This is a genomic window from Arthrobacter vasquezii (assembly GCF_029455255.1).
GTDB classification, from domain to species: domain Bacteria; phylum Actinomycetota; class Actinomycetes; order Actinomycetales; family Micrococcaceae; genus Arthrobacter_D; species Arthrobacter_D parietis.
This window is the reverse complement of sequence record NZ_JAROKN010000014.1, coordinates 1-56,541: the sequence shown is the minus strand read 5'-3', so window position 1 is coordinate 56,541 and position 56,541 is coordinate 1. Positions and strand designations below refer to the sequence as shown.

Here is a 56,541-nt window from a genome sequence, read left to right as displayed (position 1 = left end):
CTGGCCATCCTTGAGGAAGAAGAACAGAACCACAATCATGAGAAGCAGCGCGGTCAGGAACGTGGCGACGGTGTTGAGTGCGGCAAATGCATCGCTCAACGACATGCCCTCGGTGATGGATTGAACTGCATTTTCACGCGCTTGACGCAATTCCTGTTCCGAGAAGGGCAGCGGGCTTCGCGCGATATTCTCTGCAAGCCTGCTGAGCCCGGCTTCAGAATTGGCCCGGAGTTTGTCCCACTGGGTGTAGATGGAATAGGCCACCGCCGCACCGGTTCCGAGAAGGGCAGCCAGGCAGACGAAGAGGGAGATGAAGGTGGCCGCGGATTTGGGTAGCCCGCGACGCTGCAGGAGGTGGACCAGCGGGCTGATCGCGGCGGTCAGCAGGAGGGCGATCAGGACGGGTATGAGAACCAGCTTCACAGCGCTCAGCGCCATGACGGCTATGACGGCTGCGAAGACCCCGAAGATGAGCACGTGCAGCTTTACCGCGGCGTGCCCCAGACCGGTGCTCCAGACGCTCCTTCTCCCAGTGGGCTGGTGGGCACTCATTGTCGTGCCGAGCTCTGGATGGTTGAGGTTTGGTCCTTCCACATGGACAGGAATATCCCGGCGATGATCGCGCCGGCTCCGCCCACGGCTATATCGATCAGAGTGTCGATATAGCCGACGTGGATTCCCTTGGAGATGAAGGCGTTGCCTGCCCACTCCGCGAATTCCCAGAGCACTGCCACGGTGATGCCGAAAGCGAAGGTCAGGACCACAATCGAACGTGACGGAAGGGCTTTGCCGACGGGGCTACCGGGAGTGACTTCGGTGCTTGCCAGCAGGAGGTAGAGCACCGCTGCCGATGAGCCGGCCGTAATGAAGTGCACCAGGATGTCCCACCAGGTGATCGCCTCGTAGAGACCGGCTACGCCGCTCCACGTAGCCAGGAGAATGGTAGCGCCGAATGCCGCATCGAAAGGGCCGGCCAGGCGGGCGAGCCGCAGACCGATCAATCCGGCGCTGACTACCGCAAAAGCGAGGATCTCGGGAATCCCATACCAGAGCACGGCGAGCACAATGCTGATGATCGAGGCGATCCTGACGACGTCGCCGATTCGTCGCCAACGGTGATGGGCGTCATTGCTGTGCTTGTGGGTATGCACTGGATCAGCCTTTCTTGTGCGCTTACTGTAGGTTCGCCGTGAGCCGGCATGCGTTGTCGAAAAATCTCTGGTGCAAGGGTCGTTTGCTCCACGAGGATAAGTCCAGTCTGCTGCTTTCAGCGGCGTAGTGCGCCGCTAGTTCTTCTAGTTCGCCCACAATGCGCCGGTCCAGCACCAGAAGGCTGATTTCCTGATTGAGCTCGAAGGAACGTACGTCCATGTTCGAGGAGGCGATGACGGAGGTGTAACTGTCAATGATGACGAACTTGGAATGAAGCACAAACGGCTGTCGATAGAGGTGAATGTTGACCCCCGCCCGCAGGAGTTCTTCGTAGTAGGAACGCTGTGCGTGATGGGTCAGTACATGATCAGAGGTAGCACCCAGATGCACATCCACGTCAATTCCGCGCTGAGCAGCCGATGTCAACGCAATCAGCAGCGACTCGTCCGGAACCAGGTAAGGGCTGCAGATGACCACGCGCTGCTCTGCCCCGTAGATGAGGTGATTGAACAGACGTAGATTATTCGAGTTACCCAGTCCCGGACCGCTGGGAACCAGTTGGCAGTAACTGGGCAAGGGTTGGGAGCCCAGCGCGTTCCTGACGGGTCCTGTCGATGGGGCTGCCGCCTGAAGTTGGATATCTTCACGCGTTTCTATCTCATGCGTTTCCGCTGACCAGTCCGCGACGAAAACGGTATTCAACTGGGCAACCGCCGGGCCTTCGACCTCGACCATCAGGTCGATCCACTCGAAGTTCTTTCGCCGGTTTCGCTTCTTGTTGTAGCTCGCATCGATGATGTTCTGTGAACCGGTGAAACCCACCCGGTTGTCCACGACCACGATCTTCCGGTGATTCCTTAGGTCCGGGCGCTGGTATTGGAAGCGCGGCGGTGCAACGGGTAGCATTTTCTGCCAGCTGATGCCTGCAGCATCCAGTCTGGACACCGCAGCTCGGTAACCTGGGAAACCTTTGCTGCCCAGATGATCGAGCAGAACGCGCACCTGGACGCCGCGGTCATGTGCTTCTTCGAGGGCAACAAAGAAGCGGTCGGTCGTGGAATCGGCGGCGACGATGTAGAACTGCGCATGCACAAAGGACACCGCCTGCTTTACACACCGCGTCATTGCCTCAAGGCTTTCGTCGTAGTCGGTGTGCAGGGTCAGCTCGTTTCCTGCCGTCAGCGGGGTCGCTCCGTTATTCCGGTTGAGCGTGACCGCAGCAGAGACCGCCGGTGGGATCCGTGCGAGCCGCACATCGAGTTCCGCCTTCTTCCGGGCAGGATCATCGTTCCCCCGTAACTCATCGGCCAGGCGGTGCTCGAAGGCTGCACGGCTGCCACGCAGCCGGAGTCTGCCAAAAAGCAGGAAGATCAGCAGACCGGCGATTGGGAAAAAGAAGATCAGGGCGAGCCAGGCAAGGGCAGAGGAAGGGCGCCGATTGTGGGGGACAGTACCTAAGGCTGCGACGCGGATCAGAAAATCCACGACGACGAGCCACGTCACGGTCTGGCCGGCGGGGGAGCCCCACCACGAGAGGAAATCCATACTCAGGGCGCAGACGCGGCGTCGACCTTGACCGATGTGGCCAACAGGTAAGGGTCATCCTCCCACTGCTCGTAGACTGTGTCGTCCAGGTCGACGCCCAACTCCTCCTCGACCGCCTCAACGTCCAGATACTCGTGAACAGTACCGTTGATGATCAGCGATTGCCCGGGCTCCAACTGTGGAACCTCCCCGTCGTGAACAACCAGTAGCGGGTTCACCGTCGTGTCATCCATACCCGCGATGGTGAACGCCCGTGGGTCGAGTGGTTGCTTGACTTGTGCGGATAATGTCACTTCTTCGCCGAAGTAGATCGTCAGCTCGTCCCAGAAATTCTGGTCATACACTTCGTCGTAGGGTCCGGAATCGAGGGAGTTGTCGGACTCCTCGTCGCCGGCAATGAAACCAGCGTCCGGATCCTCAAGATCCACCCCGGCTTCATAGACGCTCTGCTCTCCGCAGCCGGCCACTCCGAGCACTGCAGCCGGCAGTACGGCAATCGTCGCTGCTTTCTTTGCCCATGTCTTTCTTGTTATCGAGCCCATCATTTCCTCCATTGGTGGAACCTGTAGGTCGGGTCCGGCTCATCGACCGTTCTGATCGGTTGTTTTCCGGCCCTATTCGGCCGGTGCGTCGATGGCAGTGACTTCGAGATAGAAATCCCCGATCCAGTCCTCATAAAGCGCATCCTCGAGATCAATACTGAGATCTTCTTCGGCGGTGCTCGGGTCGAATGCTTCCTTGACGGCTCCGGTGACTTGGATGGGCATGCCGGGCAGGACTTCTTCTGCATCGGATTCGTTCAGTACCAGCAGGGGATCCGCGGTGGGGTCATCCCCGCTGATGATGGTGAATGAGGTGGGAGAGAGCACATCCAGAACCTCTGCGGAGAGGCTCACTTCCTCACCCACATACGTGTTGATCGCATCGTAGAAGTTAGGGTCGTAGTCCCCGTCGTATGGCTCCGGCTCGAGCGCGCACCCGCAGAGACCTGTACCGGCAGCAGTCGCTATCGACAGCGCGATCACCTTCTTGAGGCAGGTCCGTTTCATCGGTTTTCTCATAACCTGTCTTCCTCCTTCCGAGAGTCGAGGTGGAGAAAAGTCAGGTGGCCCACCCCCGAGGCCGGACCACCTGACAATTCGTTCCCGGCCGGTCAGCAGAAGTGCGGCCGGCCGGGAGGTGTTGCTAGCTGTCTGCGTCCACTGAGGTGTCGACGCTCTCTGCAACGACGTAGTTCTCGCCGTCGAAGTCAACGAATGCTTCGTCGTCGAGATCCAGGCCTGTCTCTTCCTCAACCGTGGGCAGGTCGAAGGACTCCATCACTGTGCCGGTGACTGAGACGGTCAGGCCGGGTGTGACTTCTTCCATCTCGCCTTCGGCAATCACCAGGAGTGCCTCCACCGTGGTGTCATCCGTGCCGGCGATGGTGAACGACTTCTCCGAGACAATCTCGTTGACGTCCGCCGAAAGGGTTACTTCCTCACCGACGTAGCTCTCATAGTCCTCATAGAACCCGGTGTCGTAGGCACCCTCGTAGGGTTCCACGGCTGCGCCGGCGTCAACGGCTTCCTCCTCCTCGGCGACAGCTTCCTCTTCAACCACATCTTCGACGTCAGCGCCCTCTTCTGTGCCTGAAGTGCTGTTACACCCTGCCAGGCTCAAGGCAGCGATTGGCAGGATGCCTGCCATGGCAAGCTTGCGGGTGCGGCTCATCTGCTTGTGCGTTGTCATTTGGGTTTCCTCCTTCGTTGATGGACGATGGCGCCTTGACTCTTGTGAAGTCTTGGTGCGCCCGTTCATCTACGACGTAAGCATGCTTAGTAGTTGGCCCTCAACGAGCGTGACCGTTCTGTTATCACGACTTCCGGGACTCTTCCGGCGGGAGCCACGGTGCCCGTTCCGCTTCATCGCAAGCGTCTGCGGAAGATTGCTGTCGGATGCCTGCGAAGAACATTAAGGAAGGGCAACAGGGATCGTTATTTCGGCGTTACGTTGGGGTCAACACCGGTTGCAGGGATCAGTGCTGTTTCAGTCCTCGTATGACTCGGCGAGCTTTCTGCGTTCGTGCTGCCGCCGGCTGTACGTCGCTTCGCGGATTGCCTCGTCCTTATCGAAATTCGACCCCAATGCTCCGGCGATCGTGCCGAGTGATGCCGCCAACCAGGACAAGGTGGCGTAGTCGAGGAAGCTCACGGAGTGTCCTAATTGGGACTGCAGGTAGCCCGCGGAGATGACTGCGATGGAACCGCCCAGGAGGATGGTGTACAGCACCAGGTACATCATCGTCACGCTCAGGAACACTGTGATGATGGTGGATGCGTTGTCACGTCTGGCCTCGTTGATGTCCCATTTGCTGTGCCGCCTCGTCTTGCTCCACAGTCCGTTGTGCATGATCAGCCAGGCACTCAGCGCGCCGATGCTCAAGACGCTGATCATGAACAACCGGAGCGGGGAAAGTGCGTCGGCCATGTTCCAGATGGCTGCATAGAAGATGCCGAAGGCTCCCGAAGCTGCCGCCGCTGCGATGCAACTCGACAGGGCCGGCAGTAGCCGCCCTGGCCGATTGTTGCGGACCATCCCCACCAGTAATCGAAAGCGGCCGGACCTGCCCGACGTCGTGAGATAGCTCGGCTTGTCCCGCTCCTCTCCGGGGTGGTAGGAAATCCTGCCCAGGCCCACCCCATCGAGTTGGTGGAAAGCGGTCGCCAATGGCTCTGCCCTCAGGGCATGGACCAGCGCCAGGATGAGTCTGCGCGCTTTAGCTTGAACGCCAACGGCGCCCAGCACCGGAAGGGAGATCAGTGCGCCGCGCATCTCGTGGTCTATCTCCACAAGCATCGGTTCTCCGTCTGCGGCCCTTGGCAAGTCAGTCAGATAGAAGAGGTAGTCCCAGCCGTTCTCGTTCTTCAGCCTTTTCGTCAGGGAGAAGAATGGAATTTCTCCCTCGGAATTAAGCGGCAGCTTCTCGCGCTTCGTATGTACCTTCCAAGGTTCTGAGTCATCCGTCCCCTGCCGCAGTTCGTTGGCGAGTTTGCCCTTGAGCTGGTGCATGATCTTTTCAGGCAGACCTGGGTCTGCTATCAACCCAACCGTGACTTCGCCCACAATGTGTCCAATCGAAGCTCCGACCCGGATCCGGGTTCGGATGCGGAAGCGGCCGGCCGGGAGTAGCTTTCCGGCCGGCCGTTTTCATGATGTTCTCTGAGGGAAGATTCCCGCCAGTAGGTCCTCCTAATCGTCCTCTTCGACGACTTCCTCGTCGACTACTTCTTCCTCCACAGCTGGCTCATCACAACCGACCACTCCCATAGCGGAAAGTGGCAACAGTGCCGCCACTGCAATCTTCCTCCACCAGGAATTCATAGGTGCGTTGTTCATGGCTCCTCCTTCGTGTGCAAGAACCGACACTGGCAGGACGGCCCGATGCACGGGTTATGGATTGATATGCGCCAGTAGGTAAATCACAAAGCGGTTTCACTGATGTTGAGAACATGCCGGACCCAGCGCGAAGTCTCTTCAGCGACTACGTCCGGGCGCGTCAAAGGGAGCATGTGGCCCTCTCCGGGATAATTCACCAGTTTGCCCTGCGGCAAGGACCGCATCAACGTCGAAAGCTCGTCATCCGTCACTTCCGGGTCTTCGCTTCCGTGCAGCACCAGAGTTGGTACCGTCAGGTCTGGAGCCATCCGGGTACCGTCGTGGCTGACGCTGGCCAACATGGTGTGCGCCAATGCTCTAGGCCGGCTGCCAAGGAAATCCTCCCGGACTCGTGCAACCGCGCCTTGGGGATCTCCGGGGGCGAACGCGTATCGACGAATGAGCTTGTCTCCGAGCGGCTTCAGCACCCGGATTCTGTTCCCAGCTGATGTCCCGGCGCGCAAGACGCACAGCCAGAGCAGCCTGAGCGCCCTGCGGACTGGAGCGGGAAGGTTGTTCGCGGGAAAGCCAGCGAAGGTGACCCCGGAACCGCCAGATCCGGCGAACACGGCGCCGGCTACCTGGCCGGCGCCGAAGTGGTGGGCGTGCGCGACGATAATGCCGCCGCCGAGGCTGTTACCGACGACGGTTGCCTGTGAGCCCCCGCATAAAGGACTGCTCAGGATCACCTGGAGGTCATTCGCATGGGCCTTCAGGGAATAGTCGCCGTGGAGAGCGTTCTCGCTGCGGCCGTGCCCGCGCAGATCGTAGGCGATGACACGATAATCCTGGGCGAGCAAGTCTGGAACGATTCCCCACGCCTCCATAGACAGACCAAGGCCATGCACAAGGATCACTACTGGTGCTCCGACGGGCCCCCGCACCGACAACGCCAGCCGGGTGCCGTCAAAGGAAGTCATATCGGTCATGAGTTGCTCTCCTTCCGGCCCACCTCCACAGCACGTGGAGAGTGGGCCGGATAGTGCCGTGATCGGGCTCTATCAGTCGATGAGGTTGGCTTTATCGACTTTGCGATGGAATCGCATGCCTGCCATACCGCCGAGAATTGCACCTACGAGCGCTATGACAACTGCGATGATCGCGGAAATGATGCCCGTCGTGGTCATATTCTGCAGGTTTGGAACCTGAGGGAAGGTATTGACCTGGGCGAGGATATTGAACTGGGATCCGGCGATAGCGCCCAGAATTCCTACGATGATCGCGATGACGATTGCCCATATCCACACGGCGATGCCTTGCTTCACACCGTTGAACCGGGCCATCCGTCCCGCGACGTAACCACCGCAGAAGTAAGCGATCAACAGGATCACCGCCAGGACGATCGCCCCGATGATGCCAACCGTCTGCGGGTCAGCGTTGGCGCTTGCCGAGTCCACGATGATCGCCCCGAATATTGCGGCGGCCAGTGCAGTCAGCAGGACAGCGGTTCCAGTGGCGGTGAGCCAGCCGAAGAAGGCAGAGCCGATTTTTACGCCCCCGAATTTATCCTTCTCCCTCTCCAGCAGGTGATCCCGCCGGTCCAGCTCGATGTCAGAGTGCCGGATATGCCGGCGGTCGTAATCGTCCATCCCATCGTGGGCGGATCCTGCGCTGGTGCTCATCATTCCTCCTGAGTCTGTGGTGCCGACCGTCACCGCACGCCGGGTCAGCGGCGGTTACGGTCGACGTCGTCGGTGTCGATTTGTTCCTTGCGGACTTCCTCATTCACGGTCTGCTCTTCGGTGACCGTGTCCTTGTTCAGACGGACGCGCTCCACCGGCACAGCTTCCTTATCTACGACGGGTCGCTCCTCGTGGAGGACCACCTCATGCTCGTCCTCACTGACGCCCTGGCCGCTGAGGGCATCACCGCGGTTGGCTTCGGTGATCGGCTCTCGCTCGACGCGCACCTCTTCACGCTGAACCGGGACTGTTTTAGTGACATTCTCCGTAACGACAAACTTGCGTAGACGAGCCCGTCCGGTCTCCTGCCGCTCAGTGCCTACGTGGAGTTGCTCCTCAGAACGAGTCATTGAGTCATCCGTCACCGGCCCCGAGGTGTCGCGACCGACGGAGTTGGGCTCCGAAACGTAGTCCCCGTCCGTTATGCCGTAATAGCGGTATAGCTCGGCTTCCTCCAGCTCGCTCAAGTGCGCGTCGGGAGCTACCTGCGGGGCGTCCTTAATAGTGGCCTTCGTGTAGCCCACTCGTACGTCGTCGCCCTCGAGCGTTGCGCCGTCAAGCGGTGCAAAAGACTCCTTCGATCCGAAGAGCCCCGTGTCGACCGTGACCCAGCTCGGGTTGCCGGTACGGTCATCGACGTAAATTTCTCCGACAGAGCCGACCTTGTTGCCGTCGAAGTCGAGGACGTTGCCCTTGGAATCGAGGATGCGGGAAATATCGTTCTGGGTGATCATGGTGTTCTCCTTCACTCAGTACCCTGTACCGGGAAAGCATCGTGGTGCACGGAAGAAGCCGTGCCGGCATTATTGCTCTTCGAGGATTTCGGCGCTCGTGACGGCGAGGTAGGGATCGCCGACGTAGTCGGCGAACAGTTCATCCTCCAGATCAATTCCGAACTCCTCCTCGACGGCAGCGACGTCGAAGGCCTGCTCGACAGTTCCGGTGAGCTTGACGGCCTGACCCAGGTCGAGGGGAGGGATTTCCTGCTCCTCGATCACCAGCAGCGGATCGACGGTGGTGTCCGGACCGCCCGCAATCACGAAGGAATCATCCGTGAGGGTCGCCGTCACATCCGCTGAGACGGTCACTTCCTGACCTACGTAACTCTCAGCATCGTCATAGAAGTCCTGGTTGTAAGCGCCGTCGTAGGGTTCAAGGGCGGGATCCGCTTCCTCAGCGACGTCTTCCTCATCGATCAGTTCATCTTCTTCGACGATGTCCTCGACATCCGTGCCTGTCTCAGGCCCGGAGGTGCTGTTGCAGCCTGCCACGCCAAGTGCGGTGATAGGAAGGATTGACAGTGTCGCTGCTTTCTTCATCCAATTCTGCTTACTCATCGTGCCCATGACTCCTCCTTTTATGGATCGGGATTCTTCTCTGTGGGGCCGGCCGGCCAACGCATGTGGTTGACCGGCCGGGAAGTGTGGTTAGCTGTCGGCGTCCACGGAGGTGTCGACGCTCTCCGCAACGACGTAGTTCTCGCCGTCGAAGTCAACGAACGCTTCGTCGTCGAGGTCCAGGCCTGTCTCTTCCTCAACGGTCGGCAGGTCGAAGGACTCCATCACTGTGCCGGTGACCGAGACGGTCAGGCCGGGCGTTACTTCCTCCATCTGGCCATCGGCAAGGACGAGGAGTGCCTCAACCGTCGTGTCATCGGTGCCGGCAATGGTGAAGGACTTCTCGGAGACAATCTCGTTGACGTCTGCCGAGAGCGTTACTTCCTCACCGACGTAGCTGTCGTAGGCTTCGTAGAAATCTGTGTCATAAACGCCGTCGTATGGTCCGGATTCCGCGTCTACCGCGTCGTCCTCCTCGACCACGTCTTCGACGTCAGCGCCCTCTTCGGTGCCCGAGGTGCTGTTGCAGCCTGCCAGGCTCAGTGCGGCGATCGGCAGGATGCCTGCCATGGCAAGCTTGCGGGTTCGGCTCATCTGCTTGTGCGTAGTCATTGGGTATTCCTCCTCTATCGGTGGATTGTGGCGCCGAAGCGCCGGTTCCCTATCTACGTAAGCGTGCTTAGTACTTCACTCCAACCGATGAGACCTGTCTGTTATCAGCCGTCCGCGGACCCTGTGCAACGGGGGAAGGTGGCCACACAGGCGTCATGGCAGGCCTGCGAGCAGGTCCGGTTGGGAAAGCACGGTTTCGAACATTAAGGTTTCACGCCGCTGATCGTTATTTGCGCGTTATTTCCTGCCCGGACTCCCGCCCTTTTAGACTGGAGATGATCCCACCGCACTCATTCCCCCTTGGAGACCTGCGTGACCTTGACCAACCTTGATCGTGTTCCCATCCGCCGAGCGCTGATTTCCGTCTATGACAAGACCGGTCTGGAGGAACTTGCTCAGGGGCTGCACAACGCTGGCGTCCGCATTGTGTCCACCGGGTCTACTGCCAAGACCATCGCGGCGGCAGGCATCCCGGTGCAGCAGGTCGAGGAAGTCACAGGTTCACCGGAAATGCTCGACGGCCGGGTGAAGACGCTTCACCCGCGCGTGCATGGCGGGATTCTGGCTGACCGCCGTGTCCCGGCCCATATGGACACACTCGCCGAGATGGAGATCGAAGCGTTCGATCTGGTGGTGGTCAACCTTTATCCGTTCGTTGAGACGGTGAAGTCCGGCGCCTCAGCGGACGACGTCGTCGAGCAGATCGATATCGGCGGCCCCGCTATGGTGCGCTCGGCAGCCAAGAATCATGCCGCCGTCAGCATCGTGGTGGATCCGACGTTCTACGGCAGTGTTGTCCGCGCCGCCGGCGAGGGCGGCTTTGACCTGAAGACCCGCCGTCGGCTGGCCGCACGCGCCTTCGCTCACACTGCCGCCTATGACAATGCGGTCGCCTCCTGGACGGCAACGCAGTTCCAGGACGAGGACGACGACGGCCTGATTGACTGGCCTGCCTACGCCGGCCTGGCGCTGGAGCGCTCGGAGGTACTGCGCTACGGCGAGAACCCGCATCAGCAGGCAGCGCTCTACGTGGACAAGGCCGCTCCTGTGGGAATTGCGCAGGCGGACCAGTTGCACGGCAAGGCAATGAGCTACAACAACTTCGTCGACGCCGATGCCGCGTTGCGTGCCGCCTACGACTTCCGTGAGCCGGCCGTGGCCATCATCAAACACGCCAACCCTTGTGGTGTTGCAGTTGGCTCATCAACGGCAGCGGATCCCATCGCGGATGCCCACGCCAAGGCGCACGCCTGCGATCCCGTATCCGCGTTCGGCGGCGTCATCGCAGCTAACCGCACTGTGACGGCCGGCATGGCAAGGACGGTGAAGGAAATTTTCACCGAGGTTGTCATCGCCCCCGGTTTCGACGCCGAAGCGGTTGAGATACTTTCCCAAAAGAAGAACATCCGCCTGCTCGCCCTGCCCGAGGGCTACGATCGCTACCCGACCGAGATCCGTCAGGTGTCCGGCGGCGTCCTGATCCAGGTCACGGACACCGTGAACGCCGACGGAGATGACCCCGGGAACTGGACGCTCGCGGCGGGCGAGGCAGCGGACACCGCAACGTTGGCGGACCTCGCATTTGCCTGGACCGCCTGCCGGGCCGCGAAGTCCAACGCAATCCTGCTCGCCCGCGATGGTGCCGCCGTCGGCGTCGGAATGGGACAGGTAAACCGGCTGGATTCCTGCAAGCTCGCGGTGGAGCGGGCAAACTCGCTCGCGGGTGAGGGTAAAGAACGCGCGCACGGTGCGGTGGCGGCGTCGGACGCGTTCTTCCCGTTTGCCGATGGTCTGCAGATCCTGATCGATGCGGGTATTCGCGCCGTCGTTCAGCCTGGCGGGTCGGTACGCGACCAGGAAGTCATCGATGCGGCGAATGCGGCGGGCATCACCATGTACTTCACCGGAGCACGCCACTTCTTCCACTGAACCGGTACGTTAGACACAGTTGAAGCACCAACAGACTCAGTACAAAAAGAGCCCTCAGGAGACGCCTCACCATGGCTAAAATTATCTATACCCACACCGACGAAGCGCCGATGCTGGCCACGTATTCGTTCCTCCCGATCATCGAGGCTTTCGCGTCGACCGCCGGGGTAGAGGTGGAGACCCGCGACATCTCGCTGGCCGGGCGCATCATTGCGACGTTCGGCGACTACCTGACCGAGGAACAGCGCATCGGTGACGCGCTCGCCGAGCTGGGAGAACTGGCCACCAAGCCCGAAGCAAACATCATCAAGCTGCCGAACATCAGCGCGTCGGTGCCGCAGCTGAAGGCAGCTATCGCGGAGCTTCAGGGCCAGGGTTACGCACTGCCGGACTACCCGGACAGCCCATCCAGTGATGAGGAATCCGACGTCCGCGCGAGGTATGACAAGATCAAGGGCTCGGCCGTCAACCCGGTGCTTCGCGAGGGCAACTCGGACCGCCGCGCGCCCCAGTCGGTGAAGAACTACGCCCGCAAGAACCCGCACACCATGGGCGCGTGGTCAGCCGATTCGAAGACCAACGTCGCGACCATGAGCGAGGGTGACTTCCGTTCGAATGAGAAGTCCGTTGTCATGTCCTCCGATGACTCGCTGACCATTCAGCACGTTACACAGGACGGCACGGTGAACGTTCTGAAGAAGGCGTTCCCGGTCCTCGCCGGCGAGGTTATCGACGGAACCGTCATGCGTGCGGCGGCCCTGGACGAGTTCCTTGCAGCCCAGGTTGAGCGCGCAAAGAATGACGGTGTGCTGTTCTCCGCACACCTCAAGGCCACCATGATGAAGGTGTCAGACCCGATCATCTTCGGCCATATTGTCCGCGCGTTCCTGCCTGAGGTCTTTGCCGCCTACGGCGACCAGCTCCAGGCAGCAGGGCTCAGCCCCAACAACGGGCTCGGCTCCATCCTGAGCGGCCTCGAGAAGCTGCCGTCCGGCACCCGCGAAGAGGTGGAAGCTGCCGTCCGCAAGGGCATCGAGAACGGACCGAAGCTGGCGATGGTGGATTCGGACAAGGGGATCACCAACCTGCACGTTCCGAGCGACGTCATCGTCGACGCTTCCATGCCCGCGATGATCCGAACCTCCGGTCACATGTGGGGCCCGGATGGAGAGGAAGCAGACACTCTCGCAGTGCTGCCGGACAGCTCGTACGCGGGCATCTATCAGGTAGTGCTTGACGACTGCCGCGCCAACGGTGCCTTCGATCCCACCACCATGGGCACCGTGCCGAACGTCGGCCTGATGGCCCAGGCCGCCGAGGAATACGGCAGCCACAACAAGACTTTCGAGATTGAAACGCCGGGCAAGGTCCAGATTGTGGATAATTCCGGTGACGTCCTGATCGAGCACGATGTCGAGCCGGGTGACATCTGGCGTGCGTGCCAGACCAAGGACGTCGCCATCCGCGACTGGGTCAAGCTCGCGGTCACGCGAGGCCGTGCATCAGCAACGCCGGCCGTGTTCTGGCTTGATGAGGAGCGCGCGCATGACGCCAACCTGATCGCCAAGGTGAACGAGTACCTCGAGGAGCACGACACCGACGGTCTCCAGCTGGAGATCCTCTCTCCGGTGAAGGCAACCGCATTCACCCTCGAACGAATCCGCAAGGGCGAAGACACCATTTCCGTCACAGGAAACGTACTGCGGGACTACCTCACCGACCTGTTCCCCATTCTTGAACTGGGCACCAGCGCCAAGATGCTCTCCATCGTTCCCCTGATCAACGGCGGCGGCCTCTTCGAGACGGGTGCGGGTGGTTCTGCTCCCAAGCACGTCCAGCAACTCGTCCGCGAGAATCACCTGCGCTGGGACAGCCTCGGCGAGTTCCTTGCGCTTGCGGTCAGCTTCGAGCACCTTGCCACCACGGCAGGAAATGCGCGTGCCCAGATCCTGGCGGACACGCTCGACCGTGCAACGGCTACCTTCCTCCTGGAGAACAAATCACCGAGCCGCAAGGTCGGCGAACTCGACAACCGTGGAAGCCACTTCTACCTTGCCCAGTTCTGGGCCAAAGAGCTCGCAAGCCAGAGCGAGGACGCCGAGCTCGCAGCGGCATTCTCGGCAGTGGCGGAACAGCTGACGTCCAGCGAAGACACCATCCTGTCGGAACTGCTCGCAGTCCAGGGAACACCGGTGGATATCGGCGGCTACTACCACCCGGACATCACCAAGGTGGTGGCCGCGATGCGGCCGTCGCAGAAGTTTACTGAAGTCCTCTCGACCCTCGGCTAGGACCGCATGCAGAACGCCCCGCACCCGCGATTCGCTCGCAGGTGCGGGGCTTTTTGCTTGCAGAAGCTGAAGACGAATAGTCGATGAGCTGTTTACACCGGGTAAGAAGCATGTTCTCCTTGAGGCTCAGCATTGACCGTGGGGGTGATGGCATGAGCAGGCGAAACCGCCGTTCGCTCATCTCCTCTGTGCGCATTTCCCTCCTCAGTGTCGGAGGCGCTTTCGGTCTGCTGGCGTTGTCTGCGGGCGCAGCACAGGCGGTCGATGCCGGGGAGCGCAATCTGCTGGGGTCCGTCACTTCCGTGGTTGAGTCGGTAACGACTCCCGTGGAATCGGTGGTCCAGAATATTTCAGGACCCCTCGGCGGTGTAGTTGAGGCAGTTCCTGTTGAGGCAGTTGCGCCGATCCCGTCCAACCAGAATTCTGCACTGCCCGCGGTCTCGGACGTCATTCAAAATGTGCCACCCGCTATCGCGAACATCAGCGCGGTCGAGACGGTTGCTCCGGTCACCAGCCTGGTGGACGCTGCTGTTTCCGAACTGCCTGTGGTGAACGTGATCGTCCCGCCGGGAACAACCACAGCCGTTACCCAGCCTGTCCTGGAAGCCGTTGATGCAGCAGCCGCACCTGTGCTGCCGCCGGTCCAGGAAGTCGTGACGCCGGTCGTAGAGGTGCTTGTCCCTGTGGCAGAGACACTCGATCCCGTGGTCGAGGTTGTCCATCCTGTGGTCGATCCGGTGGTCGAGGTTCTTGAACCGGTTACCGATCCTGTGATCGAGGTTGTTCGTCCTACTGCGCCTGACGAGATTGTGGCACCCCTTCCTGAGCCTGTGAGCGTTGACCCACCTGTCTTGCCCGAAGCTCCCACTGAGCCGTCGGTTGCTGACCCCCAGGTCTCTGCGGAGGAGGAAGTAGCAACGCTTATGGCGCCCATCCGTTTGCCTGGCGAAGCGCTGCCGGCTGCTCAAGAAGCCCCAGAAACAACTGTTGTTTCGGGATCTGTGACAGTGGACGCACTGGCAACTGACTTCCACCCAGCGGACTCACCACACGGTGCGGTGTATGCACTGCAGGGGCTTCCAGATCTTGCGGTAGCTGATCTTCAGCAATCGGACGGTTCGGTTGGCATCGCGGCGGGTAATGCCGCTTCCGGCGCTGCTGCTGCAGGGTCAGCAGGCGCGAGCAGTCCATACGCCGCTGACAGCCATTTTTCTTTCGATTTCAGCATTTCTTCTCTTGGCGCTTCACAGTTCGGCTATCTTGCTGCGCTGTCTTCTGGGCCAACTTTCGACCCCGGTTCAACTCCTGATTGATGAGCCGTCGGTTGCCCTCATGCGGGCGGCAGACGGTCACTGTGGCGCGCTCTTGCGTGCTATCCATACTCATCAATTCAGGAGAAACACATCATGCAAACCTGCATACAACGAGGAATCAAAGTATTCCTCCTCGCCGGGGGCATCCTCGTCCTTGGCGCCGGGGCGGCATCAGCCGATGAGACCGGCATAGCGGTAGTTGGCGACGTCGTAGCGCCCGTAGATGTCAGCGGCAATTCCGTCTCGGTGATTGGGGACGCTTCCTCTGAGGGGTCGACGTCGTCATCGGATGGAGTGGCCGTCGATAGCAGTGATCCTGCTGGCACCACCGGATCGGAAGGCAACCTCCTCGGTGGCGTGACCGCAGCTATCGAGGCAGCCATACCAGTGAATTTGAGTGGTAACTCGATCTCACTGATAGGTGATTCCTCAACCGTTGGCTCTACTGCAGCGGCCGGCGGTACCATCGGCGGTACCATCGGCGGTGGCGAGGCCCAGGCTTCGGTGGGGGAAGGGCATATCGGTGATATCACTGCCGGCGTTGCCGCTGTAGCACCGCTGAATGTGAGCGGGAATTCGATCGCAGTAGTGGGGGATACGTCCTCGACCGGCTCGGACGCAGCAGCTATCGGCACATCCAGCGGCGGAGAGGTGGCAACCTCGTCGGGTGAAGGCCTGGTCGGCGATATCGCTGCAGGCGTTGCCGCCGTCGCTCCGGTGAATGTTGGTGGTAACGCGGTGTCGGTGATTGGTGATTCCTCGACCAGTGGTGCTGATTCTGGTGCTGAGGGTTCGACCTCCGGTGACACCAGCAGCGGTGGTGCTGAAGGCACTGATGATGGCGGGCTTCTTGGTGACGTTGTCGGTGGTGTTGATGCGGTTGTGCCGGTCAATGTTGGTGGTAACGCGGTGTCGGTGATTGGTGATTCTTCGACCAGTGGTGCTGATTCTGGTGCTGAGGGTTCGACGTCGGGGGGTACCTCGACGGGTGGTTCCGAGGGCACTGATGATGGCGGGCTTCTTGGTGACGTTGTCGCGGGTGTTGATGCGGTTGTGCCGGTGAACGTTGGCGGTAACGCGGTGTCGGTGATTGGTGATTCCTCGACCAGTGGCTCCGATTCTGCTGCTGAGGGTTCGACGTCCGGCGACACCAGCAGCGGTGGTACTGAGGGAACCAACGATGATGGTTTGCTTGGTGACGTTGTTGCTGATGTTGATGCGGTTGTGCCGGTGAATGTTGGTGGTAACGCGGTGTGTCGGTGATTGGTGATTCTTCGACCAGTGGTGCTGATTCTGGTGCTGAGGGTTCGACCTCCGGTGACACCAGCAGCGGTGGTGTTGAAGGCACTGATGATGGCGGGCTTCTTGGTGACGTTGTCGGTGATGTTGATGCGGTTGTGCCGGTGAACGTTGGTGGTAACGCGGTGTCGGTGATTGGTGATTCTTCGACGAGCGGTGCTGATTCTGGTGCTGAGGGTTCGACCTCCGGTGACACCAGCAGCGGTGGTGCTGAAGGCACTGATGATGGCGGGCTTCTTGGTGACGTTGTCGCGGGTGTTGATGCGGTTGTGCCGGTGAATGTTGGTGGTAACGCGGTGTCGGTGATTGGTGATTCTTCGACCAGTGGTGCTGATTCTGGTGCTGAGGGTTCGACCTCCGGTGACACCAGCAGCGGTGGTGTTGAAGGCACTGATGATGGCGGGCTTCTTGGTGACGTTGTCGCGGGTGTTGATGCGGTTGTGCCGGTCAATGTTGGCGGTAACGCGGTGTCGGTGATTGGTGATTCTTCGACCAGCGGTGCCGATTCTGGTGCTGAGGGTTCGACCTCCGGTGACACCAGCAGCGGTGGTGCTGAAGGCACTGAGGATGGCGGGCTTCTTGGTGACATCGGAGTTGACCTCGGTGTAATCGTTCCTGTCAACGTTGGCTGCAATGCACTTTCTGTGCTTGGCGACAGCAACTCGTCCGATTGTGGATCTGCCGCGGATGGTCCTTCTGTTCCCGTGAACCCCGAGGATCCGACTGATCCTGAGACCCCGGTCAACCCTGAGAATCCGGGCTCGCCTGCTGAACCTGGCTTCCCCACGACGCCCGGTGATGAAATGACGCCCGGTGATGGAGTAACCCCCGGTGAAGGCGACTCTCCTGCTAACGGTGGCCCTGCTGTTCCAGGTGATCAGAGTGGTACTCCCGGCAACGGGGCTCAAGGTAGCAACCCTGCTTCGGACAACGGCATCCCCGCCGCCGAGTCCACGGTGGTTTTGGCAAGCACCGGCGTCATGACCAGTGCCGGTACAAGCGCTGCCGCGGACACGAACGCCACCTCGGGCAACGCGACCCGTGGCAGCCTCGCGCAGACAGGAACCGATTCATCGGTGCTGCTTCTGGTAGGAGGTCTGCTGCTGGGATGCGGTGTTGCCCTAGTGTCGCGTCGGGCCCGTACCGCACGCATCTAGGTTTAACCACGGCGATGGCCGGAGCCCACGTGGCTCCGGCCATTCGCCACGCCTGCGTTAGGTGCTACTCGTAACAATTCCGGGCCGGATGCGACGGCGGTGAAACGCCCGTGTTACTTCTTGAAGCATGAAATCGCAACACTCAGCTGCGTCCGCTGAGGAACGCAACGCGCGCATTGCAGTTACCATTTTCCCGCTGCTTGTCCTGGGCGGCGGCGCCGTCGCGTTGATGATACCGACGGCGTTCACCGGCCTCGCACCGGCGATCAATCCTCTTCTCGGAGTCATCATGTTCGGGATGGGCCTGACGCTGACACCGCCGGATTTCGCAATGATTGCCAGGCGCCCGATTCCGGTGGTAATCGGCGTCGTTGCGCAATTCGTAGTGATGCCGCTGCTGGGGCTGCTGGTGGTTTCCGTGCTCGGACTGCCGGCCGCCCTTGCAGCCGGTGTGATCCTCGTTGGATGTTGCCCCGGCGGCACAGCATCCAACGTGGTGTCTTACCTGGCCAAGGGTGATGTAGCACTATCAGTCGCCATGACCACTGTGTCGACACTGCTTGCTCCGCTCCTGACTCCTCTGCTCACCCTCTGGCTGGCAGGACAATACCTACCGGTAGACGCCGGCGCCATGGCATGGTCCATCGTCCAGATTGTGCTGATTCCCGTGGCACTTGGTCTGGCCGCACGCCTGCTCCTGCCTCGTCTTGTGGCAGCGGCGCTTCCCGTACTGCCCTGGATCTCGGTTGTCGCGATCACCCTGGTGGTCATGGCTGTAGTCGGGCTGAGCGCCGAAGCAATTTTCTCGGCGGGCTTGCTTGTGCTGCTGGCAGTAGTCCTGCACAACGGCCTCGGGTATGCGCTCGGCTATGGAGCTGCACGAGTTTTCAAGCTGCCGATTCCGTCCCGGCGCACCACGGCGATCGAGGTTGGAATGCAGAACTCGGGCCTCGCAGCAGGCCTCGCCCGGACACATATGACCCCGGAGTCAGCCCTCCCCGCAGCAATATTCTCGGTCTGGCACAACGTCTCCGGCGCACTTCTGGCAGCGTACTGGCGACGCCGCGGTGCAGCCGGAGAGACGCAGCGGCCAGCGCCGGAAACGAACCTCGCGAGCTAATTCAACTCACGGTGGTTTTTGGGCCCGCTACCGGTCGTCGTTGGCATATCTAAGGCCCAGCTGGGCCCGGACGCCATCGAACATCCGCATGGTGTCGAGCGTGTGCTGAAGCGGCATGGTGGGACTTTCGAGGAGACCCTCTTGAATGCACCGCGTGGTTTCGCGTAGCTCATAGGCGTACCCGTTCCCTGCCTGTTCGAACTTCTCCACCCGTGCTTCGCCTCCGTGCGGATGGACGTACAGTTCCCGCGGGTTGTGAAGCGGAGCGGACGTGCGTAGCCACCCTTTGCTGCCGGCGACGGTGGCCTGGCTCGGCCCGGAAGCCAACAACGACGACGACAGCTGGGCCTGCGCGCCGCTTGCATAGGTGAGGGTCAGCGCGTTCTGCGCGTCCACGCCGTCGTCATTCAGTGTGCCTTCGGCCGCAACCGAAGTGGGGAAGCCCAGCGATCCCAGCGCCCACGTGGACGGGTAAACCGTGAGGTCCAGCAGTGCTCCGCCACCGGCGAGCGGGTCCCACAGGCGGGCTTCGGGGTTATAGGCAGCTGGGAAACCGAGGTCCGCCTGTACCCAGCGGATTTCGCCGAGTTCGCCCGAGTGGATGATGTCCCACGCCCGGTTCACGCTGGGGAGGAAGCGCGTCCACACCGCCTCCATGAGGAACACCCGCTTCTCCCGGGCCAGATTGATGAGCTCCTCCGCCTCACGCGCGTTGACGGTGAAGGCTTTCTCGCACAGAACGTGTTTGCCGGCGGCAAGCAGTGCCTTGCATACTTCGTAGTGCTGGCCATGCGGAGTCGCTACATAGACGACGTCCACGTCCGGATCCTCAGCCAGCCGCTCGAAACCGCGGGAGCCGCCGTCGTCGTAATGCACGGTTGCGAAGCCGTGCGTATCGGCGAAGGTGCGCGCCCGATCTTCCCTACGCGAGCTCACCGCCTGCAGCACCGCGTCCTCGAGGCGGGCGATATCCTCGGTCACTTTCCGTGCGATCCCGCCCGTGGCAACCACGCCCCAGCGCAGCGGCGCGCCGGTAGCGGCGAAAGGCGAGGGCGCGTCCGGCGCAACGCAGGGGGGCACAGGGAGGCGGAGGTTCGTCGTCATTCCTTCATACTTCCGAATGCAGGAGGGCACGTCCACCCGTTACGGCAGTGGTACGTCCGCAACCCGCTTCAAGGACCAGCGCCGCCCCGTTCACCCGGCGTCGCATGGGCATTGCGAGCTCCGAAGCGCCGACCTGGGAGAGCCTCACTTTTAGCATGCGACGAAAAAAGATCCCCGGTCGCGAAATGCGGCCGGGGATCTTCCTGGAGTTGGCTACTTGACCAGCTCAGCGAGCGTGGGGTCATCGGCGTACGCTTCTGCCGCGTTTTCCTGGGTGACGATCTGCGGTTCCAGCAGGTAGGCCGGGACAACCTTCACGCCGTTGTCGTAGGACTCGGTGTCGTTGACCTCGACCTCTTCACAGGCGCCGATGGCTTCAACCATCGTGATGGTCTGCTCCACCAGATTGCTGGTGTCCTTGTTGATGGTGGAGTACTGCTCACCTGCCATGATCGACTTGACCGATTCCACCTCGGAGTCCTGGCCGGTGACAACCGGCGTATCCTTTCCTGCAGCCGCAACCGAGGTGAGGACGGCGCGTGCCAGCGTGTCATTCGGTGAGAGCACGCCATGCAATTCCTCGGAGGCGTAGTTACCGCTGAGGAGGGTATCCATGCGACGCTGCGCGTTCTCGGCCTTCCAGCCCTGGGTCACTGCCTGGTCAAAGGAGGTCTGGCCTGAGACGACATTGAGCGTGCCGTCGTCGATCTTCGGCTGAAGGACGCTCATGGCGCCGTCGAAGAAGACCTGGGCGTTCGCGTCATCGGGAGAGCCCGCGAACAGTTCGATGTTGTAAGGACCTTCACCCTTGCGCTCAGCCAACCCGTCCAGGAGGGCCTGGCCCTGCAGCTCACCGACCTTGAAGTTGTCATAGGCCACGTAGTAGTCCACGTTTTCGGTGTTGGTGAGCAGACGGTCATAGGCGAGGACCGTGATCCCGGCGTCCTTGGCTTGCTGCAGCTGGTTGCCCAGTTGTGCGCCGTCGATCGCACCGACCACGAGGACCTCCACGCCGTTGGTGATCATTGAGCTGATCTGGGCTTGCTGCTCCGCCACGCCGCCATTGGCAAACTGGACGGACGGCTCGTACCCGGCTTCGGTCAGGCCATCGTTGAACAGCTGCTCCGCCAGGACCCAGTTCTCCGAGGTCTTCTGGGGCAGCGCTACACCGATGGCGGCGCCTTCCTCGAACCCTTCGCAGGCGGTCTCGGTGCCGCCGGCGGTCCCGGTTGCCGTACCGGGATCCTCGCGGCCACAGGATGTCAGCGCCAATGCTGAAATTGCAGTGAGTGCTGCAAGTGATTTTGCGAAGTTACGCATTCGATTTCTCTTTCTTTAGCATCTTGCTTTGGTTGTCAGTGAAAGGTTTTGGCCAGAACCGGCGGATCGGTTCTAGAGGACCTGCTTTGTGCCCACTGCCTCCCGGGCTGCGGGGTTTTCCTCGGGCGCTGACGGCGCATCGGGCTTGTTTCGCCCGCCGCCGAAGTTTCGGGTGAGCAGCCCGATGATGGAGGGTTTCCCCTGGCTCTTGTTGTACACATCAAACGCGACTGCGATCAGCAGCACGAGACCCTTGATGATCTGTGTCATGTCGGCGCCGATGCCCATCAGCTGCAGGCCGTTGTTCAGGACGGCCATGACGAGGCCGCCGATCACGGAGCCGATCACCGTTCCCACGCCACCGGTCACTGCTGCACCGCCAATGAACACTGCCGCGATCGCATCGAGTTCCCAGCCCACGCCGTCGAAGGGGCCGGATGCTGTGGACCGGCCCACGAAGATCATTCCGGCGAGTGCCGCAAGGATGGACATGTTCATCATCACCAGGAAGTTCACGCGCTTGCTCTGCACGCCGGAGAGCTCGGCCGCGTGGCGGTTGCCACCGACGGCATACACATGGCGACCGACCACGGTCTTGTTCGAGATGAACGCAAAGATGATGACCAGGACAGCGAGGATGAGCCCGGGAATAGGGAAGGACGTTCCCGGGCGGCCGGTGGCAAACAGGGACGTGACGTACAGGATGGCGGCGGCGAGGAGGACGAGTTTCGCCACGGAGATCCACAGCGGCTGCACCTCTGAGCCGATCTGCGCGGTGCGGCGGCGGTTGCTGAACTCCTGGTACACGAAGAAGCCCACAGCGAGCAGACCCAGGAGCACCGTGAGGTTGTTATATCCCGTGACGGGTCCCACCTCGGGGAGGTAGCCGGCCCCGATGAACTGGAACGCCTCAGGTACGGGAATGGTGTTTGATTCGCCCACGTACTGGTTCGCTCCACGGAACAGGAGCATGCCCGCCAGGGTCACGATGAACGCCGGTATGCCCACGTAGGCAACCCAGAATCCCTGCCACGCTCCGATCAGTGCACCGAGGACAAGCCCGAGCACGATCCCGAGGTACCAGGGAATGCCCCAGTCGCGGATGGAGATGGCGACGACGACGCCGGCGAAGGCTGCCACGGACCCGACCGAGAGGTCGATATGGCCCGCGATGATGACCAGCACCATGCCGATTGCCAGGATCAGGATGTACGCGTTGCCGTTGAACAGGTTGATGACGTTGGTCGGTGTGAGTGTGTTGCCACCGGTCTGCCATTGGAAAAACAGAATCAGGGCGATCAGGGCGAAAATCATCCCGAACTGCCGGGTGTTGCCGCCGAACATTCGCTTGAGGGAATTCATGGTGCGTCCTAGGGATTCGGTCAGGCAGATTTTCTGCTGGCGGTCATGAGTTTCATCAGGGATTCCTGGCTGGCTTGCTCACGGGTCACCTCGCCGGTGATGGAGCCTTCGAAGATGGTGTAGATGCGGTCTGAGAGACCGAGGAGTTCCGGGAGCTCTGAGGAAATGACGATCACGCCCTTGCCCTGGTCTGCGAGCTTCTGGATGATGCCGTAGATCTCGTATTTGGCGCCTACGTCGATGCCGCGGGTCGGCTCGTCAAGAATGAGCAGATCGGGATCGGTGAACATCCATTTCGACAGCACCACCTTCTGCTGGTTGCCGCCGGATAATTTGGCCACGCCCTCGTTGACGCTCGGTGTCTTGGTCCGCAGCGACTTCCGGTATTCCTCCGCCACGCGGTATTCCTCGTCGTTGTCCACCACGAAGTTGTGGGTGATCTTTTTGAGGTTTGCGGAGACGGTGGTGGTCTTGATGTCATCCAGGAGGTTCAGCCCGAGCGATTTGCGGTCCTCGGTAACGTAGGCGAGGCCCGCGTCGATTGCCTGCGGCACGGACTTGAAGGTGACTTCCTTGCCGTCCTTGAAGATTCGGCCGGACTTGAAGTTGCCGTAGGAGCGGCCGAACACGGAACGGGCGAGTTCCGTGCGCCCGGCGCCCATCAGGCCGGCGAAGCCGACGATCTCCCCGCGCCGCACCTTGAAGCTTGAGTTCTTGCAGACCAGGCGGTCGGCAACGTTGGGGTGGCCGACCGTCCAGTTGCGCACCTCGAAGAACGTTTCGCCGATCTTCGGGGTGTGGTCAGGGAAACGGGACTCGAGAGAGCGTCCGACCATGCCGCGAATGATGCGGTCCTCGTCCACGCCGTCGTTCTTGATATGCAGGGTTTCGATTGCCTTGCCGTCACGGATGATCGTGATAGAGTCCGCAATCTGCTCGATCTCGTTGAGCTTGTGGGAGATCATGATGCAGGAGATGCCCTTGGAGCGCAGTCCGGACATCAGATCCAGCAGATGCTGGGAGTCAGCTTCGTTGAGTGCGGCTGTGGGCTCATCGAGGATGAGCAGCTTAACGGACTTGCTGAGGGCCTTGGCGATTTCGACCAGCTGCTGCTTGCCGACACCGATGTCCTTGATCTTGGTAGTCGGGTCTTCGCTCAGCCCGACGCGGGCCAGGAGCTCGACGGCGGAGAGGTTGACCTTGTCCCAGTCGATCACTCCGAAGCGTGTGGGCTCATTGCCGAGGAAAATATTCTCGGCGATGGACAGCTCGGGGATCAGGGCGAGTTCCTGGTGGATGATCACGATTCCGGCGGCTTCGCTGGAACGAATGTCCTTGAACTGCATCTCCTTGCCCTGGAAGACAATCTGACCCTGGTAGTCGCCGTAAGGATAGAGCCCGGAGAGCACCTTCATCAGGGTGGATTTCCCAGCACCGTTTTCACCGCAGATCGCGTGAATCTCGCCGGCCGTAACGGAAAGGGAAACATGATCGAGTGCTTTCACACCGGGAAATTCCTTGGTGATCGACTGCATCTCGAGGATGGTGTGGTTGTCCATAGAGGCCTTCCCGCAACTGACTGCGCTGTCCTTGGACCGAAAAGGCCCGCCAAAAAAGTAAACTCTGAGTAAGGTGTTGGCGTCAAGTCTTGAACGCAATTAATGTCGAACTGTTGGAAAACCAGAACTTAGCTTGAGCTAAGGCTGGGCTGGGACAAGACGACGGCGACGCCCCCCAGTGCTTCGGCGCGGTCCCCGAGGGAGCCCATGCTGACAGTTGTCGATTCTCCGACAACCGGCACTGCATGCCGAAGCAATCCGCGCCGGACGGGGTCAAGAAGGATATCGCCGAGGCCGGTCAGGGACCCGCCGAGAACTATCAGTTCGGGGTTGATCAGGTTGGCGACATGGGCAATGGCGCGGCCGATCGCGAGGCCGGCATCGTCGAGGACGCGAAGTGTTGCGGTGTCTCCACCGAGGGCGAGCTGCACAATGTCGGGCGCCGTGAGCGGCCGGTGGCTGGTGCGCTCTAGCAGGCTGATCATGGTTGCCGTCGAGGCGACGGTTTCGAGGCAGCCGCGGTTGCCGCACCGACAGATGAGGCCGTGCTCGTCGATGGTGGTGTGGCCTAGTTCTCCCGTGATCCCGACGTTGCCGTAGTACAGCGCACCGTTGAGGATCAGGCCGGCGCCGATGCCTGAGCCGATCTTCACGAAGATCAGGTTCTCCACCGAACTGTGCGGCCCCCAGGTGACCTGCGCCAGCGCTCCGAGGTTGGCGTCATTGTCAATGAACACAGGGATTCTGAGGCGTTCACTGAACGTCTCGAGGATGTTGATTCCCACCCATTCAGGCAGGATGGCGCCCTGCACAACGGTTCCTGTGCGACGGTCAATGGGGCCGGGGATTCCGATGCCGGCGCCGAGTAGCGCGCTTCGGGGAGTACCCGATTCCGTCAGCAGCCGTTCAAGGAGTTCCGCGGCGGCGTCGAGCCCTTCCTCCGCGGTGTGGCCGGCTGTCAGCGGGATGGCTTCCTCGCAAAGAACACGGTAGTCCGGGCCGGCAAGGACTACCCTCACGTGCCTTCGGCCGATGTCGATGCCGACAGCAACTAACCCGTTGTCATTGAGCGCAACGGACAGGGCCCTGCGCCCGGAGCTGGTGGTGGGGCTCGTTGTTACTGTGCCTGAGTCCGACATACCGCGAACAATGTTGGAGACCGTCGCCGTGGAAAGCCCGGTCTGGCGGGCCAGTTCAGCCTGGGTCTGAGGACCGCCGGTCGCAAGCGCCTGGACGATTCTTTGCTCATTGAGCTGCCGGAGAGCCGACTGGGAACCTGGCTTATGAAGGCTCGGCTTGGGGGCAGGCCTCGACGGCGCGGCAGACTCAACGGACATGCCTACAGATTCCTACACGAAGGTTGTTGCCGTCAAGAAGTAAACGCAACTCGATGGAGAGCAGCCAACTCCTGATAGCGGGAAGCGTTGTCCCGGACGTCCTGCAGTTCGTTGTCGGTCAGCTCCCGGCGGACCTTCGCCGGGACACCGGCCACCAGCGAACGCGGCGGAACCTGCATGCCTTCGAGCACCACGGCGCCGGCGGCAACCAGGGATCCCTCTCCGATGGTTGCGCCGTTCATGATGGTGGCGCTCATGCCGATCAGGCAGTCGTTCCCGATCGTGCACCCATGCACGACGGCGCTGTGCCCCACACTCACGCGGTCTCCCACGGTGGCGGGGAAGCCCGGATCGGCATGCACGACCACGTTGTCCTGCAGGTTTGTACCCGCGCCGATGGTGATGGTCTCAGTGTCTGCGCGCACACTGACGCCGTAGAACGCGCTGGCGTTATCCCCGAAGGTTGCCTTGCCGATGACGGAAGCCGTCGGTGCTACGAACACGGTCTCCGGGATCGAGGGAGTGTTACCGCCGAATTCAATGATGTGTCCCATCCGCCCAGCCTATCCCCGTGAGATCTCAGGCCGAGCTCCTTCGCGTGGAGCAATCCGGACCGGGCCCGGGGGTAATCGGGACTGGCGGGTGGGCAACCTGGACTGGCGGGTGAGCAACCCGGACCGGGGTGAGGGAAATTTCGCTCACGCTGGACCATGTTGCTCCAGCCCCGCTAGCAACCCCGCCGTACGCGTCTGTCCCACTTCGCTCCCGCCTCCGCCTCAACACTTCGTCACCCGCCGTCCGCGTCCCACTTCGTCGCTCGCCTCCGTCTCTGGCGGGGTCGGGTATTGCGGGCGTTATCCACATAGCCGGTTCTCCATCCGCGTGCGGGCGGACTATGGGCTTTGCTGGAAACCATGGCTGACTTTCCACTGCGAATCCGCACCAGCGCCGACAAACCGTACGAGGAGGCCTGGCCGCGGGAGCTCTCCCGACGTGCCAAGAGCGGCGAGCTGCTGAGAATCAGGCACGGGTGTTATGTGGACGCCCAAAGCTGGGGACAACTCGAGGACGAGCAGCGTTATCGCGGAATGCTCAAGGCGATGACCAGCACTGCACGTCGTCCTCCACTGTTCGGGGCGGAGACAGCGGGAGTGCTCTGGGGGTTCCCCCGCTCGGACCTGCCGCCGGACATCCAGGTGATCGTGCCGGTGGGTAGCGGGCGCAAGAGTAGCAATGGAGTGCGCCGGATGACGTCTCCTGCAGGCGAGGTCTCCGCCGAAGCGATGGGTTGCGGGCTACGTGTGACCGGCAAGATCCAGACGGCCGTCGATCTTTGTATGATCTATGACTTTCCATGGGCAGTTGCTGTCATGGACAGGCTGCTCAACACGAAGCCCCTCCCAGCAGAAAGTCGGAAGCGTCCAGTGACCAAGGCGGACGTTGAAGACCTTATCGCCCTGCTTCCATCCGGAGCCAAACGTCGAAAAGTCCGCCGGGTCCTCGACTTCGCCGATGGCTCGGCGATGTATCCGGGCGAGTCTCTGAGTCGGGTGTATATCGCTGAGCTCAGATTTCCGGCGCCCGAACTGCAGTACAGAGTGATGGATGAGCTGGGACTGGCCGCTGTCGTTGACTTCTGGTGGAAGGATCACGCGCTGGTCGGAGAGTTCGACGGTCGGGGTAAGTATCAGAAACCCGAGTACATGCAGGGGAAAACCGTTGCCCAAGTGGTGATCGATGAGAAGAACCGGGAGAACCGCATACGAGCCACAGGCAAAAACGTGGTGCGGTGGGAATGGAAGGAAGCCACAAATCCTCAGCTCCTGCTACGAGAGCTCACCAAGGCGGGATTGCCACGCATCAACCGGCGTCCGTGAGGCGCTGGGTGAAGCCGCGAGGAGCAATCCAGACGCCGGGCCGAGCACCCAGGACAGTGAATCGGGCAACCTGGACATAGAGCAGGAGTATTCGGACCGAGGTGAGGGAAATGCTGCTCACTTTCGTCTGAACTGCTCCTTTCGAGTCCCGGCCGGCGGGAAACCGGCACACATCCCACTCACCTTTGTCCAGGTTGCTCCCGGCCTCCGCTCCCGGCCTCCGCGACCGGGCTCCCCACCGGCCTCCGCGACCCGCCCGCGGCGAAGACAAAGCCAACCTCAGTCCTCCAGCACTACCGCCTGCGCAACAATCACGCGCTCGCCGTTGAACGTCACGGCGGGGGAGCCATGCAGCCGGTAGCCACTCTCCAGAGCCTCGCTCACCCGCGCGCAGAACGCGCGGTCGTCGGGGCCGGTCAGTACGCGGTAGCGCAGTGGCGTCTCATCACTCATGTTTACTCCTGAACGAACCTAGTTGAAGACTACGGTCCGCGTGCCATCGAGCAGCACACGGTGCTCGGCATGCCACTGCACGGCCTGTGCCAGCGTCCGGCTTTCGACGTCCGCACCCATCGCGGCCAGCTGTGGTGCCGTCCGCGCGTGATCCACGCGGATGACTTCCTGCTCGATGATGGGGCCCTCGTCCAGAGCCGGGGTCACGTAGTGGGCAGTTGCACCGATCAGCTTCACGCCGCGGGCGTGCGCCTGGTGGTAGGGACGCGCACCCTTGAACGACGGCAGAAACGAGTGGTGGATATTGATTGCACGCCCCACCAGCTGCGAGCACAGGGAGTCGCTGAGCACCTGCATGTACCGTGCAAGAACCACGAGTTCAATCCGATGCTCGGCCACGAGCTCTAAAAGCCGTTCCTCCGCCGAAGCCTTACCGTCAGCAGTGACGGGAACATGGTGAAAAGGCACGCCATAGAATGCGGCAAGGTCAGCCAGGTCCGTGTGGTTCGAAACAATCACGGGCACCTCGATCGGCAGGATCCCCGCGCGCTGCTGGAAGAGCAGGTCGTTGAGGCAGTGGGCGGATTTGGAGGCCATGATGAGCGTGCGCGCCGGTGTGCCTTCGGCGTGCAGCCCCCACGTCATCCCGAACGCCTGGGCTACCGGCGCCAGGTGCGCTTCGACGGCGCCCCGTTCCGATCGCGTGGTGATCGCCACCCGCATGAAGAACGTCCCCGAGTCCGGGCTGCCGTACTGCTGGGACTCGGTGATATTGCAGTCAGCAGCCACCAACGCCCCGGAAACGGCATGGACAATTCCCGGCCGGTCATCACAGGAGAGCGTCAGAATGAACGACGACGGCGCGCTGCCGGGAACACCGGCCTGTACAGCTTCAGTCACGCTCCAAGGTTACCGGGCACGGCAGGGGCGCAGCAGCGCTGCGAGTCACCGTCCGAAACACTTCGAGCCAGTTTGGCTGGAACTTTCGGGCGCACCCCGGTCAACAGGTAGCCTGACCTGTAGAACCCTCATCTCACCAGGAGCCTTCCGTGACTTCATCCTCTCCCTCTGTGACCCAGTCCGTGACCAATGCGCCGCTGTCCGAGGTGGACCCGGAAATCGCCGCGGTCCTCAACAATGAGCTCGCACGCCAGCGCGACACCCTCGAGATGATCGCCTCCGAGAACTTCGCGCCGCGATCGGTCCTCGAAGCTCAGGGCTCGGTCCTGACCAACAAGTACGCGGAGGGCTACCCGGGCCGCCGTTACTACGGCGGCTGCGAGCATGTTGACGTCGCAGAAAGCCTGGCCATCGAGCGCGTCAAGACGCTCTTCGGTGCGGAGTACGCCAACGTCCAGCCGCACTCAGGAGCCCAGGCCAACGCCGCCGCGCTCGCTGCGATGATCAAGCCCGGCGAGAAGATCATGGGCCTGTCCCTGGCGCACGGCGGCCACCTGACCCACGGCATGAAGCTGAACTTCTCCGGCAAGCTTTATGAAGTCGCAGCATATGGTGTCGAGAATGACACGCACCGCCTCGACATGGAGCGCGTCCGCGAGCAGGCCCTGGCTGAGAAACCCCAGGTCATCATCGCCGGTTGGTCCGCGTACCCCCGTCACCTCGATTTCGCAGCATTCCGGTCCATCGCTGACGAGGTCGGCGCCCTGCTCTGGACCGACATGGCCCACTTCGCAGGCCTCGTGGCAGCCGGCCTGCACCCGAGCCCCGTTCCCCACTCGGACGTGGTCACCTCCACCGTGCACAAGACCCTCTCCGGCCCGCGCTCAGGCGTGATCCTGGCCAAGCAGGAGTGGGCCAAGAAGTTGAACTCCAACGTTTTCCCGGGCCAGCAGGGTGGCCCGCTCATGCACGTCATCGCGGCCAAAGCCACGGCCTTCAAGATTGCCGGCACGGAAGAATTCAAGGAGCGCCAGAAGCGCGTCCTCGAGGGCGCCCGCATCATCGCAGAGCGGCTCATGGGCGCTGACGTCACCGAGCACGGAGTGTCGGTCCTCACCGGCGGAACCGACGTGCATCTGGTCCTGGTGGACCTCCGCCACTCCGAGCTGGACGGTCAGCAGGCGGAGGACCTCCTGCACTCGGTGGGCATCACGGTGAACCGCAACGCGGTCCCCAATGATCCGCGCCCGCCCATGGTCACCTCCGGCCTCCGCATCGGCACACCCGCTCTCGCCACCCGCGGATTCGGCTCCACCGAGTTCGCCGAGGTGGGCGAAATCATCGCTGCAGTTTTGAAGCCCGGTGCTGACGTCGAGGGGCTGCGTGCACGCGTATCCCGCCTCGCTGCCGATTTCCCGCTCTACCCCGGGCACGAGGAATGGTAGAAGACCTGCCCCCAGGTGCGTTGGACTCGGCGGCAGCCCGCTCGGATGAGTACGAGATCCCCACAGCGGAGTGCTGTTTCACAGGGTGCTGTGAGCGTGGCAAGGCGTACCTGCTCGAGGAATTGGACAGGGAACAGCTCAACAAAGGAGCGGCGTAGATGAGCGCACAAATTCTTGACGGCAAGGCAACAGCGGCCGCAATCCGCAGCGAACTCACAGAGCGGGTCACCACTCTGAAGGGCCAGGGCATCACGCCCGGCCTGGGTACGGTGTTGGTCGGAGATGACCCTGGGAGCCATTCCTACGTCGCCGGAAAGCACCGCGACTGTGAGCAGGTGGGCATCAACTCGATCCGCCGCGACCTGCCGGGGGACATCAGCCAGGAGGACCTCGAAAAGGTCATTGACGAACTGAACGACGACGACGCCACCACCGGTTACATCGTCCAGTTGCCTCTGCCTGCGCACATCGACGCACATGCCATCCTGGAGCGGATGACGCCGGGCAAGGACGCCGACGGACTGCACCCGACCAATCTCGGGAAGCTCGTCCTCAATGTCAACGGACCTATGGACTCGCCCCTGCCGTGCACCCCGCATGGCATCGTCGAGCTGCTTCTGCGCCATGACATCGAGCTCAAGGGCAAGAACGTGCTCGTCGTGGGACGTGGGGTGACTGTAGGTAGGCCGCTTGGCCTGCTGCTGACCCGGCGTGCGATCAACGCGACCGTCACGCTGGCGCATACCGGCACAGTGGACCTGCCGCGGCACCTCAGCGAGGCCGACGTCGTCGTGGCGGCCGCGGGCCTGCCCGGGATGATCACGGCTGAACATCTGAAGCCCGGCGCTATCGTCCTGGACGTGGGGGTCACGAGGGTGACTGATCCTGAGACCGGCAAGGCCATCCTGCGCGGCGACGTCGCGAAGGACGCAGCCGGCGTCGCCGGCTGGCTTTCGCCCAACCCCGGGGGAGTGGGCCCCATGACGCGCGCGATGCTCCTGGCCAACGTTGTCGAGGCTGCGGAACGTCAGGCGGGCGTCACCAGCTAGTTGCAGTTTTTGTCGCCGATCTGCTGCCAAAGTGTCGCCGGAACAGCAGATAGGCGACAAAAACTCCCAGGGTAGGCTCTAGGCTGTTCTGGTGCCCAACCAAACTATTCCGAACTACGTCATCTCCGCTGACCGGCTGACCAAGCACTACGGGAATTTCGCTGCCGTCGACGGCATCTCATTCGACGTACCAGCGGGGGAGTCCTTCGGCCTGCTCGGTCCCAACGGCGCCGGCAAGTCGACCACCATGAGGATGATCGGCGGCGTCTCGCAGCGCACCTCCGGGAAGCTGACCATCATGGGTCTGGACCCTGAGCAGCATGGTCCGGAGGTTCGGGCGCACCTCGGCGTCGTGCCGCAGCAGGACAATCTGGACGAGGAACTGCGCGTCCGGGACAACCTGCTGGTCTACGGCCGCTACTTCGGCCTGCCGATGAGCTACCTCAAACCCAAGGCGGATGAGCTGCTTGAGTTCGCCCAGCTCACCGACAAGGCAAAGGCGAAGGTGGACTCGCTGTCAGGCGGCATGAAGCGGCGCCTGACCATCGCCCGGTCTCTCATCAACGAGCCGAAGATCCTCCTGCTGGACGAGCCCACCACCGGCCTCGATCCACAGGCGCGGCATATTCTCTGGGACCGGCTGTTCCGTCTGAAGGAGTCCGGGGTTACCCTGATCCTCACGACCCACTACATGGATGAGGCGGAGCAGCTCTGCGACCGCCTCGTCGTGGTGGACAAGGGGCAGATCATGGCTGAGGGATCTCCCGCCACACTCATCCGCGAGCACTCCACCCGTGAGGTGCTCGAGCTCCGCTTCGGCTCGGAAAGGAACACAACGGTGGCAGCGGATCTGGCCGGCATCGGCGAACGGCTCGAGTCCCTGCCGGACCGCGTGCTGATCTACACGCACGACGGCGAGTCTGCCCTTGAGCAGGTCACCGCCCGCGGTCTTCATCCCATTACCTCCCTTGTGCGCCGGTCCTCCCTTGAGGATGTTTTCCTGCGACTGACCGGTAGGAGCCTCGTTGACTAGCCAGCACACCGGCACCCCGGATCAGCCCGCACCGGGCGGCCACCGGGAAACGGGAAATACGAAGAATGAGCAGGCCGTCCGCGCTGCCCATTCCCCGATGGTCGCGGCGGAACGCGCCCGGAAGTTCGGCTCCTGGTATTACGCCGAACACGCCCTCAAGGTGATGAACGGCTACCGCTGGACGCTGCTCGCCTACAGCGTGGGCAATCCCGTGATGTATCTCTTCGCAATGGGAGTCGGCCTCGCCACGCTCGTGGACAGCAACAGCGCCGAGAGCGCTTTCGGCGGCGTTAGCTATCTTGCGTTCATTGCGCCGGCGCTCCTGTCCTCCGCCACGATCATGACGGCCGCCACGGAGTTCACCTATCCCGTCATGGACGGCTTCAAGTGGCGGCGCGTCTACTACGGTCCGCATGCCTCGCCGCTGGCCGTGCACCAGATCGTCAACGGATACATCATCGCGATCTCACTGAGGCTCTTCCTGATGTCCGCGATCTACTTCGCGATCGTTGCTGCCTTCGGTGCATCGCCATCTGCCTGGGGGTCGGTGGCAATCATCGTCGCCGTTGTCTGCGGGCTTTCGTTCGGGCTCCCGCTCATGGCGTACTCGGCCAGCGTCACCGAGGACAAGGGCCAGTTCGCGCTGGTCATGCGCTTCATCGTGACTCCGTTGTTCCTGTTTTCCGGCACCTTCTTCCCGCTCGAAACGCTGCCCATCTTCCTACGCTGGATCGGGTGGATCTCCCCGCTGTGGCACGGTACGGAACTGGGACGGGTGCTGACCTACGGGTATGACGAGCCGCTCTGGCTCTCGGCAATCCACATCCTCTATCTGGTGGCGCTGGCACTGCTCGGCTGGGTCCTGGCCCGCCGCATGTATGAACGGAGGCTGGGCAAGTGAGCAACATTCTCACTGAAGAGGACTACCGGGTCCAGGTGAAGGACCGCCCGTTCAGTGCGCTGTACGCACGAAATGCCAAAGCAGTGATCGCGCGCGGACTCATGGCCACCAAGAGCAGCAACTGGCTGATCATGGTGTCCGGGTTCTTCGAGCCGGTGCTCTACCTCATCTCCATGGGGGTGGGCCTGGGCGCACTGGTGGGCACCGTCGTCGGGCCCGGCGGAGAGGAAATCAGCTACGCCGCCTACATAGCGCCGGCGCTCCTTGCAGTCTCCGCGATGAACGGCGCGGTCTATGACTCCACCTGGAACGTGTTTTTCAAGATGAATTTCGCAAAGCTTTACCAGGGCATGCTGTACACCTCGCTGGGGCCGCTGGATGTTGCGATCGGCGAGATTTTCCTCGCGCTCCTGCGGGGCGCCCTGTACGCCACGGGCTTCACCGCGGTCATGGGGCTGATGGGGCTGATCACCACGCCGTGGGCACTGCTGATGGTTCCGGCGTCCGTGCTGATCGCTTTTGGCTTCGCCTCGTTCGGCATGGGCATCACCAGCTACATGAAGACCTTCCAGCAGATGGATTGGATCAATTTCGTGATGCTGCCGATGTTCCTGTTCTCGGCGACGTTCTATCCATTGAGTGTTTACCCGCAGGGCATCCAGTGGTTCATCCAGGCTCTGCCGCTCTGGCACGGCGTTGAACTGCTGCGTCAACTCAGTATTGGCATCTTCACCCCTGCAACGGCGGTCCATATCACCTATTACCTGGTGATGATCCTCGTGGGGATGATCCTGACCACCACTCGCCTCCGGAAGCTGTTTCTGAAGTAGGAACGCGTAAGGACGGAAGGTGTCCGCGATTGCCTACCATTCGCGGTGGAGACGGCAGATACTGGAACCATGATTGGGAAATGGCACGCAACCGTCTTCGACTGCTCAAACACGGACCAGCTGGCGTCCTTCTACGAGGACCTGTTGGGCATGATCCGCGTCCAGCATGATGACAACGGGTGGATCACCATCGGTGATGCCCCGGACCGTCCGGCACTGGCCTTCCAGCAGGTTGAGGGATACATGCCGCCGAGGTGGCCGGGCCAGGAGATCCCGCAGCAGGTGCATCTCGATATCCGGGTGGAAGACCTCGACGTCGCAGAGCAGAAGGTGCTCGCGCTAGGGGCTACCAGTCTGGAGTCGGGGACGGGCACCTACCGGGTCTATCTGGACCCGGCAGGCCACCCGTTCTGCCTCGTGTGCTGGTAGGCACGGCTTGCTAACGGACCCTCAGGTGACCAGTTCGGCGTACACAACGTAGTTGTCGTCGAAGAGCCCGGTTTCCGGATCATAGCCGTCGCAGGTGATGAGCCGGAGCTCGGCGCCCTCAGTGTTCCCGTACACCTTCTGGGTGGGAAAGTCATCCTTCGGGTACTGCTCGCCCTTGGTCACTGCGAAAGTGGCGGTGGACCCATCCTTGCGCTTGACCTCGATGAGGTCGCCGGACTTCAGCGCCCTGAGGTCCGCAAAGACGCCGGGGCCGCCGCCGGTGGCGTTGACATGGCCCAGCAAGACAGCCGGTCCGCGCTCGCCGGGCGTGGGGGACTGGTTGTACCAACTGGCTGGTGCTCCGGGTCCGTCCGGCGGCACTTCCAGGGACCCGTTTTCCCGTAGTCCAAGCGAGAGCAGTTCGGAACCCGCTTCGATGGTGGGTATCGAGAAGGAGACCGGTTCGGAAGCTTCCAGCACCGGCGGAAGGGCGGGTGTCTGGGAAGGCTCCGCGGAGGGGGACGTTTCGGGGCTCGCGGAAGGGGCCGTTGTTGCCGGCACGGAGGTAGCCGGCGCCGTCGTCGTCGTTGGGGCCTGAGCCCCCTCGCTGCCGGTGCCTGTGCCGCAACCGGTGAGTATCAAAAGGGCGGCCGCCGCAGAAACTGCAAAGCTTCTGCGGCGGCCGGAGTTGGAGCTGATCATGAGATCAGATCAGTCCTTTACTTGGTGGTTGAGCGACGGACAGCGTAGGTGCCGCCGGCTGCTGCTGCCAGAACCAGGCCGCCACCGAGGGCGATCATGCCCAGGTTGGAGCCGGTCTCCTGAGCAACGCCGGTGTCAGCGCCACCCTCAGGCATTGCGCCCATCTGTGAAGCAACCAGGGTGCCACACAGAGCAGGCGAGGTTGCGCCGATCGGGAGGTCCGGGTTCAGGTCGCTCGGTGCGCTGAAGACCTCTTCGCTGACGCCTGCGGTGGCGGGATCGAGACCGTGGACAACAACGACGGCGGTGCCGGCGTCAAGCGCGTCCTGGGTTTCCTGGTTCAGTTCGAACGTGCGGGAAATGGTGTAGGAACCGCCCTGTCCGCCGAGTGCCAGGTCAAGACCGGCAGCAGGGCTGGTATCGCCGCTGGTGGACAGCGTGGTGACGATTCCGCCGTAGAACGGAGCGCCCTCGGTCACGCTGACGAGGCCGTCGCCGTCCGTGTCAGCAGCGGGCGTCGGGCAAGTGCCCTCCGCTCCACCGTGGATGTGCTGGACGTGCGGGTAAGGTCCGTCCATGAAGGTCTCGGCAAGGCCGGAGACCGTCAGGTTGACCGTGGCTTCGGTACCCTTCACATCAACCGTGATGCTGCCGGTGCCCGTGGTGCCGTTCAGCTGCCCGAGGGTCGAGGAGTAGTAGCCGGTGGCATGATCAGCCATGGCGGGTGCGCCGCCCATTGCGAGCAGACCCATAGCGAGGGTCGGGACTGCGAAAAGAGCTTTCTTGTTCATGATTCCTCCATGGTGCGAATGGGACGCGCACCGGAAAGGATGCGCATGACCTTAGTTCGGCGTGGGTTGCATCACGGATGGGTGTGATCTGAATTAAATTTCCCGCGCGCCTTCTTCGGATGCTCGAACCGTCTTTTCGCCGGTGGTGGAAGCAACCTTGCCCGCGCTGCCGGTTTGCGACAATAGAGGCATGCAACCACTGGGAACCTCTGGAAAAACCGCGGGCAAGGGACTGAGCCTGCGTATGGGCGGCGTAGGAATGGCCATCATGTTGGTGGTGTTTTTGGTGGCTGTGGTCTTCGCAGCCAATGAGAACGACGTCGTTGGCTGGCTGGTGGTCATCATCTCCCTTGGGTGGCTGCTGATTTTCAGCTTCGTGGTGTTTACGGTGCGCTCTGCCGCACGCAAGGCGAGCGCCCGGATCGACGAGTTCAACAGGGCCGCCGGCGGGGGCATGGCGGGCGGAGGCCCGGCCGGTACAAGCGCCGCAATGCGGGATCAGAAGCTCGATCACAGCTTCAAGATCGTCCAGGTCCAGGCCCGCGTGATCCGCGATCATCTCGGCACGGACCAGGGCATGGTGGACCGTGCGCTGGAAACCATCGAGATCACTTCCCACAATGCCCGCAGCATGATGAAAAACGACGACGACGGTCCGGTTGAGGGCACTGTCGTCGACTAGCGCTCCGGTAAGGTTGATCGGGTGAGTTCGGCACAAACCCTGATAAGCAGCAAGCACCCAGAAGCCCTTCGTATTGCCACCGTGAACGTAAACGGAATCCGCGCAGCCTACCGACGGGGAATGCAGGAGTGGCTTGAGGACAGGGACATCGACATCCTGTGCCTCCAGGAGGTTCGTGCACCGGACAAGGTGGTGCGGGAGCTCCTTGGGGACTCCTGGCACATTCTGCACTCTGAGGCCGCGGCCAAGGGCCGTGCCGGCGTCGCCGTCGCTTCCCGTCTGGAGCCCACGGAGACCCGCGAGCACATCGGTGACGAGTACTTCGCCTCCGCTGGTCGCTGGGTGGAAGCTGATTTCGACCTCGACGGAACCACCCTCAGCGTGGTCAGCGCCTACGTGCACTCAGGGGAGGCGGACTCGCCGCAGCAGCAGGACAAGTACCGGTTCCTCGACCTGATGTCGGCGCGGCTCACCGAGCTGCGCGGCACCCGCGACCACGCCCTGGTGGTGGGAGACCTCAACGTCGGACACACCACCCGGGATATCCGGAACTGGAAGGGCAACCTGAAGAAGGCGGGCTTCCTGCCGGAGGAACGCGCCTACTTCGATCATTTCTTCAGCGATGCGGTGGGCTGGGTTGATGTCCACCGTGACCTTGCCGGGGACGTTGACGGCCCCTACACCTGGTGGTCCTGGCGCGGCAAGGCTTTCGACAACGACGCCGGCTGGCGCATCGACTACCACCTCGCCACCCCTGAACTGGCAACAGCCGCCACCACCGCCGTCGTCGATCGAGCCCACTCCTGGGAAGCGCGCTTTTCGGATCACGCGCCGCTCGTCGTCGACTACAAGCTCTTACAACCACAGGACTGATATGACCTCCTCCACAGCGACACGTCAGCGGGTTCTGTCCGGTATGCAGCCCTCGGGCAGTTCCCTCCACCTGGGCAACTACCTCGGAGCCCTCGTGCAGTGGGTTCGGATGCAGGACTCCTATGACGCGATCTACTTCATTCCCGACCTCCACGCCATTACCGTGCCGCAGGATCCGGCGGAGCTCGCTGAACGCACCAGGTTGACCGCCGCGCAGTACATTGCCGGCGGTGTGGATGTGGACAAGTGCACGCTCTTCGTGCAGTCACACGTGCCTGAACACGCGCAGCTGGCCTGGGTGCTGAACTGCATTACCGGGTTCGGCGAGGCCTCCCGCATGACCCAGTTCAAGGACAAGTCGCTCAAGCAGGGCACCGATTCCACGTCGGTAGGCCTGTTCACCTACCCCATCCTGCAGGCCGCGGACATCCTGCTGTACCAGCCGGAAGGCGTTCCCGTCGGTGAGGACCAGCGCCAGCATATTGAGTTGAGCCGGGACCTCGCGCAGCGCTTCAATACGCGATTCGGAGAGACGTTCGTGGTTCCCAAGCCGTTCATCCAGAAGGAGTCGGCCAAAATTTATGACCTGCAGAATCCGACCGCCAAGATGTCCAAGTCCGCAAGCTCCGCGGCGGGACTGATCAACATCATGGATGAACCGAAAGTCACCGCCAAGCGCATTAAATCGGCAGTGACGGATGACGGCACGGAAATTCGCTTCGATCGCGAGGAGAAGCCGGGCGTCTCCAACCTGCTCTCCATCTATTCACTGATGACGGGGAAGAGCCTGGAGGACGTCGTCGGGCATTTTGAGGGCCGGATGTACGGTCACCTGAAGGTGGAGCTTGCGGACGTGGTGGTTGATCGCCTTGAGCCTGTGCGGGCACGCGCGCTGGAGCTGCTCGGCGATCCGGGCGAGCTTGACCGGCTGCTCGCGGTAGGCGAGGAAAAGGCGCGGGAAATTGCGTCGGTTACGCTGGCAGATGTGTTCTCCAAAGTAGGTTTCCTCCCTGCGCGCGGACGCGGACCGGCGGGTGCCTTCTAAGATCATGAGCCACCCCCTCAGCGACACCGAGCAGCACCAACCGACCTACGTAGTGGGCCGGCGTGCTGTGGAGGGCAAGCTCGTGGGAGTGGTCATCGCCCTTCCGGAGCCCATTGCAGGCGAGCTCGAACGCTGGCGGGCCTCCTTCGGCGATCCGATGGCTGCTCTCGTCCCACCGCACATCACGCTGATCACCACCACCCCGGCCGCGGACTGGCCGTCGACCATCGCCCACGTGCGTGAGGTGGCCTCCGCGCAAAGTTCCTTCACGGTCACCCTGAAAAGCACCGGCACGTTCCGTCCGCTCACCCCTGTGGTCTTCATCAATGTCACCGAGGGTTTTGATTCCTGCGTTGACCTGCACCGGCGGCTACAGGCCGGGCCCCTCGCCCGCGACCTCGAGTACCCCTTCCACCCACACGTCACCGTGGCCCATGACGTAAGCGAAGCCAACATGGATTCGGCCGAGGTGCAGCTCGACGACTTCGAGGCATCCTTTACGGTACGTACCATGGGACTGTACGAGCACGACGTCACGGGCGTGTGGAAACTACGGGAAGAGCTCGCTTTTGGCCAGAACGCTACCGCCGGCGAAAAACCGGGCGCCTGATAACCCGTTCCCAACGGAGCGGATGAAGCTCAAGCTGAAGGTTCTGCAAGCCCGCCGCGATCTCGGCCGGGCCCGGCGGGAAAAGGGCGGGGGAGCACCCGTTCTTCTGGCCACCTTCCAATATCTGCTGGCCAAGCTGAACGCTTTCCGTCCCATGCGGGCTTTCCAGCTCTACACCAGTCGCCACGGTCCGCTCATGGCCGCAGGGATCGCCTACAACATGTTTTTCGCCATTGCCGCATTACTGGTTGTTGGTTTCTCAATCGCAGGGCTGATAGTCGCCGGGAACACCGAATTGCAACAGATGATCGTCCGTGCAGTGGACCGAACCACACCCGGGCTCATCGACACTGACGGGGAGGGCACCAGCAGCACCGGGTTCGCCACAACCGAAGAGCTCTTCGACCTGGAGTCCGGGCTCAGCCTCGCCCTGCTCATCTCAACGGTTGTCATGCTCTTCACGTCGCTGCGCTGGATCGGGGGCGTACGCGAGGGGATGCGCGGTATCTTCGACCTGCCCGCGGTCCAGGCGAATCCCATCCTGGTCAAGCTCAAGGACCTTGGGATTCTGCTTGTGCTTGCGGTGGCGCTCATCGTCACCACCGCTGTCGGGCTGATTGCCAATACCGTCCTGGATCTGGTCCTTCAATGGCTGGGCCTGGATAGTGCTGCCAAACCGTTGACGCAAATCGCAGGCACGACGGTCACGCTCCTGCTGGATACCCTCGTCGCAGTCATCCTGTTCCACTCGGCCTCCGCCATCCAGATGCCCCGGGCCGTCCTGTTTCAGTCTGCCCTCATCGCGGGAGTGGGCAGCACCGTCCTGCGGACCTTCAGCACCCTCCTGCTGGCCGGAGTGGACCGCAACCCGCTGCTCGCTCCCTTCGCCGTCATCATCGGGCTGTTTGTCTGGTTCTTCCTGCTGAGCCAGGTCTACCTGCTGGCAACGGCTTGGGGCGCCATCGGTGCGGCAGATGCCCAGTCCGCCCGCTCCCGCGCACGCGGCGGCCGCGCACGGTCCCTGCGCCAGCGCAGCAGGGCGGCGGCTAAAACCTCGGAACTTTCGGGCACCTAAAGCGACTTGGCCGGCGTCGAAGTCGCCTGAGCTGCGCAAAACTTCCGGGAACGACGACGGCGCGGCCACCTTTCGGTAGCCGCGCCGTTTCGTCCGCAGTAGAAGCGCTTTTAGACCTTGCGGGACAGGATGGCCTGCTTGACCTCGGCGATCGCCTGCGTGACCTGAATGCCGCGCGGGCACGCCTCTGTGCAGTTGAAGGTGGTGCGGCAGCGCCACACACCTTCCTTGTCATTGAGGATCTCCAGACGCATGTCGCCGGCGTCGTCGCGTGAGTCAAAGATGAAGCGGTGTGCGTTGACGATGGCCGCCGGCCCGAAGTACTGGCCGTCTGTCCAGAAGACCGGGCAGGATGAAGTGCACGCTGCGCAGAGGATGCACTTGGTGGTGTCATCGAACCGCTCGCGCTCCTCCGACGACTGCAGGCGCTCCCGGGTTGGCTCGTGGCCGCGGTTGATGAGGAAGGGCATGATCTCGCGGTACGACTGGAAGAACGGTTCCATATCGACAATGAGGTCCTTCTCCACCGGCAGGCCCTTGATCGGTTCGACCAGGATGGGCTTGGAGGTGTCCAAATCCTTCAGCAGGGTTTTGCACGCCAGCCTGTTGCGGCCGTTGATGCGCATGGCATCGGAACCGCAGACGCCGTGCGCGCAGGAACGGCGGAACGAAACGGTGCCGTCATGCTCCCACTTCACCTTGTGCAAAGCATCCAGGACGCGGTCCGTGCCGTACATGGTGAGCTTCCACTCGTCCCAGTGCGCGTCATCAGAGACCTCGGGGTTGTAACGCCGCACCTTGAGGGTGATGTCGAAGGTTGGAATCTCACCTCCGCCACCTACTCCGGGTGCCAGGTCAACCTTCGAGGCCGGTTCTTTTTCGACTGTTTCGGTGCTCATCAGTACTTACGCTCCATGGGCTGGTAACGGGTGAAGACTACCGGTTTGGTCTCAAGGCGCACCCCGCTGGTTTCAGTGGCGGAGGGATCCTTGTAGGCCATGGAATGGGTCATGAAATTCTCATCATCACGCTCGGGGTAGTCCTCGCGGAAGTGGCCGCCGCGGGATTCCTGGCGATGCAGGGCAGCTGCCGTCATGACCTTGGCCATATCCAGCAGGAACCCGAGCTCAACGGCTTCCAGCAGGTCAAGGTTGAAACGCTTGCCCTTGTCCTGGACAGTGACGCGGGTGTAGCGCTCCTCAAGTTTGTCAATGACCTCGAGGGCTTCCTTGAGGGTCTGTTCGGTACGGAACACCTGGACGTTGGCGTCCATGATGTCCTGCAGTTCCTGGCGGATCTGGGCAACGCGCTCGCCGCCCTCTGAGCTGCGCATGGTGTCCAGCAGACGCTCGGTCTCGACCAGCGGGTTGTCCGGGATCTCAACGAACTCGGCTGTGACGGCGTACTCAGCCGCGGCGATTCCCGCACGCTTGCCGAAGACGTTGATATCCAGCAGCGAGTTGGTCCCGAGGCGGTTGGAGCCGTGAACGGAAACGCAGGCAACCTCACCCGCGGCGTAGAGGCCGGGGACAACGGTGTCATTGTCCTGCAGAACCTCAGCCTTGATGTTGGTGGGGATACCGCCCATTGCATAGTGCGCGGTCGGGAACACGGGCACCGGCTCGGTGTACGGTTCCACGCCCAGGTAGGTACGGGCAAACTCCGTGATGTCCGGCAGCTTTGCGTCGATATGCGCTGGTTCGAGGTGCGTCAGGTCCAGGAGGACGTAGTCCTTGTTGGGCCCGGCGCCGCGGCCCTCCCGCACCTCGTTGGCCATGGAACGCGCCACGATGTCACGGGGTGCGAGGTCCTTGATGGTGGGAGCATACCGCTCCATGAAACGCTCACCCTCGGAGTTGCGCAGGATTGCGCCCTCGCCGCGGGCCGCCTCGGAGAGCAGGATCCCGAGCCCGGCCAGGCCGGTGGGGTGGAACTGGAAGAACTCCATGTCCTCCAGTGGGATACCGCGGCGGAAGGCAATGCCCATGCCGTCGCCGGTCAGCGTGTGCGCGTTGGAGGTGGTCTTGTAGACCTTGCCTACACCGCCGGTCGCGAAGACAACCGACTTGGCCTGGAAGACGTGCAGCTCACCGGTGGCGAGGTCATAGGAGACGACGCCGGCAACCCGCTTCCGGATGCGTGTTACGCCGTCTACGGTGAACTCCTCGTCCACCGTCAGCATGTCCAGTACGTAGTACTCGTTGAAGAACTCGACGTTGTGCTTAACGCAGTTTTGGTACAGCGTCTGCAGGATCATGTGACCCGTGCGGTCAGCGGCGTAACAGGAGCGCCGGACGGGGGCCTTTCCGTGGTCCCGGGTGTGGCCTCCGAAGCGGCGCTGGTCAATGCGGCCCTCGGGCGTGCGGTTGAACGGCAGGCCCATCTTCTCGAGGTCCAGCACGGCGTCGATTGCTTCCTTCGCCATGACCTCAGCGGCGTCCTGGTCAACCAGATAATCGCCGCCCTTCACGGTGTCGAAGGTGTGCCATTCCCAGTTGTCTTCCTCGACGTTGGCGAGGGCGGCGCACATGCCACCCTGCGCCGCACCCGTGTGTGAACGGGTGGGGTAGAGCTTGGTCAGTACAGCCGTCCTTGCGCGCTGGCCGGATTCAATCGCGGCGCGCATGCCGGCGCCACCTGCGCCCACAATAACGACGTCGTACTTATGGACCTGCATACTGTGCTCTTTCTGTTGAAACTGGTGGTGAAGCGGACCGCCCTGGTGCCTTGGCGACCAGCGGCCGAAAAATTACGGCGCCGGGCAGTAGTCGGCGACGTGCGGGACTCCGTTGACCACAGGGCACGGATCGAAGGTGAAGATCACGAGGGTGCCGAGCACAACGATGACGACCGTGGAGACGTACAGCACGTTCTTCAGCCAGAACCGGGTGGAGTCCTTTTCCGCGTAGTCATTGATGATGACGCGGACACCGTTGGTGCCGTGGAGCATGGCGAGCCAGAGCATGACGAGGTCCCAGACCTGCCACAGCGGATCCGCCCACTTGCCGGCGACGAAGCCGAAGTCAACGCCCTCAATGCCGTCTCCGGCGATGAGGCTGGTCCACAGGTGGACGAAGATCAGCACCACAAGGACCACACCCGAGAGCCGCATGAACAACCATGCGAACATCTCGAAGTTTCCCTTGGAACTGCCGCTGCGCCGGTACTGCGGTGAAATGCGTCCGGAACGGGGAGATTCAACGACGGGAGCAGCCATGGCTTAGTGACCTCCGAAAACAACGGCGAGATGGCGGATGGAGAAGGCGATCATGGTAACTGCCCAGAGCCCGACGACGGCCCACAGCATCTGGCGCTGGTACCGGGGGCCCTTCTTCCAGAAGTCCACCAGGACAACGCGGAGGCCATTGAACGCGTGGAAGACAATGGCGCCTACCAGTCCCAGCTCTCCGAGACCCATGATGGGATTCTTGTAGGACTCGATAACGGCGTCATAGGCCTCGGGCGAAACCCGCACCAAAGAGGTGTCCAGCACATGCACGAGTAGAAAGAAAAAGATCACGACGCCGGTAATACGATGCGCAACCCAGGACCACTGGCCTTCGCGGCCGCGGTAGAGGGTGCCTGCTGGTGTCTTCGACACTGAAAAACCTCCCTGTGTCGCAGGGGCGTTAGCGCGTCTTCAACGCTGGAATGTCGCCCCGCGAGAGCACTCTTTCCACAAGCCTAATCTAGGCCCGGCCGATGGGGTGTTCAATTTAGGCAGCCCTACGTTGTGACCTTGTTAACACAGTGCTGGCGGGGGCGGTTGAAGCGCTGTGTTCCCGCTGGGTTAATGTGGGAGCGATGAGTACTCATGAGCACAGCCCCCTGGACCGCTTCCACGGTGTAATCCCGGCAGGCGGAACCGGCACGCGGCTGTGGCCGCTGTCCCGTGCGGCCGCACCCAAATTCCTGCATGACCTGACCGGCTCCGGCAGCACCCTGATCCGTGCAACCTACGAGAGGCTGCAGCCGCTCAGCGGCAAGCGGATCATGGTCGTCACGGGCAAGGCCCACCGGAGGGCTGTGCGCGCGCAGCTGCCGGAGCTGAAGGACCCGGACCTCGTCCTGGAGAGTGAGCCAAAGGATTCGGCCGCCGCGATAGGCCTGGCCGCGGCAATTCTCTATCACCGGGATCCGGAAATCATCATGGGCTCCTTCGCAGCGGACGCAGTGATCGCGCCCGCCGAAGATTTCCAGGCAGCGGTCCGCGAAGCCGTCCATACCGCTGCTGAGGGCTACATCGTGACCATCGGGATCCTGCCTACCCATCCATCCACGGGGTTCGGCTATATCCGGGCCGGAGAGCCGCTGAAGATCGACGCGGCGCCGAGTGCCCATTCGGTGATCGAGTTCGTGGAGAAGCCCTCGGTGGCAGTTGCCCGGGAGTACATCGACAGCGGTAAGTACAGCTGGAACGCGGGCATGTTCGTGGCTCCGGTGGCGCTCATGCTCAAGCACTTAGAAGCGAATGAGCCCGTGCTCTACGCCGGCCTCATGGAAATCGCCGCCGCGTGGGACACCCGGTCCCGCAACGAAGTTGCAGCCCGCGTCTGGCCCACCCTGCCGAAGATCGCGATCGACTACGCCGTTGCCGAACCCGCTGCAGCGGCCGGAGATGTAGCCATGATTCCCGGCAATTTCAGCTGGGATGACGTCGGTGACTTCGCCGCGATCGGCCGCCTCAACCCGGCCATGGAGAACAGTGAACTCACCGTCATGGGAGAGGGTGCACGTGTCTTCTCTGAGAACGCGTCGGGAATTGTGGTGTCGGATACCAAGCGTGTGATCGCGCTGATCGGAATTGACGACGTCGTTATTGTGGACACTCCCGACGCACTTCTGGTGACAACCAAGGAACACGCGCAGGAAGTGAAGAAGGCGGTGGAGTCGCTGCGCGCCAGCGGTGACGTCGACGTCCTCTGACTGCACGCTTCGGATGGTCGCGGTCAACGGAGCTGCGAGTCGCTCAATGACGCGGGGTTGAAGCGGCTGTCCGCAGGTTCGTTACGCTGGTGAAGTGCAGAAAACTTCCACTGAAGCTCCCGTAGTCCCACACATCGGTGTGTGGACCGCTCCGATGCTGGATGAGCTGACGGGGTTTCGGCGCGATCTCCACAACCATCCGGAACTGTCCCACAAGGAGTACCGCACCACTGACCGGCTCGTTGAGCGGCTGGAGGCGGCCGGACTGAGGCCGCAACGCCTCGAGGAAACTGGCCTGTACGTGGACATCGGTGAAGGTGACATCCGGATCGGCCTGCGGGCAGACATCGACGCCCTGCCCATTCTTGAGGAGACCGGGCTGCCCTACGCCTCTGGCTCGACGGGCATCGCCCACTCGTGCGGCCATGACATCCACACCACCGTCATGCTGGGGGTTGCGTTGGTGCTGGCGAAGATCGACGCGGAAACTCCGCTGGGCGGCCGGGTGCGGGTGATCTTTCAACCCGCTGAAGAGACCATGCCGGGTGGAGCCCTGGACGTGATCGCCCAGGGAGTCCTCTCCGAAGTTCCCCGGATTCTTGCGCTGCACTGCGATCCGCGTATTGACGTCGGACTGGTGGGAACCCGCATCGGCGCCATCACCTCGGCGTCGGATACCGTCCGCGTGGAGCTCAGCGGACGCGGCGGGCACACGTCCCGGCCGCATCTCACCGAGGACCTCGTCTTCGCCCTCGCGCATATCGCGGCCAATGTCCCGGCCGTCCTGTCCCGGCGTATCGACGTGCGCAGCGCCGTCTCAGTGGTGTGGGGCCAGATGCACGCCGGCTCCGCTCCCAACGCCATCCCGGCGCACGGCTTCATGTCCGGCACCATGCGGTGCCTCGACGGCGAGGCCTGGGAAGCGGCGGGCGACCTCATGGATGAAACCGTGCGGCAACTCGCTGCTCCGTTCGGGGTGGATGTGAAGATCGAACACACCAGGGGAGTCCCGCCCGTGGTGAACACGGAGGCGGAGACCGGGCTGATCGAGGCAGCCGCCCGCGCGGAACTCGGCCCCGATTCAGTGGTCCTCACCCCGCAGTCAATGGGCGGGGAGGATTTCGCCTGGATGACCCAGAAGGTGCCCGGGGCCATGATGCGCCTCGGCACCCGCACCCCGGGCGGCGAAACCTATGATCTGCACCGCGGGGATTACCGGCCTGATGAGCAGGCGATCGGCTGCGGCGTGCGCGTCATGGCAGCTGCCGCCATGCGGGCTGTCCTCGGTCTCCGGCACTAGTCTTCGGCGCTAGTCGGCCAAGCCCGGGAATCGGGCCCGGGAATTCACACGGGCCCGCTGCGGTTGCCACGTAGCGTGAGCAGCTCCAACAGTCCCCGCGTGCCCCTGTCCGTCCTCGACCTCGCTACGGTCGGAGCCGGCCGTTCCAGTTCCGATGCCCTTGCCGACAGCACAAGGCTTGCCCAGGCCGCAGACGGTCTGGGACTGACCCGTTTCTGGGTGGCCGAGCACCACAACATGCCCTCCGTTGCCTCCACCAGCCCTTCGGTGCTGATTGCGCACCTCGCTGCAAAGACGTCGCAGATCCGGCTGGGGTCAGGCGGCGTCATGCTGCCGAACCATGCGCCCTTCGTGGTCGCAGAGCAGTTCGCGCTGCTGGAGGCGCTGCACCCCGGCAGGATCGACCTCGGCATCGGCCGGGCACCGGGTACGGACCAGATGACAGCCATGGCCCTGCGCCGCCAGACCGACGGGCTCGGCGTCGAAGAGTTCCCCCAGCACGTCCTCGAAGTCCTCGCGCTCCTGGGTGACAACCGGACGCCTGACCGTGGAATGCGGCTGGCGGCCACGCCGGCGGCGTCGTCCTTCCCCGATGTGTGGCTGCTCGGCTCGAGCGGCTACTCCGCGCAGCTGGCGGGGATGCTCGGCCTGCGCTACAGCTACGCCCACCACTTTGGCAATGAGGACCCGGCCGCGGTCATGCGCCTCTACCGCTCCAATTTCCAACCCTCGCCCGCCCTCGCGGAGCCGTACGCAATGCTGGCTACGTCGGCGCTGACGGCCGCCACCGCGGAAGAAGCCGAATACCTTGCGGGACCGGCGAGGGTGATGGCGCTGTCGCTGCGTTCCGGCCGGCCGGCGCCGATCGTACCGCCCCAGGAGGCCGCCGAACGCACCTTCACGGACCAGGAGCAAATGATGCTCGATCACCTGCCCGCAATCAAGGCGGTTGGGACTGTCCAGCAGGTGACCACGCGACTGGAGGACCTGGTGGAACTCACGGGAGTCCAGGAACTCATGATCACCGGAACAACCTACGACGTCGACTCCCGCATTGATTCCCTCACTTCCATTGCGGAGGTGTGGGGCCGGGTGCCGGCGCAAGCTCCGGCCGCCGGATAGGTCTACCTACCCGTTGGTAACAAAACTTGAACAATGTAGAAACCGGGCGGCGCTTTGGTAGTGTGCCCGGTCACTCCGCGTTAGAGTAAGCTTCATCATCGAGTCCCGAATTTGAGGCGGGACCGGCGCCACGAACATCAATGAAAACAGAGCTTGTATCCCCGCTTCAGGGCAGTGCAGACGGACACTCATTGATCTCTTGTTCGTGGGCTTACTTCTTATCGGAGGAACATTGAAGAATTCACGGAGCTTGATTCAGCGCCGCACCGGCATGTCCGTTGCAGCACTGGGGGCTGCGGCCCTTCTCCTGGCCGGCTGCGGCGCGCCGCCGGCCGAGACCGACGGCGGCGGATCCGATCCCGCTGCCGAGGCAATCGACTACACAGGCTGCATCGTTTCCGACGAAGGCGGTTTCGACGACCGTTCCTTCAACGAATCGAGCTACGAGGGCCTTCTCGCGGCACAGGAGTCGCTTGGCATCGAAATTCGTCAGGCTGAATCGCAGGCTGACACGGACTACACACCCAACGTGAACTCGATGGTCACAGCTGGCTGCGACATGATCGTGGGCGTCGGTTTCAAGCTCTCGGCAACCATCGGTGAAGCGGCGGAGGCGAACCCGGACACCAACTTTGCGATCGTTGACGACAACCAGATCGACCTTCCGAACGTCAAGCCGATCATCTACGACACGGCGCAGGCAGCGTTCATGGCGGGCTACCTAGCCGCCGGTACCTCCGAGACCGGCAAGGTTGCCACCTACGGCGGTATCCAGATCCCCACGGTGACCATCTTCATGGACGGTTTCGCTGACGGTGTTGCCTACTACAACGAGCAGAAGGACGCCGACGTCCAACTCCTCGGCTGGGACAAGGAAGCACAAACCGGTACCTTCATCGGTGACTTCTCCAACCAGGCGGCAGGCAAGACCAACACCGAGAACTTCATCAACGAGGGCGCCGACATCATCATGCCGGTGGCCGGACCCGTGGGCCTCGGCACCATCGAGGCCGTTGAGGAAGCCAACGCAGACGGCGGCAGCAACAAGGTGATCTGGGTTGACTCGGACGGATTCGAAAGCGTCGACAGCGGTAACGAGGTCATTCTTAGCTCTGTCATGAAGGCCATGGGTGAGTCGGTCGAGCAGGTCATAACTGCTGACGTCGACGGCAACTTCAGCCCCGAACCGTACGTCGGCACCCTGGAGAACGGCGGCGTTGCACTTGCCCCGTTCCACGACCAGGAGGAAGCCGTCTCCGACGAGATGAAGGCTGAACTTGAGGAGATCAAGGCAGGCATCATCTCCGGCGAGATCACGGTCGAGTCCGAGGCAAGCCCCCAGTAACACCGCTCGAAAACGCGCCGCCCGCTCCCAGGATGGTTCTTGTGGTCCTGCAAGGAGCGGGCGGCGCGTTCGCGTTACGGTTGAATTGATTCTGCATGCTGGCGCCGGCGGACGGGACGAGGTGTTTCCTCACCGTCGCTGCCCAGCTCCCACAAAGGACAGGTTGGTTGGGGTTGTGAAGCTCGAACTGCAGGGAATCACCAAACGGTTTGGCTCCCTTGTTGCCAATGACAATATCGATCTGGTGGTGAACCCCGGCCAGGTGCATTGCCTCCTCGGCGAGAACGGTGCCGGCAAGTCGACCCTCATGAACGTCCTCTACGGACTGTATGAACCCAGTGACGGGCGCATCCTGGTGGACGGAAAGCCGGTCACCTTCCGCGGGCCGGGTGATGCCATGGCCGCCGGTATCGGCATGGTGCATCAGCACTTCATGCTTATCCCGGTCTTCACGGTCGCCGAGAACGTGGCGCTGGGCGATGAGCACACCAAGGCCGGCGGCATCCTCGACCTCGACAAGACCCGCGCACGCATCCGCGAGATCTCCGACCGCTACGGATTCGACGTTGATCCCGATGCCCTCGTCGAAGACCTCCCCGTGGGCGTGCAGCAGCGGGTGGAGATCATCAAGGCATTGGTCCGCAAGGCGGAGGTGCTGATCCTGGATGAGCCCACTGCCGTGCTCACTCCCCAGGAAACCGACGAACTGATCCAGATCATCGAGGAGCTGAAGGCGGGCGGCACGGCCATCGTGTTCATCTCGCACAAGCTGCGTGAAGTGAAGGCAGTCTCCGATGTCATTACGGTGATCCGCAGGGGCGCCGTCGTCGGAACGGTTGAACCCACCGCCAGCACCGGAGAACTGGCCACGATGATGGTGGGCAGGCAGGTCAGTCTCAACCTCAACAAAGCGCCCGCCAAGCCCGGTGAAACCACTTTCACCGTGCGCAACCTCACCGTTCCCGGGCCCGGTGGGCAAAATCTGCTGGACAACGTCAGCTTCGAGATTTCACAGGGCGAGATCCTGGCAGTCGCCGGCGTGCAGGGAAATGGCCAGACGGAGCTCACGGAAGCGATCCTCGGGCTGCACCCGCATGCCTCGGGATCCATTCAGCTCAACGGCAAGGAACTGCTCGGAATGAAGGTCAAGGACATCATCCGCGAAGGCGTGGGTTTTGTTCCTGAAGACCGCAAGGTGGACGGCCTGGTGGGCAGTTTCTCGATCGCCGAGAACATGGTCCTGAACTGGTACAACGAGCCGCCCTTCGCCAAGGGACTGGCCATGAAACCGTCAGTGGTCCTCAAGAATGCCCGGGAAAAAGTCGCGGAGTTCGACGTGCGGACCCAGAGCGCCGAAGCACCCGTCAGCACGCTCTCCGGCGGCAACCAGCAGAAGGTGGTTCTGGCCCGGGAACTGTCACGGCCGCTGAACCTCTTCATTGCCTCCCAGCCCACGCGCGGCGTGGACGTCGGCTCGATCGAATTCCTGCACAAACGCATCGTGACAGAGCGCGACAGCGGCACACCGGTGATGATCGTATCCACCGAACTCGATGAAATCAGTGAACTTGCGGACCGCATTGCGGTCCTGCACGGAGGAGAACTTATGGGCGTGGTGCCCGGCGACACGTCGCGCGACGTGCTCGGACTCATGATGGCCGGGATGACGGCCGAAGAGGCCCTGGGACAGGGCCAGCACCGGGGAACCGGGGAGGAAAACCGATGAGCGCCGCGAACAGGGGTACCGAAGCCGGGGCCGAGGACACTGCTGCGCCGCCGCCGGCACCGGGCACCGGTGATACAACGCCGGCACCCGAGGACTCCGAGGACCGCGGCCGCGGAATTCTGAAGAGCATTGTCACCGGCTCCTCGCTCGTGGCGATTCTCGCCGTCGTGCTGTCGATCGTCCTCGGCGGGATTCTCATCGCGCTGACGGACGAGGACGTCGCCGCAGCTGCGTCGTACTTCTTCACCCGGCCTACTGACACCCTCGTGGCAGCCTGGGAAGCGGCAAGCAGCGCGTACGTGGCGCTGTTCCAGGGTGCGGTGTTCAACCCGCGCGCCGATTCCCTTGCCCTGATGTTCCGCCCGCTCACGGAGACCTTCACCGTGGCAACGCCGCTCATCCTCGCGGGCCTTGGCGTGGCGGTCGCCTTCCGTGCCGGGCTGTTCAACATCGGTGCACAGGGGCAGATCATCCTCGGCGCCATGTTTGCCGGCTGGATCGGATTCTCCTGGCACCTGCCCTTCGGCCTGCATCTGGTCTTCGTTGTCCTCGCTGGGTTCGTGGGCGGCGCCCTCTGGGGGTTCATTCCCGGCATCCTCAAGGCGCGCACCGGTGCGCACGAGGTCATTGTGACCATCATGCTGAACTACATCGCCATCTACCTGGTCGGATATCTGCTGACCACCCCGTCCTTCCAGAATCCGGGATCGGCTAACCCGATCAGCCCGCGGTTGGACGAAACGGCGCTGTTCCCCCAGATCCTCGGTCCGCAGTTCCGCCTGCACCTCGGTTTCCTGGTGGCGATCGCTGCAACTTACGGCGTCTGGTGGCTGCTGAACCGGTCCACCGTCGGCTTCGAACTCCGCGCCGTGGGCGCCAACCCGTTCGCTGCGCGCACCGCGGGCATCAGCGTGACCAAAGGCTACGTCGTCGTCATGATGCTTGCCGGCGGTCTCGCCGGCCTGGCCGGAGTTGCGCAGGTGGCAGGAACCGAGCAGGTGCTGACCAGCGGTATTGCGGCGAGCTTCGGGTTCGATGCGATTACCGTTGCGCTGCTGGGCAGATCCCATCCGTGGGGTGTGTTCTTCGCGGGCGTGCTGTTCGGTGCGTTCCGTGCGGGAGGCGTGCAGATGCAGACCCTCACCGGCACGCCGATCGACATTGTCCTCGTGGTGCAGTCACTCATTGTCCTTTTCATCGCCGCGCCGCCGCTGGTCAAGGCGATCTTCCGGATTGACCGGAAGGAAAAGCCGTCCCGCAAGAACCAGAAGGCGACCACATCCGGAGGTGCAGCATGAGCATCGCAGCATCGGTGACTGATTCACGGGTCACGGGATCATCGACCAGGAGCTGGAAGGCGCCGATCGGATTCGGTGTCGGAGCCCTTTTGGCGTTGTTCGTCTTCGCACTCGGCGGGCCGGCGACCACCGCTGTCTTCCGGGTCTCGGATGATTCCGACCGCTTCCGTCTCGCGGACATCGCGCTGCCGGCGAACGTGGTCGGTTGGGTTGTGGCCATCGCCCTCATCGCAATCACGGTCTACTCATACCTGCAGGTGCGCCGCGGCGCGAGCATCAACCGCTGGGCCGGCATCGCCTACGCGTTCCTCTTCGTGGTCGGATTCCTTACCTGGGTGGTGGGGATTGCTGATCGCCCAACCATCTCCCTAGCGGGCCTGGTGGCAGGATCAGTGACGCTGGCCATCCCGCTGATCTTCGGATCGCTGTCCGGGGTACTGTGCGAGCGCGTCGGTGTCGTCAACATCGCGATCGAGGGCCAGCTGCTCTCCGGAGCGTTTGCCGCAGCCGTTGCCGCATCGGTGTCCGGCAGCGTCTACGTGGGACTGATCGCCGCCGCCTTCGCCGGCGTCCTGGTCTCGCTGATCCTCGCGATCTTCAGCATCAAGTACCTGGTGAACCAGATCATTGTCGGCGTGGTTCTGAACGTGCTGGTTTCCGGACTGACCGGCTTTCTCGCTTCCACGCTCCTGAGCCGTGACTCGGCAACGTTCAACTCCCCGCCGAGCCTGCCGGACATCCGCATCCCGCTGCTTGCGGACATTCCGGTCATCGGACCGATCCTGTTCCAGCAGACCATCGTCGGCTACTTCATGTACGCCGCCGTCATTATCATCTGGCTCGGGCTGTACCGCACCAAGTGGGGGCTGCGCGTACGGGCCGTGGGCGAGCACCCGCAGGCTGCAGACACCATGGGCATCAAGGTCAACGCCACGCGGTTCTGGAATGTCCTTCTGGGCGGTGCTGTTGCCGGGTTCGGAGGTGCGTTCTTCACGCTGGTTTCGGTGAGCACGTTCACCCGGGACATGACCGCGGGTCAGGGCTATATTGCCCTCGCCGCGCTCATCTTCGGACGCTGGAACCCGATCGGCGCGTTCTTCGCGGCCCTGCTGTTCGGCTTCGCGACCAACCTGCGCTTTGTCCTGTCCATCATCGGGACGGACGTCCCGAGCCAGTTCCTGGCCATGCTGCCGTATATCGTGACCATCCTGGCGGTCGCAGGCCTGGTGGGGCGGTCCCGCCCGCCGGCAGCCGGCGGCATCCCCTACGTCAAGGAGTAGAGCCATGGGAACCATGGATGAAAGCACGACGACGACGGCCGGCTCTGCCGCTGACCTCCCATGGGAGGCTCTCGCCGAAGCGGCAACCGCTGCAATGCGGAAGGCATATGTCCCGTACTCCAACTTCCCGGTGGGGGCTGCCGCCCTGACGGACGACGGGCGGATTGTTTCCGGCTGCAACGTGGAGAACGCGTCCTATGGGCTCACCCTCTGCGCGGAGTGCTCGCTGGTCAGCCAGCTCCAGATGACCGGCGGTGGCAGGCTCGTCGCCTTCAGCTGTGTGGACGGGGACGGCAACGCACTGATGCCGTGCGGCCGCTGCCGCCAGTTGCTCTATGAATTCCGGGCGCCGGGCATGCAGCTGATGACCGTGAGCGGAATCCGGACCATGGACGAGGTACTGCCCGACGCGTTCGGCCCGCAGCACCTCGCAGACGCGGGCAGGTCAGCCGCCGGCACTACAGAGACAGGAAGCACCGAATGAGCGAACAGTTCGACGCCGTTGACATCATCCGCACCAAGCGTGACAGGGGCACTCTCAGCCCGGCCCAGATCGACTGGACCATTGACGCCTACACCCGCGGTGCGATCGCGGACGAGCAGATGGCCGCGCTCAATATGGCGATCCTGCTCAACGGCATGGACCGCACGGAAATCTCACGCTGGACGGCCGCGATGATCGCCAGCGGCGAGCGGATGGATTTCTCCGCCCTTGGCAAGCCGACCAGTGACAAGCACTCCACAGGCGGTGTCGGAGACAAGATCACCCTCCCGCTCGCGCCGCTGGTCGCCGTCTTCGGCGTCGCCGTGCCGCAGCTTTCCGGGCGCGGCCTCGGCCACACCGGAGGCACGCTTGACAAGCTCGAGTCCATTCCGGGCTGGCGCGCCCAGCTGTCAAACGACGAGATGATGGCCCAGCTGGCCGACGTCGGCGCCGTCATCTGCGCGGCGGGCGCAGGGCTGGCTCCTGCCGACAAGAAGCTGTACGCGCTGCGTGATGTCACCGGGACAGTGGAGGCCATTCCGCTGATCGCGTCGTCGATCATGAGCAAGAAGATCGCTGAGGGAACGGGTTCGCTGGTCCTCGATGTGAAGGTGGGCAGCGGCGCGTTCATGAAGGACGAGGCCCAGGCCCGCGAGCTTGCCGAAACCATGGTGGCCCTCGGTACGGACGCCGGGGTGAAGACCGTTGCCCTCCTGACCAACATGTCTACCCCGCTCGGGCTGACGGCGGGCAACGCCATCGAGGTTGAGGAATCTGTTGAGGTACTTGCCGGCGGCGGGCCGCAGGACGTCGTCGAACTGACGGTCCGACTGGCGGAGGAGATGTTGACTGCTGCCGGCGTACGCGATGCTGATCCCGCTCAGGCGCTCAGGGACGGCCGTGCGATGGACGTCTGGAACCGCATGATCGAGGCGCAGGGCGGGGACCCTCGCGCTGCGCTCCCCGTCGCCCGGGAGTCCGAGACCATCTATGCACCGGCCGACGGAGTCCTCGTCGGGCTCGATGCCCTGGCCGTCGGTGTTGCTGCCTGGCGCCTGGGAGCCGGACGCGCACGCAAGGAAGATGCGGTCCAGGCCGGAGCGGGTATCCGGCTGCATGCCAAGCCCGGCGCTATGGTCCGCGCGGGAGAGCCGCTGATGACCCTCCTGACTGACACCCCCGAAAAGTTCGATCGCGCGCGTGAAGCGCTGGAAACCGCCGTCGTGATTGCACCCGACGGTGCGCGCCCGGCGCAGCAGCTCATCATCGACCGCATCGCCTGAGCCGAACCGCCTGACATCAGGGGCCCTCTCAGGGGCCCCTGTCAGGGTACTCACCTACTACCTGGGGACGAGTCCCGTACCGGGAACATCACCCCATTGGGCGACGCGGCGGGAGCGGGTCAAACCATAACCTTGGAAAAAGGCTGGATCAGGGGTTCTACAGGGGCATACCCCATGGACCCTCCTGATCCACGGCTGGCATGGTTCTTGTAGAAGGTCACTGACCCACCTGGGGCGGCGGCAACCGGAGCCGATCCGCACAATCCAAGGAGCGCAGGTAGTGGACGCGATTAATGCTGTCACGAATGGACTGAGTGATTTCATCCTCAGCACCGCCGAGCAGCCCTGGGTCTACCTGCTGGTGTTCATCTGCTGCACGGTTGACGGGTTCTTCCCGCCGTTCCCCAGCGAGTCAGTGGTGGTGGGTCTCGCATCGTTGATTATCACCGAGGGCGTGCCCAACGCCTGGCTCCTGATCCTCGTCTCTGCCCTCGGGGCGTTTGCCGGTGACAATATCGCCTACCTGATGGGCAGGGGCGTTGGTACCCAGCGCTTCCGGTGGATGCGCCGTCCACGCTCGCAGAAAGCGTTCGAATGGGCCGGCTACGAACTTGAGAAGCGGGCGGCCTCATTGATCCTGGTTGCACGCTTCATTCCCTTCGGACGCGTGGCGGTCAACCTCACGGCCGGCGCAACCGGCTACTCACGACGGCGCTTCGTTGCGCTGACGGGTATCTCCGCCCTGGCCTGGGGGAGCTACTCGGTGGGGATCGGCGCCCTTGCCGGCGCGTGGTTCGAAGACAACCACCTCCTGGGCGTCACTGTTGCGATAGCGATCGCCGTGGTCCTCGGCTTCATCGTCGACCGCATCATCAGCGCTGTGCGCGGCTCGACCCCCACGAGGCCGCGCCCGGAGCCGCTGCACCCACGCACCCCTGAACCGGACAGTCTGGAGGAACCCGCAGCGAAGTCACTGGCCTCGCGTAGTCTTGGCCTGTGACTGAACCAATGACTTCCCTTGCTCCTGACCTCACCTTCGACATCCGTGCCCTGCCGAAAGTTTCGCTGCACGATCACCTGGATGGCGGACTCCGGCCTGCGACCATCATCGAACTCGCCGAAGCGGTAGGCCACCAGCTTCCTTCGACCGATCCGGTTGCACTGGGCCAGTGGTTCCGTGACTCCGCAGACTCCGGTTCCCTGGTGCGCTACCTGGAGACGTTTGACCACACCATCGCGGTCATGCAGACCCGCGACGGTCTCTCCCGCGTGGCGCAGGAGTTCGTGGAAGACCTGGCAGACGACGGCGTGGTCTACGGAGAAGTGCGCTGGGCACCGGAGCAGCACCTCACCGGGGGATTGTCCCTCGATGAGGTTGTCGAGGCGGTCCAGGAAGGTCTCGACGCCGGCGTGGAGGCAGTTGCCGCACGCGGCCGCACCATCCAGGTGGGACAGCTGATCACCGCCATGCGGCACGCGGACCGTGGTCAGGAGATCGCCGAACTGGCGGTCCGCCACCGCGAGCGCGGCGCCGTGGGCTTCGACA

General features: G+C 62.6%; 55 protein-coding genes and 2 pseudogenes (1 of these 57 only partly in view). 29 read left to right on the top strand and 28 right to left on the bottom strand.

Annotated features, from left to right (window positions below; all coding sequences use genetic code 11):
• From P4U43_RS07850 to P4U43_RS07790, 13 genes are all read right to left on the bottom strand, one after another.
• Positions 1 to 552, bottom strand: partial view of an AI-2E family transporter gene (locus P4U43_RS07850; protein WP_277358220.1) — the 5' portion only. The gene continues 528 nt to the left of window position 1, outside the view; only the first 552 of its 1,080 coding nucleotides appear in the window; its start codon is at positions 550 to 552; the stop codon falls past the left edge of the window.
• Positions 549 to 1,151 carry a hypothetical protein gene (locus P4U43_RS07845; RefSeq protein WP_277358219.1) on the bottom strand — a complete coding sequence of 201 codons (603 nt, stop codon included), beginning with the start codon at positions 1,149 to 1,151 and terminating at the stop codon, positions 549 to 551. Before P4U43_RS07845 ends, P4U43_RS07850 begins: the two co-directional genes overlap by 4 nt.
• A 22-nt stretch (positions 1,152 to 1,173) precedes the next feature.
• Complete coding sequence (gene cls / locus P4U43_RS07840) at positions 1,174 to 2,697, bottom strand: cardiolipin synthase (RefSeq protein ID WP_277358218.1); 1,524 nt, start codon at positions 2,695 to 2,697, stop codon at positions 1,174 to 1,176.
• Positions 2,698 to 2,699: 2 nt separating this feature from the next.
• Positions 2,700 to 3,251: a hypothetical protein gene (locus tag P4U43_RS07835; protein WP_277358217.1), complete on the bottom strand. Its 552-nt coding sequence runs from the start codon at positions 3,249 to 3,251 to the stop codon at positions 2,700 to 2,702.
• 60 nt (positions 3,252 to 3,311) lie between these two features.
• Positions 3,312 to 3,758: a hypothetical protein gene (locus P4U43_RS07830; protein WP_277358216.1), complete on the bottom strand. Its 447-nt coding sequence runs from the start codon at positions 3,756 to 3,758 to the stop codon at positions 3,312 to 3,314.
• Positions 3,759 to 3,882: 124 nt separating this feature from the next.
• On the bottom strand, positions 3,883 to 4,428 hold the full coding sequence (locus P4U43_RS07825; protein ID WP_277358215.1) for a hypothetical protein: 546 nt from the start codon (positions 4,426 to 4,428) through the stop codon (positions 3,883 to 3,885).
• Between the two features lie 297 nt (positions 4,429 to 4,725).
• Positions 4,726 to 5,802: a hypothetical protein gene (locus P4U43_RS07820; protein WP_277358214.1), complete on the bottom strand. Its 1,077-nt coding sequence runs from the start codon at positions 5,800 to 5,802 to the stop codon at positions 4,726 to 4,728.
• Between the two features lie 126 nt (positions 5,803 to 5,928).
• Positions 5,929 to 6,075 carry a hypothetical protein gene (locus P4U43_RS07815; RefSeq protein WP_277358213.1) on the bottom strand — a complete coding sequence of 49 codons (147 nt, stop codon included), beginning with the start codon at positions 6,073 to 6,075 and terminating at the stop codon, positions 5,929 to 5,931.
• Between the two features lie 83 nt (positions 6,076 to 6,158).
• Positions 6,159 to 7,043 (bottom strand): alpha/beta fold hydrolase, encoded by an 885-nt coding sequence (locus tag P4U43_RS07810; RefSeq protein WP_277358212.1) that lies wholly within the window; start codon positions 7,041 to 7,043, stop codon positions 6,159 to 6,161.
• A 72-nt stretch (positions 7,044 to 7,115) separates the two neighbouring features.
• Positions 7,116 to 7,736 carry a hypothetical protein gene (locus P4U43_RS07805; RefSeq protein ID WP_277358211.1) on the bottom strand — a complete coding sequence of 207 codons (621 nt, stop codon included), beginning with the start codon at positions 7,734 to 7,736 and terminating at the stop codon, positions 7,116 to 7,118.
• A gap of 44 nt (positions 7,737 to 7,780) precedes the next feature.
• Complete coding sequence (locus P4U43_RS07800; RefSeq protein WP_277358210.1) at positions 7,781 to 8,530, bottom strand: PRC and DUF2382 domain-containing protein; 750 nt, start codon at positions 8,528 to 8,530, stop codon at positions 7,781 to 7,783.
• A 69-nt stretch (positions 8,531 to 8,599) separates the two neighbouring features.
• Positions 8,600 to 9,133 (bottom strand): hypothetical protein, encoded by a 534-nt coding sequence (locus P4U43_RS07795; protein ID WP_277358209.1) that lies wholly within the window; start codon positions 9,131 to 9,133, stop codon positions 8,600 to 8,602.
• A gap of 90 nt (positions 9,134 to 9,223) precedes the next feature.
• Positions 9,224 to 9,745, bottom strand: a complete 522-nt coding sequence (locus P4U43_RS07790; RefSeq protein WP_277358208.1) for a hypothetical protein — start codon at positions 9,743 to 9,745, stop codon at positions 9,224 to 9,226.
• A gap of 312 nt (positions 9,746 to 10,057) precedes the next feature.
• Between P4U43_RS07790 and purH the strand changes: the two genes are divergently transcribed.
• From purH to P4U43_RS07760, 6 genes are all read left to right on the top strand, one after another.
• Positions 10,058 to 11,674 carry a bifunctional phosphoribosylaminoimidazolecarboxamide formyltransferase/IMP cyclohydrolase gene (gene purH, locus P4U43_RS07785; RefSeq protein ID WP_277358207.1) on the top strand — a complete coding sequence of 539 codons (1,617 nt, stop codon included), beginning with the start codon at positions 10,058 to 10,060 and terminating at the stop codon, positions 11,672 to 11,674.
• A 71-nt stretch (positions 11,675 to 11,745) separates the two neighbouring features.
• Positions 11,746 to 13,965 (top strand): NADP-dependent isocitrate dehydrogenase, encoded by a 2,220-nt coding sequence (locus tag P4U43_RS07780; protein ID WP_277358206.1) that lies wholly within the window; start codon positions 11,746 to 11,748, stop codon positions 13,963 to 13,965.
• Between the two features lie 152 nt (positions 13,966 to 14,117).
• The gene (locus tag P4U43_RS07775; RefSeq protein WP_277358205.1) at positions 14,118 to 15,278 is read left to right on the top strand and encodes a hypothetical protein; all 1,161 of its coding nucleotides are present in this window, start codon (positions 14,118 to 14,120) and stop codon (positions 15,276 to 15,278) included.
• Positions 15,279 to 15,371: 93 nt separating this feature from the next.
• Positions 15,372 to 16,541, top strand: a complete 1,170-nt coding sequence (locus P4U43_RS07770) for a hypothetical protein (RefSeq protein WP_277358204.1) — start codon at positions 15,372 to 15,374, stop codon at positions 16,539 to 16,541.
• On the top strand, positions 16,538 to 17,734 hold the full coding sequence (locus P4U43_RS07765) for an LPXTG cell wall anchor domain-containing protein (protein WP_277358203.1): 1,197 nt from the start codon (positions 16,538 to 16,540) through the stop codon (positions 17,732 to 17,734). Before P4U43_RS07770 ends, P4U43_RS07765 begins: the two co-directional genes overlap by 4 nt.
• A 127-nt stretch (positions 17,735 to 17,861) precedes the next feature.
• Positions 17,862 to 18,854 (top strand): bile acid:sodium symporter family protein, encoded by a 993-nt coding sequence (locus P4U43_RS07760; protein WP_277358202.1) that lies wholly within the window; start codon positions 17,862 to 17,864, stop codon positions 18,852 to 18,854.
• Positions 18,855 to 18,881: 27 nt separating this feature from the next.
• On the opposite strand, the gene P4U43_RS07755 is transcribed toward P4U43_RS07760, so the two are convergent.
• The 6 genes from P4U43_RS07755 to P4U43_RS07730 form a co-directional block, all read right to left on the bottom strand.
• Positions 18,882 to 19,958 carry a Gfo/Idh/MocA family protein gene (locus P4U43_RS07755; protein ID WP_277358201.1) on the bottom strand — a complete coding sequence of 359 codons (1,077 nt, stop codon included), beginning with the start codon at positions 19,956 to 19,958 and terminating at the stop codon, positions 18,882 to 18,884.
• 213 nt (positions 19,959 to 20,171) lie between these two features.
• Complete coding sequence (locus P4U43_RS07750; RefSeq protein ID WP_277358200.1) at positions 20,172 to 21,278, bottom strand: substrate-binding domain-containing protein; 1,107 nt, start codon at positions 21,276 to 21,278, stop codon at positions 20,172 to 20,174.
• 72 nt (positions 21,279 to 21,350) lie between these two features.
• Entirely contained in the window at positions 21,351 to 22,640 is a 1,290-nt protein-coding gene (gene mmsB, locus P4U43_RS07745; protein WP_056548945.1) for a multiple monosaccharide ABC transporter permease, read from the bottom strand.
• Positions 22,641 to 22,660: 20 nt separating this feature from the next.
• The gene (mmsA, locus tag P4U43_RS07740) at positions 22,661 to 24,199 is read right to left on the bottom strand and encodes a multiple monosaccharide ABC transporter ATP-binding protein (RefSeq protein WP_277358199.1); all 1,539 of its coding nucleotides are present in this window, start codon (positions 24,197 to 24,199) and stop codon (positions 22,661 to 22,663) included.
• A gap of 128 nt (positions 24,200 to 24,327) precedes the next feature.
• Positions 24,328 to 25,536, bottom strand: coding sequence for an ROK family transcriptional regulator (locus tag P4U43_RS07735; protein WP_277358198.1), 1,209 nt, complete (start codon positions 25,534 to 25,536; stop codon positions 24,328 to 24,330).
• 32 nt (positions 25,537 to 25,568) lie between these two features.
• A complete protein-coding gene (locus P4U43_RS07730) occupies positions 25,569 to 26,090 on the bottom strand; it encodes a gamma carbonic anhydrase family protein (protein WP_277358197.1) in 522 nt (173 codons plus the stop codon).
• A gap of 360 nt (positions 26,091 to 26,450) precedes the next feature.
• Between P4U43_RS07730 and P4U43_RS07725 the strand changes: the two genes are divergently transcribed.
• Complete coding sequence (locus P4U43_RS07725) at positions 26,451 to 27,413, top strand: hypothetical protein (protein WP_277358196.1); 963 nt, start codon at positions 26,451 to 26,453, stop codon at positions 27,411 to 27,413.
• Here the strand turns inward: P4U43_RS07725 and P4U43_RS07720 are convergent.
• From P4U43_RS07720 to purU, 3 genes and pseudogenes are all read right to left on the bottom strand, one after another.
• Positions 27,397 to 27,534 carry a hypothetical protein gene (locus P4U43_RS07720; protein WP_277358195.1) on the bottom strand — a complete coding sequence of 46 codons (138 nt, stop codon included), beginning with the start codon at positions 27,532 to 27,534 and terminating at the stop codon, positions 27,397 to 27,399. The genes P4U43_RS07725 and P4U43_RS07720 overlap by 17 nt on opposite strands.
• 167 nt (positions 27,535 to 27,701) lie before the next feature.
• Positions 27,702 to 27,866: pseudogene (locus tag P4U43_RS07715) on the bottom strand (DUF1737 domain-containing protein); the annotation flags it as partial.
• An 18-nt stretch (positions 27,867 to 27,884) separates the two neighbouring features.
• On the bottom strand, positions 27,885 to 28,766 hold the full coding sequence (gene purU / locus P4U43_RS07710; RefSeq protein WP_277358194.1) for a formyltetrahydrofolate deformylase: 882 nt from the start codon (positions 28,764 to 28,766) through the stop codon (positions 27,885 to 27,887).
• Between the two features lie 149 nt (positions 28,767 to 28,915).
• Here purU and glyA point away from each other — a divergent pair, with 149 nt between their 5' ends.
• The 6 genes from glyA to P4U43_RS07680 all read left to right on the top strand — a co-directional run bounded on the left by glyA (position 28,916) and on the right by P4U43_RS07680 (position 34,453).
• Positions 28,916 to 30,211 carry a serine hydroxymethyltransferase gene (glyA, locus tag P4U43_RS07705; RefSeq protein WP_277358193.1) on the top strand — a complete coding sequence of 432 codons (1,296 nt, stop codon included), beginning with the start codon at positions 28,916 to 28,918 and terminating at the stop codon, positions 30,209 to 30,211.
• A 158-nt stretch (positions 30,212 to 30,369) separates the two neighbouring features.
• The gene (locus P4U43_RS07700) at positions 30,370 to 31,260 is read left to right on the top strand and encodes a bifunctional methylenetetrahydrofolate dehydrogenase/methenyltetrahydrofolate cyclohydrolase (protein WP_277358192.1); all 891 of its coding nucleotides are present in this window, start codon (positions 30,370 to 30,372) and stop codon (positions 31,258 to 31,260) included.
• Between the two features lie 91 nt (positions 31,261 to 31,351).
• A complete protein-coding gene (locus P4U43_RS07695; protein WP_277358191.1) occupies positions 31,352 to 32,293 on the top strand; it encodes an ABC transporter ATP-binding protein in 942 nt (313 codons plus the stop codon).
• A 97-nt stretch (positions 32,294 to 32,390) separates the two neighbouring features.
• The gene (locus tag P4U43_RS07690) at positions 32,391 to 33,194 is read left to right on the top strand and encodes an ABC transporter permease (RefSeq protein ID WP_056549313.1); all 804 of its coding nucleotides are present in this window, start codon (positions 32,391 to 32,393) and stop codon (positions 33,192 to 33,194) included.
• A 5-nt stretch (positions 33,195 to 33,199) separates the two neighbouring features.
• Entirely contained in the window at positions 33,200 to 34,024 is an 825-nt protein-coding gene (locus P4U43_RS07685) for an ABC transporter permease (protein WP_277358230.1), read from the top strand.
• Positions 34,025 to 34,093: 69 nt separating this feature from the next.
• Entirely contained in the window at positions 34,094 to 34,453 is a 360-nt protein-coding gene (locus P4U43_RS07680) for a VOC family protein (protein WP_056549309.1), read from the top strand.
• Between the two features lie 21 nt (positions 34,454 to 34,474).
• Here the strand turns inward: P4U43_RS07680 and P4U43_RS07675 are convergent, their stop codons facing one another.
• Both P4U43_RS07675 and P4U43_RS07670 read right to left on the bottom strand, forming a co-directional pair.
• Positions 34,475 to 35,155, bottom strand: a complete 681-nt coding sequence (locus tag P4U43_RS07675; protein ID WP_277358190.1) for a class F sortase — start codon at positions 35,153 to 35,155, stop codon at positions 34,475 to 34,477.
• Between the two features lie 17 nt (positions 35,156 to 35,172).
• Positions 35,173 to 35,946, bottom strand: a complete 774-nt coding sequence (locus P4U43_RS07670; protein WP_277358189.1) for a CHRD domain-containing protein — start codon at positions 35,944 to 35,946, stop codon at positions 35,173 to 35,175.
• 190 nt (positions 35,947 to 36,136) lie between these two features.
• Here P4U43_RS07670 and P4U43_RS07665 point away from each other — a divergent pair, with 190 nt between their 5' ends.
• From P4U43_RS07665 to P4U43_RS07645, 5 genes are read left to right on the top strand one after another with little or no spacing between them, the layout of a single operon-like run.
• Complete coding sequence (locus P4U43_RS07665) at positions 36,137 to 36,628, top strand: hypothetical protein (protein ID WP_277358188.1); 492 nt, start codon at positions 36,137 to 36,139, stop codon at positions 36,626 to 36,628.
• Between the two features lie 21 nt (positions 36,629 to 36,649).
• Complete coding sequence (locus P4U43_RS07660; protein WP_277358187.1) at positions 36,650 to 37,501, top strand: exodeoxyribonuclease III; 852 nt, start codon at positions 36,650 to 36,652, stop codon at positions 37,499 to 37,501.
• 1 nt (position 37,502) lies between these two features.
• Positions 37,503 to 38,546 (top strand): tryptophan--tRNA ligase, encoded by a 1,044-nt coding sequence (trpS, locus tag P4U43_RS07655; protein ID WP_277358186.1) that lies wholly within the window; start codon positions 37,503 to 37,505, stop codon positions 38,544 to 38,546.
• A gap of 4 nt (positions 38,547 to 38,550) precedes the next feature.
• The gene (locus P4U43_RS07650) at positions 38,551 to 39,156 is read left to right on the top strand and encodes a 2'-5' RNA ligase family protein (RefSeq protein ID WP_277358185.1); all 606 of its coding nucleotides are present in this window, start codon (positions 38,551 to 38,553) and stop codon (positions 39,154 to 39,156) included.
• A 22-nt stretch (positions 39,157 to 39,178) separates the two neighbouring features.
• Entirely contained in the window at positions 39,179 to 40,231 is a 1,053-nt protein-coding gene (locus P4U43_RS07645; protein WP_277358184.1) for a YihY/virulence factor BrkB family protein, read from the top strand.
• Between the two features lie 110 nt (positions 40,232 to 40,341).
• On the opposite strand, the gene P4U43_RS07640 is transcribed toward P4U43_RS07645, so the two are convergent.
• From P4U43_RS07640 to sdhC, 4 genes are all read right to left on the bottom strand, one after another.
• Complete coding sequence (locus tag P4U43_RS07640) at positions 40,342 to 41,130, bottom strand: succinate dehydrogenase iron-sulfur subunit (RefSeq protein ID WP_056548921.1); 789 nt, start codon at positions 41,128 to 41,130, stop codon at positions 40,342 to 40,344.
• Positions 41,130 to 42,908: a succinate dehydrogenase flavoprotein subunit gene (gene sdhA / locus P4U43_RS07635; RefSeq protein ID WP_056548918.1), complete on the bottom strand. Its 1,779-nt coding sequence runs from the start codon at positions 42,906 to 42,908 to the stop codon at positions 41,130 to 41,132. Before sdhA ends, P4U43_RS07640 begins: the two co-directional genes overlap by 1 nt.
• 72 nt (positions 42,909 to 42,980) lie before the next feature.
• The gene (locus tag P4U43_RS07630; protein WP_277358183.1) at positions 42,981 to 43,448 is read right to left on the bottom strand and encodes a succinate dehydrogenase hydrophobic membrane anchor subunit; all 468 of its coding nucleotides are present in this window, start codon (positions 43,446 to 43,448) and stop codon (positions 42,981 to 42,983) included.
• A gap of 3 nt (positions 43,449 to 43,451) precedes the next feature.
• Complete coding sequence (gene sdhC, locus P4U43_RS07625) at positions 43,452 to 43,832, bottom strand: succinate dehydrogenase, cytochrome b556 subunit (RefSeq protein WP_056548914.1); 381 nt, start codon at positions 43,830 to 43,832, stop codon at positions 43,452 to 43,454.
• A gap of 203 nt (positions 43,833 to 44,035) precedes the next feature.
• Here sdhC and P4U43_RS07620 point away from each other — a divergent pair, with 203 nt between their 5' ends.
• The 11 genes and pseudogenes from P4U43_RS07620 to P4U43_RS07570 all read left to right on the top strand — a co-directional run.
• Positions 44,036 to 45,157: a mannose-1-phosphate guanylyltransferase gene (locus P4U43_RS07620; protein ID WP_277358182.1), complete on the top strand. Its 1,122-nt coding sequence runs from the start codon at positions 44,036 to 44,038 to the stop codon at positions 45,155 to 45,157.
• 154 nt (positions 45,158 to 45,311) lie between these two features.
• A complete protein-coding gene (locus P4U43_RS07615) occupies positions 45,312 to 46,457 on the top strand; it encodes an amidohydrolase (protein WP_277358229.1) in 1,146 nt (381 codons plus the stop codon).
• Positions 46,458 to 46,532: 75 nt separating this feature from the next.
• Entirely contained in the window at positions 46,533 to 47,579 is a 1,047-nt protein-coding gene (locus P4U43_RS07610; protein WP_277358181.1) for an LLM class flavin-dependent oxidoreductase, read from the top strand.
• A gap of 271 nt (positions 47,580 to 47,850) precedes the next feature.
• On the top strand, positions 47,851 to 48,924 hold the full coding sequence (locus P4U43_RS07605) for a BMP family lipoprotein (protein ID WP_404800713.1): 1,074 nt from the start codon (positions 47,851 to 47,853) through the stop codon (positions 48,922 to 48,924).
• Positions 48,925 to 49,099: 175 nt separating this feature from the next.
• Positions 49,100 to 50,650, top strand: coding sequence for an ABC transporter ATP-binding protein (locus tag P4U43_RS07600; protein WP_277358179.1), 1,551 nt, complete (start codon positions 49,100 to 49,102; stop codon positions 50,648 to 50,650).
• Positions 50,647 to 51,948, top strand: coding sequence for an ABC transporter permease (locus tag P4U43_RS07595; RefSeq protein WP_277358178.1), 1,302 nt, complete (start codon positions 50,647 to 50,649; stop codon positions 51,946 to 51,948). The genes P4U43_RS07600 and P4U43_RS07595 overlap by 4 nt, the downstream gene beginning before the upstream one ends.
• Complete coding sequence (locus P4U43_RS07590; RefSeq protein ID WP_277358177.1) at positions 51,945 to 53,228, top strand: ABC transporter permease; 1,284 nt, start codon at positions 51,945 to 51,947, stop codon at positions 53,226 to 53,228. The genes P4U43_RS07595 and P4U43_RS07590 overlap by 4 nt, the downstream gene beginning before the upstream one ends.
• Before the next feature lie 13 nt (positions 53,229 to 53,241).
• Positions 53,242 to 53,712 carry a cytidine deaminase gene (locus P4U43_RS07585; protein WP_277358228.1) on the top strand — a complete coding sequence of 157 codons (471 nt, stop codon included), beginning with the start codon at positions 53,242 to 53,244 and terminating at the stop codon, positions 53,710 to 53,712.
• Entirely contained in the window at positions 53,709 to 54,995 is a 1,287-nt protein-coding gene (locus P4U43_RS07580; RefSeq protein WP_277358176.1) for a thymidine phosphorylase, read from the top strand. Before P4U43_RS07585 ends, P4U43_RS07580 begins: the two co-directional genes overlap by 4 nt.
• A gap of 280 nt (positions 54,996 to 55,275) precedes the next feature.
• Complete coding sequence (locus P4U43_RS07575; protein WP_277358175.1) at positions 55,276 to 55,995, top strand: DedA family protein; 720 nt, start codon at positions 55,276 to 55,278, stop codon at positions 55,993 to 55,995.
• Positions 55,992 to 56,541 (top strand): annotated as a pseudogene (locus tag P4U43_RS07570) (adenosine deaminase); the annotation flags it as partial. The gene P4U43_RS07575 and the pseudogene P4U43_RS07570, both read left to right, overlap by 4 nt.

Excerpts from the sequence above, each read along its gene's own strand:
- P4U43_RS07590 (WP_277358177.1), top strand. The coding sequence starts at position 51,945 with ATGAGCATCGCAGCATCGGTGACTGATTCACGGGTCACGGGATCATCG.
- P4U43_RS07780 (WP_277358206.1), top strand. The coding sequence starts at position 11,746 with ATGGCTAAAATTATCTATACCCACACCGACGAAGCGCCGATGCTGGCC.
- P4U43_RS07825 (WP_277358215.1), bottom strand. The coding sequence starts at position 4,428 with ATGACAACGCACAAGCAGATGAGCCGCACCCGCAAGCTTGCCATGGCA.
- P4U43_RS07690 (WP_056549313.1), top strand. The coding sequence starts at position 32,391 with ATGGTCGCGGCGGAACGCGCCCGGAAGTTCGGCTCCTGGTATTACGCC.
- P4U43_RS07615 (WP_277358229.1), top strand. The coding sequence starts at position 45,312 with ATGCTGGATGAGCTGACGGGGTTTCGGCGCGATCTCCACAACCATCCG.
- P4U43_RS07580 (WP_277358176.1), top strand. The coding sequence starts at position 53,709 with ATGAGCGAACAGTTCGACGCCGTTGACATCATCCGCACCAAGCGTGAC.
- mmsA (WP_277358199.1), bottom strand. The coding sequence starts at position 24,199 with ATGGACAACCACACCATCCTCGAGATGCAGTCGATCACCAAGGAATTT.
- P4U43_RS07605 (WP_404800713.1), top strand. The coding sequence starts at position 47,851 with ATGTCCGTTGCAGCACTGGGGGCTGCGGCCCTTCTCCTGGCCGGCTGC.
- mmsB (WP_056548945.1), bottom strand. The coding sequence starts at position 22,640 with ATGAATTCCCTCAAGCGAATGTTCGGCGGCAACACCCGGCAGTTCGGG.
- P4U43_RS07835 (WP_277358217.1), bottom strand. The coding sequence starts at position 3,251 with ATGGAGGAAATGATGGGCTCGATAACAAGAAAGACATGGGCAAAGAAA.
- P4U43_RS07665 (WP_277358188.1), top strand. The coding sequence starts at position 36,137 with ATGCAACCACTGGGAACCTCTGGAAAAACCGCGGGCAAGGGACTGAGC.
- P4U43_RS07795 (WP_277358209.1), bottom strand. The coding sequence starts at position 9,133 with ATGAGTAAGCAGAATTGGATGAAGAAAGCAGCGACACTGTCAATCCTT.
- P4U43_RS07730 (WP_277358197.1), bottom strand. The coding sequence starts at position 26,090 with ATGGGACACATCATTGAATTCGGCGGTAACACTCCCTCGATCCCGGAG.
- P4U43_RS07775 (WP_277358205.1), top strand. The coding sequence starts at position 14,118 with ATGAGCAGGCGAAACCGCCGTTCGCTCATCTCCTCTGTGCGCATTTCC.
- trpS (WP_277358186.1), top strand. The coding sequence starts at position 37,503 with ATGACCTCCTCCACAGCGACACGTCAGCGGGTTCTGTCCGGTATGCAG.
- P4U43_RS07735 (WP_277358198.1), bottom strand. The coding sequence starts at position 25,536 with ATGTCCGTTGAGTCTGCCGCGCCGTCGAGGCCTGCCCCCAAGCCGAGC.
- P4U43_RS07760 (WP_277358202.1), top strand. The coding sequence starts at position 17,862 with ATGAAATCGCAACACTCAGCTGCGTCCGCTGAGGAACGCAACGCGCGC.
- P4U43_RS07645 (WP_277358184.1), top strand. The coding sequence starts at position 39,179 with ATGAAGCTCAAGCTGAAGGTTCTGCAAGCCCGCCGCGATCTCGGCCGG.
- cls (WP_277358218.1), bottom strand. The coding sequence starts at position 2,697 with ATGGATTTCCTCTCGTGGTGGGGCTCCCCCGCCGGCCAGACCGTGACG.
- P4U43_RS07595 (WP_277358178.1), top strand. The coding sequence starts at position 50,647 with ATGAGCGCCGCGAACAGGGGTACCGAAGCCGGGGCCGAGGACACTGCT.
- P4U43_RS07620 (WP_277358182.1), top strand. The coding sequence starts at position 44,036 with ATGAGTACTCATGAGCACAGCCCCCTGGACCGCTTCCACGGTGTAATC.
- P4U43_RS07805 (WP_277358211.1), bottom strand. The coding sequence starts at position 7,736 with ATGAGCACCAGCGCAGGATCCGCCCACGATGGGATGGACGATTACGAC.
- P4U43_RS07585 (WP_277358228.1), top strand. The coding sequence starts at position 53,242 with ATGGATGAAAGCACGACGACGACGGCCGGCTCTGCCGCTGACCTCCCA.
- sdhA (WP_056548918.1), bottom strand. The coding sequence starts at position 42,908 with ATGCAGGTCCATAAGTACGACGTCGTTATTGTGGGCGCAGGTGGCGCC.
- P4U43_RS07810 (WP_277358212.1), bottom strand. The coding sequence starts at position 7,043 with ATGACCGATATGACTTCCTTTGACGGCACCCGGCTGGCGTTGTCGGTG.
- P4U43_RS07725 (WP_277358196.1), top strand. The coding sequence starts at position 26,451 with ATGGCTGACTTTCCACTGCGAATCCGCACCAGCGCCGACAAACCGTAC.
- P4U43_RS07770 (WP_277358204.1), top strand. The coding sequence starts at position 15,372 with ATGCAAACCTGCATACAACGAGGAATCAAAGTATTCCTCCTCGCCGGG.
- P4U43_RS07815 (WP_277358213.1), bottom strand. The coding sequence starts at position 6,075 with ATGAACAACGCACCTATGAATTCCTGGTGGAGGAAGATTGCAGTGGCG.
- P4U43_RS07800 (WP_277358210.1), bottom strand. The coding sequence starts at position 8,530 with ATGATCACCCAGAACGATATTTCCCGCATCCTCGATTCCAAGGGCAAC.
- P4U43_RS07790 (WP_277358208.1), bottom strand. The coding sequence starts at position 9,745 with ATGACTACGCACAAGCAGATGAGCCGAACCCGCAAGCTTGCCATGGCA.
- P4U43_RS07640 (WP_056548921.1), bottom strand. The coding sequence starts at position 41,130 with ATGAGCACCGAAACAGTCGAAAAAGAACCGGCCTCGAAGGTTGACCTG.
- P4U43_RS07750 (WP_277358200.1), bottom strand. The coding sequence starts at position 21,278 with ATGCGTAACTTCGCAAAATCACTTGCAGCACTCACTGCAATTTCAGCA.
- P4U43_RS07680 (WP_056549309.1), top strand. The coding sequence starts at position 34,094 with ATGATTGGGAAATGGCACGCAACCGTCTTCGACTGCTCAAACACGGAC.
- P4U43_RS07755 (WP_277358201.1), bottom strand. The coding sequence starts at position 19,958 with ATGACGACGAACCTCCGCCTCCCTGTGCCCCCCTGCGTTGCGCCGGAC.
- P4U43_RS07630 (WP_277358183.1), bottom strand. The coding sequence starts at position 43,448 with ATGGCTGCTCCCGTCGTTGAATCTCCCCGTTCCGGACGCATTTCACCG.
- P4U43_RS07675 (WP_277358190.1), bottom strand. The coding sequence starts at position 35,155 with ATGATCAGCTCCAACTCCGGCCGCCGCAGAAGCTTTGCAGTTTCTGCG.
- P4U43_RS07830 (WP_277358216.1), bottom strand. The coding sequence starts at position 3,758 with ATGAGAAAACCGATGAAACGGACCTGCCTCAAGAAGGTGATCGCGCTG.
- P4U43_RS07670 (WP_277358189.1), bottom strand. The coding sequence starts at position 35,946 with ATGAACAAGAAAGCTCTTTTCGCAGTCCCGACCCTCGCTATGGGTCTG.
- P4U43_RS07700 (WP_277358192.1), top strand. The coding sequence starts at position 30,370 with ATGAGCGCACAAATTCTTGACGGCAAGGCAACAGCGGCCGCAATCCGC.
- P4U43_RS07650 (WP_277358185.1), top strand. The coding sequence starts at position 38,551 with ATGAGCCACCCCCTCAGCGACACCGAGCAGCACCAACCGACCTACGTA.